Origin of the sequence: Chitinilyticum aquatile DSM 21506 (assembly GCF_000430805.1) — a bacterium.
Classification (GTDB): domain Bacteria; phylum Pseudomonadota; class Gammaproteobacteria; order Burkholderiales; family Chitinibacteraceae; genus Chitinilyticum; species Chitinilyticum aquatile.
Genome location: NZ_AUMS01000013.1, coordinates 57,672 through 113,133, shown reverse-complemented (window position 1 = coordinate 113,133; position 55,462 = coordinate 57,672). Strand labels below are relative to the sequence as shown.

63 protein-coding genes (2 of these 63 only partly in view) are annotated in these 55,462 nt (G+C 60.6%); 48 read left to right on the top strand and 15 right to left on the bottom strand.

Going from position 1 to position 55,462, the window contains the following annotated elements:
* The 3 genes from H559_RS22195 to H559_RS19785 all read right to left on the bottom strand — a co-directional run.
* On the bottom strand, positions 1-58 hold the beginning of the coding sequence (locus tag H559_RS22195) for a tetratricopeptide repeat protein (protein WP_081412983.1). The gene continues 1,382 nt to the left of window position 1, outside the view; only the first 58 of its 1,440 coding nucleotides appear in the window; it begins with the start codon at positions 56-58; the stop codon falls past the left edge of the window.
* 16 nt (positions 59-74) lie between these two features.
* A complete protein-coding gene (locus H559_RS0110025) occupies positions 75-1,982 on the bottom strand; it encodes a type II secretion system protein GspD (protein WP_162143318.1) in 1,908 nt (635 codons plus the stop codon).
* A gap of 96 nt (positions 1,983-2,078) precedes the next feature.
* Positions 2,079-2,978 (bottom strand): ExeA family protein, encoded by a 900-nt coding sequence (locus H559_RS19785; RefSeq protein WP_081412982.1) that lies wholly within the window; start codon positions 2,976-2,978, stop codon positions 2,079-2,081.
* A 226-nt stretch (positions 2,979-3,204) separates the two neighbouring features.
* On the opposite strand from H559_RS19785, the gene H559_RS0110015 reads away from it, so the two are divergent.
* The 29 genes from H559_RS0110015 (at position 3,205) to H559_RS19770 (ending at position 26,756) form a co-directional block, all read left to right on the top strand.
* Positions 3,205-4,014, top strand: a complete 810-nt coding sequence (locus H559_RS0110015; RefSeq protein WP_028452602.1) for an ABC transporter ATP-binding protein — start codon at positions 3,205-3,207, stop codon at positions 4,012-4,014.
* The gene (mlaE, locus tag H559_RS0110010) at positions 4,007-4,801 is read left to right on the top strand and encodes a lipid asymmetry maintenance ABC transporter permease subunit MlaE (protein ID WP_028452601.1); all 795 of its coding nucleotides are present in this window, start codon (positions 4,007-4,009) and stop codon (positions 4,799-4,801) included. The genes H559_RS0110015 and mlaE overlap by 8 nt, the downstream gene beginning before the upstream one ends.
* Before the next feature lie 18 nt (positions 4,802-4,819).
* Entirely contained in the window at positions 4,820-5,299 is a 480-nt protein-coding gene (gene mlaD, locus H559_RS0110005) for an outer membrane lipid asymmetry maintenance protein MlaD (protein ID WP_028452600.1), read from the top strand.
* A 3-nt stretch (positions 5,300-5,302) separates the two neighbouring features.
* On the top strand, positions 5,303-5,908 hold the full coding sequence (locus tag H559_RS0110000; protein ID WP_028452599.1) for an MlaC/ttg2D family ABC transporter substrate-binding protein: 606 nt from the start codon (positions 5,303-5,305) through the stop codon (positions 5,906-5,908).
* On the top strand, positions 5,905-6,195 hold the full coding sequence (locus H559_RS0109995) for an STAS domain-containing protein (protein WP_028452598.1): 291 nt from the start codon (positions 5,905-5,907) through the stop codon (positions 6,193-6,195). The genes H559_RS0110000 and H559_RS0109995 overlap by 4 nt, the downstream gene beginning before the upstream one ends.
* Positions 6,196-6,229: 34 nt before the next feature.
* On the top strand, positions 6,230-6,988 hold the full coding sequence (locus tag H559_RS0109990; RefSeq protein ID WP_028452597.1) for an MlaA family lipoprotein: 759 nt from the start codon (positions 6,230-6,232) through the stop codon (positions 6,986-6,988).
* Positions 6,985-7,905 carry an ABC transporter ATP-binding protein gene (locus H559_RS0109985; RefSeq protein WP_028452596.1) on the top strand — a complete coding sequence of 307 codons (921 nt, stop codon included), beginning with the start codon at positions 6,985-6,987 and terminating at the stop codon, positions 7,903-7,905. Before H559_RS0109990 ends, H559_RS0109985 begins: the two co-directional genes overlap by 4 nt.
* Entirely contained in the window at positions 7,902-8,657 is a 756-nt protein-coding gene (locus tag H559_RS0109980) for an ABC transporter permease (RefSeq protein ID WP_028452595.1), read from the top strand. Before H559_RS0109985 ends, H559_RS0109980 begins: the two co-directional genes overlap by 4 nt.
* Positions 8,658-8,759: 102 nt before the next feature.
* Positions 8,760-8,993 carry a BolA family protein gene (locus H559_RS0109975; protein ID WP_028452594.1) on the top strand — a complete coding sequence of 78 codons (234 nt, stop codon included), beginning with the start codon at positions 8,760-8,762 and terminating at the stop codon, positions 8,991-8,993.
* A complete protein-coding gene (locus tag H559_RS0109970; RefSeq protein ID WP_028452593.1) occupies positions 8,993-9,187 on the top strand; it encodes a hypothetical protein in 195 nt (64 codons plus the stop codon). The genes H559_RS0109975 and H559_RS0109970 overlap by 1 nt, the downstream gene beginning before the upstream one ends.
* A gap of 64 nt (positions 9,188-9,251) precedes the next feature.
* Positions 9,252-10,505 carry a UDP-N-acetylglucosamine 1-carboxyvinyltransferase gene (gene murA, locus H559_RS0109965; RefSeq protein ID WP_028452592.1) on the top strand — a complete coding sequence of 418 codons (1,254 nt, stop codon included), beginning with the start codon at positions 9,252-9,254 and terminating at the stop codon, positions 10,503-10,505.
* Between the two features lie 51 nt (positions 10,506-10,556).
* Positions 10,557-11,021, top strand: a complete 465-nt coding sequence (locus H559_RS0109960; protein WP_028452591.1) for a DUF4870 domain-containing protein — start codon at positions 10,557-10,559, stop codon at positions 11,019-11,021.
* Between the two features lie 154 nt (positions 11,022-11,175).
* On the top strand, positions 11,176-11,820 hold the full coding sequence (gene hisG / locus H559_RS0109955; protein ID WP_028452590.1) for an ATP phosphoribosyltransferase: 645 nt from the start codon (positions 11,176-11,178) through the stop codon (positions 11,818-11,820).
* A 34-nt stretch (positions 11,821-11,854) separates the two neighbouring features.
* The gene (locus H559_RS0109950) at positions 11,855-12,802 is read left to right on the top strand and encodes a nuclear transport factor 2 family protein (RefSeq protein ID WP_028452589.1); all 948 of its coding nucleotides are present in this window, start codon (positions 11,855-11,857) and stop codon (positions 12,800-12,802) included.
* Positions 12,803-12,845: 43 nt separating this feature from the next.
* Complete coding sequence (gene hisD, locus H559_RS0109945) at positions 12,846-14,138, top strand: histidinol dehydrogenase (protein ID WP_373277349.1); 1,293 nt, start codon at positions 12,846-12,848, stop codon at positions 14,136-14,138.
* 75 nt (positions 14,139-14,213) lie between these two features.
* Positions 14,214-14,834 (top strand): XAC2610-related protein, encoded by a 621-nt coding sequence (locus tag H559_RS0109940; protein WP_028452587.1) that lies wholly within the window; start codon positions 14,214-14,216, stop codon positions 14,832-14,834.
* A gap of 73 nt (positions 14,835-14,907) precedes the next feature.
* Positions 14,908-15,054, top strand: coding sequence for a hypothetical protein (locus tag H559_RS22655; RefSeq protein WP_155845365.1), 147 nt, complete (start codon positions 14,908-14,910; stop codon positions 15,052-15,054).
* 9 nt (positions 15,055-15,063) lie between these two features.
* Entirely contained in the window at positions 15,064-15,825 is a 762-nt protein-coding gene (locus H559_RS0109930) for a YoaK family protein (protein ID WP_028452586.1), read from the top strand.
* Between the two features lie 107 nt (positions 15,826-15,932).
* Positions 15,933-16,499 (top strand): RDD family protein, encoded by a 567-nt coding sequence (locus H559_RS0109925; RefSeq protein ID WP_028452585.1) that lies wholly within the window; start codon positions 15,933-15,935, stop codon positions 16,497-16,499.
* Positions 16,500-16,606: 107 nt separating this feature from the next.
* Complete coding sequence (locus tag H559_RS0109920) at positions 16,607-17,155, top strand: RDD family protein (protein ID WP_028452584.1); 549 nt, start codon at positions 16,607-16,609, stop codon at positions 17,153-17,155.
* Positions 17,148-17,867: an RDD family protein gene (locus tag H559_RS19780; protein WP_034640646.1), complete on the top strand. Its 720-nt coding sequence runs from the start codon at positions 17,148-17,150 to the stop codon at positions 17,865-17,867. The genes H559_RS0109920 and H559_RS19780 overlap by 8 nt, the downstream gene beginning before the upstream one ends.
* Positions 17,868-17,877: 10 nt before the next feature.
* Positions 17,878-18,822 carry a stage II sporulation protein M gene (locus tag H559_RS0109910; protein ID WP_028452583.1) on the top strand — a complete coding sequence of 315 codons (945 nt, stop codon included), beginning with the start codon at positions 17,878-17,880 and terminating at the stop codon, positions 18,820-18,822.
* The gene (locus tag H559_RS0109905; protein ID WP_028452582.1) at positions 18,819-20,426 is read left to right on the top strand and encodes a DUF4129 domain-containing protein; all 1,608 of its coding nucleotides are present in this window, start codon (positions 18,819-18,821) and stop codon (positions 20,424-20,426) included. The genes H559_RS0109910 and H559_RS0109905 overlap by 4 nt, the downstream gene beginning before the upstream one ends.
* Positions 20,423-21,604 carry a DUF4350 domain-containing protein gene (locus H559_RS0109900; RefSeq protein ID WP_028452581.1) on the top strand — a complete coding sequence of 394 codons (1,182 nt, stop codon included), beginning with the start codon at positions 20,423-20,425 and terminating at the stop codon, positions 21,602-21,604. The genes H559_RS0109905 and H559_RS0109900 overlap by 4 nt, the downstream gene beginning before the upstream one ends.
* Positions 21,601-22,575 (top strand): AAA family ATPase, encoded by a 975-nt coding sequence (locus tag H559_RS0109895; RefSeq protein WP_028452580.1) that lies wholly within the window; start codon positions 21,601-21,603, stop codon positions 22,573-22,575. Before H559_RS0109900 ends, H559_RS0109895 begins: the two co-directional genes overlap by 4 nt.
* Complete coding sequence (locus tag H559_RS0109890; RefSeq protein WP_028452579.1) at positions 22,572-23,879, top strand: DUF58 domain-containing protein; 1,308 nt, start codon at positions 22,572-22,574, stop codon at positions 23,877-23,879. Before H559_RS0109895 ends, H559_RS0109890 begins: the two co-directional genes overlap by 4 nt.
* 123 nt (positions 23,880-24,002) lie before the next feature.
* Positions 24,003-24,770 (top strand): DUF2092 domain-containing protein, encoded by a 768-nt coding sequence (locus H559_RS19775; RefSeq protein WP_034640640.1) that lies wholly within the window; start codon positions 24,003-24,005, stop codon positions 24,768-24,770.
* A gap of 14 nt (positions 24,771-24,784) precedes the next feature.
* Complete coding sequence (locus H559_RS0109880) at positions 24,785-25,354, top strand: hypothetical protein (RefSeq protein ID WP_028452578.1); 570 nt, start codon at positions 24,785-24,787, stop codon at positions 25,352-25,354.
* Positions 25,355-25,580: 226 nt separating this feature from the next.
* Positions 25,581-26,756 (top strand): acyltransferase family protein, encoded by a 1,176-nt coding sequence (locus tag H559_RS19770; protein WP_051279238.1) that lies wholly within the window; start codon positions 25,581-25,583, stop codon positions 26,754-26,756.
* Between the two features lie 164 nt (positions 26,757-26,920).
* Here H559_RS19770 and H559_RS0109870 read toward each other — a convergent pair whose 3' ends face one another.
* Genes H559_RS0109870 through H559_RS0109860 form a run of 3 tightly spaced genes read right to left on the bottom strand, consistent with a single transcriptional unit; the run spans position 26,921 to position 32,616 of the window.
* A complete protein-coding gene (locus H559_RS0109870) occupies positions 26,921-28,336 on the bottom strand; it encodes an efflux transporter outer membrane subunit (protein WP_081412980.1) in 1,416 nt (471 codons plus the stop codon).
* The gene (locus H559_RS0109865; protein WP_028452576.1) at positions 28,329-31,457 is read right to left on the bottom strand and encodes an efflux RND transporter permease subunit; all 3,129 of its coding nucleotides are present in this window, start codon (positions 31,455-31,457) and stop codon (positions 28,329-28,331) included. The genes H559_RS0109870 and H559_RS0109865 overlap by 8 nt, the downstream gene beginning before the upstream one ends.
* Positions 31,458-31,467: 10 nt before the next feature.
* The gene (locus H559_RS0109860) at positions 31,468-32,616 is read right to left on the bottom strand and encodes an efflux RND transporter periplasmic adaptor subunit (RefSeq protein WP_034640636.1); all 1,149 of its coding nucleotides are present in this window, start codon (positions 32,614-32,616) and stop codon (positions 31,468-31,470) included.
* Between the two features lie 539 nt (positions 32,617-33,155).
* Here H559_RS0109860 and hisB point away from each other — a divergent pair.
* The 14 genes from hisB to H559_RS0109785 all read left to right on the top strand — a co-directional run bounded on the left by hisB (position 33,156) and on the right by H559_RS0109785 (position 43,521).
* Positions 33,156-33,749 carry an imidazoleglycerol-phosphate dehydratase HisB gene (gene hisB / locus H559_RS0109855; RefSeq protein ID WP_028452574.1) on the top strand — a complete coding sequence of 198 codons (594 nt, stop codon included), beginning with the start codon at positions 33,156-33,158 and terminating at the stop codon, positions 33,747-33,749.
* An 11-nt stretch (positions 33,750-33,760) separates the two neighbouring features.
* The gene (gene hisH / locus H559_RS0109850) at positions 33,761-34,399 is read left to right on the top strand and encodes an imidazole glycerol phosphate synthase subunit HisH (RefSeq protein WP_028452573.1); all 639 of its coding nucleotides are present in this window, start codon (positions 33,761-33,763) and stop codon (positions 34,397-34,399) included.
* Between the two features lie 12 nt (positions 34,400-34,411).
* Positions 34,412-34,618 carry a hypothetical protein gene (locus H559_RS0109845; RefSeq protein WP_028452572.1) on the top strand — a complete coding sequence of 69 codons (207 nt, stop codon included), beginning with the start codon at positions 34,412-34,414 and terminating at the stop codon, positions 34,616-34,618.
* A gap of 49 nt (positions 34,619-34,667) precedes the next feature.
* Positions 34,668-35,411, top strand: coding sequence for a 1-(5-phosphoribosyl)-5-[(5-phosphoribosylamino)methylideneamino]imidazole-4-carboxamide isomerase (hisA, locus tag H559_RS0109840; RefSeq protein WP_028452571.1), 744 nt, complete (start codon positions 34,668-34,670; stop codon positions 35,409-35,411).
* 138 nt (positions 35,412-35,549) lie between these two features.
* Positions 35,550-36,317 carry an imidazole glycerol phosphate synthase subunit HisF gene (hisF, locus tag H559_RS0109835; protein WP_028452570.1) on the top strand — a complete coding sequence of 256 codons (768 nt, stop codon included), beginning with the start codon at positions 35,550-35,552 and terminating at the stop codon, positions 36,315-36,317.
* A complete protein-coding gene (locus H559_RS0109830; RefSeq protein ID WP_028452569.1) occupies positions 36,317-36,673 on the top strand; it encodes a hypothetical protein in 357 nt (118 codons plus the stop codon). Before hisF ends, H559_RS0109830 begins: the two co-directional genes overlap by 1 nt.
* Before the next feature lie 12 nt (positions 36,674-36,685).
* Positions 36,686-37,081 (top strand): phosphoribosyl-AMP cyclohydrolase, encoded by a 396-nt coding sequence (gene hisI / locus H559_RS0109825; protein ID WP_034640696.1) that lies wholly within the window; start codon positions 36,686-36,688, stop codon positions 37,079-37,081.
* 285 nt (positions 37,082-37,366) lie between these two features.
* On the top strand, positions 37,367-37,690 hold the full coding sequence (locus H559_RS0109815; protein ID WP_211230922.1) for a phosphoribosyl-ATP diphosphatase: 324 nt from the start codon (positions 37,367-37,369) through the stop codon (positions 37,688-37,690).
* Between the two features lie 11 nt (positions 37,691-37,701).
* Positions 37,702-38,031, top strand: a complete 330-nt coding sequence (locus H559_RS0109810; RefSeq protein WP_028452566.1) for an HIT domain-containing protein — start codon at positions 37,702-37,704, stop codon at positions 38,029-38,031.
* 29 nt (positions 38,032-38,060) lie between these two features.
* Positions 38,061-38,264, top strand: a complete 204-nt coding sequence (gene tatA / locus H559_RS0109805) for a Sec-independent protein translocase subunit TatA (RefSeq protein ID WP_028452565.1) — start codon at positions 38,061-38,063, stop codon at positions 38,262-38,264.
* 12 nt (positions 38,265-38,276) lie between these two features.
* Entirely contained in the window at positions 38,277-38,837 is a 561-nt protein-coding gene (tatB, locus tag H559_RS23305) for a Sec-independent protein translocase protein TatB (protein WP_051279234.1), read from the top strand.
* A 6-nt stretch (positions 38,838-38,843) separates the two neighbouring features.
* Positions 38,844-39,608 carry a twin-arginine translocase subunit TatC gene (tatC, locus tag H559_RS0109795; protein ID WP_028452564.1) on the top strand — a complete coding sequence of 255 codons (765 nt, stop codon included), beginning with the start codon at positions 38,844-38,846 and terminating at the stop codon, positions 39,606-39,608.
* The gene (locus tag H559_RS0109790; protein WP_081412979.1) at positions 39,598-41,565 is read left to right on the top strand and encodes a PglL family O-oligosaccharyltransferase; all 1,968 of its coding nucleotides are present in this window, start codon (positions 39,598-39,600) and stop codon (positions 41,563-41,565) included. The genes tatC and H559_RS0109790 overlap by 11 nt, the downstream gene beginning before the upstream one ends.
* Before the next feature lie 129 nt (positions 41,566-41,694).
* A complete protein-coding gene (locus H559_RS0109785) occupies positions 41,695-43,521 on the top strand; it encodes an ABC transporter ATP-binding protein (protein WP_028452562.1) in 1,827 nt (608 codons plus the stop codon).
* 215 nt (positions 43,522-43,736) lie between these two features.
* Here H559_RS0109785 and H559_RS0109780 read toward each other — a convergent pair whose 3' ends face one another.
* The 7 genes from H559_RS0109780 to rpmH all read right to left on the bottom strand — a co-directional run bounded on the left by H559_RS0109780 (position 43,737) and on the right by rpmH (position 47,720).
* Positions 43,737-44,243, bottom strand: a complete 507-nt coding sequence (locus H559_RS0109780; RefSeq protein WP_028452561.1) for a DUF6803 family protein — start codon at positions 44,241-44,243, stop codon at positions 43,737-43,739.
* Between the two features lie 142 nt (positions 44,244-44,385).
* The gene (locus H559_RS0109775) at positions 44,386-44,769 is read right to left on the bottom strand and encodes a hypothetical protein (RefSeq protein WP_028452560.1); all 384 of its coding nucleotides are present in this window, start codon (positions 44,767-44,769) and stop codon (positions 44,386-44,388) included.
* Positions 44,770-44,838: 69 nt separating this feature from the next.
* Positions 44,839-45,135, bottom strand: coding sequence for a hypothetical protein (locus H559_RS0109770; protein ID WP_155845364.1), 297 nt, complete (start codon positions 45,133-45,135; stop codon positions 44,839-44,841).
* Positions 45,136-45,325: 190 nt separating this feature from the next.
* Positions 45,326-46,975, bottom strand: a complete 1,650-nt coding sequence (yidC, locus tag H559_RS0109765) for a membrane protein insertase YidC (protein WP_028452558.1) — start codon at positions 46,973-46,975, stop codon at positions 45,326-45,328.
* A gap of 24 nt (positions 46,976-46,999) precedes the next feature.
* Entirely contained in the window at positions 47,000-47,209 is a 210-nt protein-coding gene (gene yidD, locus H559_RS0109760; RefSeq protein WP_028452557.1) for a membrane protein insertion efficiency factor YidD, read from the bottom strand.
* Positions 47,185-47,553 carry a ribonuclease P protein component gene (gene rnpA, locus H559_RS0109755; protein WP_028452556.1) on the bottom strand — a complete coding sequence of 123 codons (369 nt, stop codon included), beginning with the start codon at positions 47,551-47,553 and terminating at the stop codon, positions 47,185-47,187. Before rnpA ends, yidD begins: the two co-directional genes overlap by 25 nt.
* Before the next feature lie 32 nt (positions 47,554-47,585).
* On the bottom strand, positions 47,586-47,720 hold the full coding sequence (gene rpmH, locus H559_RS0109750; protein ID WP_028452555.1) for a 50S ribosomal protein L34: 135 nt from the start codon (positions 47,718-47,720) through the stop codon (positions 47,586-47,588).
* A 256-nt stretch (positions 47,721-47,976) separates the two neighbouring features.
* Between rpmH and dnaA the strand changes: the two genes are divergently transcribed.
* The 5 genes from dnaA to hepT all read left to right on the top strand — a co-directional run bounded on the left by dnaA (position 47,977) and on the right by hepT (position 53,997).
* Complete coding sequence (gene dnaA, locus H559_RS0109745) at positions 47,977-49,413, top strand: chromosomal replication initiator protein DnaA (protein WP_028452554.1); 1,437 nt, start codon at positions 47,977-47,979, stop codon at positions 49,411-49,413.
* 134 nt (positions 49,414-49,547) lie between these two features.
* Positions 49,548-50,663: a DNA polymerase III subunit beta gene (gene dnaN / locus H559_RS0109740; protein ID WP_028452553.1), complete on the top strand. Its 1,116-nt coding sequence runs from the start codon at positions 49,548-49,550 to the stop codon at positions 50,661-50,663.
* Between the two features lie 92 nt (positions 50,664-50,755).
* A complete protein-coding gene (gyrB, locus tag H559_RS0109735; RefSeq protein WP_028452552.1) occupies positions 50,756-53,173 on the top strand; it encodes a DNA topoisomerase (ATP-hydrolyzing) subunit B in 2,418 nt (805 codons plus the stop codon).
* 7 nt (positions 53,174-53,180) lie between these two features.
* Positions 53,181-53,591 carry a type VII toxin-antitoxin system MntA family adenylyltransferase antitoxin gene (gene mntA / locus H559_RS0109730; RefSeq protein ID WP_034640626.1) on the top strand — a complete coding sequence of 137 codons (411 nt, stop codon included), beginning with the start codon at positions 53,181-53,183 and terminating at the stop codon, positions 53,589-53,591.
* A complete protein-coding gene (hepT, locus tag H559_RS0109725; RefSeq protein ID WP_028452550.1) occupies positions 53,581-53,997 on the top strand; it encodes a type VII toxin-antitoxin system HepT family RNase toxin in 417 nt (138 codons plus the stop codon). The genes mntA and hepT overlap by 11 nt, the downstream gene beginning before the upstream one ends.
* Positions 53,998-54,222: 225 nt before the next feature.
* Here hepT and H559_RS0109720 read toward each other — a convergent pair whose 3' ends face one another.
* The gene (locus H559_RS0109720; RefSeq protein ID WP_028452549.1) at positions 54,223-54,618 is read right to left on the bottom strand and encodes a hypothetical protein; all 396 of its coding nucleotides are present in this window, start codon (positions 54,616-54,618) and stop codon (positions 54,223-54,225) included.
* 130 nt (positions 54,619-54,748) lie between these two features.
* Positions 54,749-55,462 carry the 3' portion of a type II restriction endonuclease gene (locus tag H559_RS0109715; RefSeq protein WP_028452548.1) on the bottom strand. It continues 531 nt past the right edge of the window, so 714 of the gene's 1,245 nt are visible here — the last part of the coding sequence; the start codon falls outside the window, past its right edge; the stop codon is at positions 54,749-54,751.

Sequence of the window (55,462 nt, the reverse complement as noted above, 5' to 3'; positions counted from 1 at the left end):
CTTCGCGAAGCCGCTTTTGCTCTTCGGCCTGCTTGAGTGCCTTCAGCAACAGACTCATTGCTTACCTCCGGCCTCTATCGCGCAGCTTCGGGAGGAACAGCTCCCGCCTGATAAGCCGACAAATCAAAATCCTGCGGGCTCTGGAAAAAATCGCTGCCCGGCAAATATCCCTTCAGATTGGCAAAATCACCATTCATGCTGGCATCACGCACCAGCACCGGCCGCAAGAAAATGATCAGTTCGCTCTTGCTGGCCTTGTCATCCCGATAGCTGAACAAATCGCCAACGGTTGGTATTCGCGACAAAACCGGGATACCTTGCCGGTCGGTCTTGATTGCATCCTGAATCAATCCCCCCAGCACAGCGGTCTGCCCTGATGGCACCTTGAGGGTTGAATCAAACTCGCGCACCTGGGTTACAGGTATCAGGCTCTGTACAGTCGATCCGCTGTTGGCAGCCAGAATGGCAACAGCTGGATCGGCAACATAGGAGCTAACATTGGTAATAGTCGGGCGCACATTCAGCGAAATTGCACCGGAATCCGCGATCTGCGGGGTGACCTGCATCACCAGACCAATCGGTACGGTATGCAATTCACTTTCATAAGTAGGCTGGGAAATAACACCATTGTCCGACTGTCCCGGTGTTGCCTTGATCGTGAAATAGACTTGCTCCTCGACCACTTTCATCACGGCCGTCTGATTGTTCAGCGCAATGATCTTGGGGCTGGACAACACCCTTGTCCTGCCAAACTGCTCGAGCAATTTCACGGTCAGGTCAAAATTATTGCTGCTGAAGAAAATGCCGCCATAAGGAGCTGAGCTCATGTTCTGACCGAGCATTTTCTGTCCAAACGACCACCCGCTTCCACCGCTTGCCAGCTTGGCCCAGTCGACTCCTGCCTGGTATTTATCTCCCAGTGTCACCTCAACAATCGTGGCTTCGATCAATACCTGTCGCTGAGCCGATGACTGCATCTGGGCGAGAAATTCGGCTACCTTCTGCTGATCTTTATGGCTAGCCCTGACCAGAACCAGCCCGGTTTCGGGATTTATGACTACCTGATTGGACCGTTTGTATTCTTCACGCTGAATCCGCGCCTGCTTCAACTGGAACTCAGCCATCCTTTCCAGTTCTTCCGTCTGCAGACGAAATAGCGCAGCCAGAGTTTGCTGGCTCTGATCCTGTACTTTTTCAACACTGGTCTGTTGCCTGTTCTTGCCGGCAACTTCACGTTCAGAATCTGCCGTGACAACGGTTGCCTTATCCTGGCGATTGGCCACCTTATCCAAACTGCTCACATCACCAATTTTCCCGGTGCTGATTGCAATTGGATCAACTCCCAAGATTTCTTTCAGGTTTTTCTCAAGCCGAACCCAGAACTGGTTTTCACTGCTGTAATCCAGCATGGTGCATGAGGAGTTACTGCCCGCAGTGCCGCACGATGCTGTCGCTTGCGAACCCGAATCACTGGCTACCGATCCTCCTGTCGAGGAAACCGAATTGGAAATGGAAACGTTCGATTTCACCGTCCTAGCGATATTGAGGTAATCAATCTTGTAGGTCTGGACATAAGGCTCATCAGGTTTCACATGCAAAACGCCCTGTTCAACGCTCCAGCGCATCGGCACCTGGGCAGCCAGACGTTCCATGATTTGCGGCAAAGTCTGGTTCAAGGCATTCAGTGTCACCATGCCCGACACCCCAGGATGGATATCCGCATTGATCTTGGCATCACGCGCGAGTGCGAACAGAAGGTCCTGCACGGCAACATTGCTGACAACAACACTATAACTTTCCTGCTTGCGGGCAGGTCGCGGCTTTGGGAGTTCAGGTGCGAGTTGAATAGGTGAAGGAATTTGGCCTGCGGCTTTCACTGTCTCGGCTGCGGCAAGATCCTGCCCCGGCCCCATGGGAACAGGATTGCGGCTGGCACAGCCGGCAAGCAAGAATATGAACAAAGCGCTTCTGAGTATCTGCACATGCATTTCCAGAATAAACGGCGATTAAAGGCTAGCGCAGGGAGAAAGCCTTTTCCAAGTCAAATTGAGCGGATTACTCCGTAAAACCACATTCGTTCAATGCAGGTAACTCAGCAGAAGACTGCCAAGAACGGCAAAGACAATACCCGCGCCTATGAATGCGCGGTATCTGTGGAAAAATCCCTCCCCACGCGCATAACCCGCATCATGCAGAGCAAGATGCACATGCGAGACATCTACACAGGGACTCCCTGCCACAAAAGCCGCCAGCATCGATTTGTCGGCAAGAATATTGATTCGCCTGCTGAGCCCTTCAGCGCCCCGGGCAAGCGCGGCGACTGCGGCAGGATGAAAGACACCTGTGCGCGACAGGCCCGCCGCGGCTAGCCGGCACTCGAGATACCGCCCTACGTCCAGCGGGGATAATGGCGGAAGAGAGAAAGAATGCACGATGCGTTCGCGTAATTGCCGAAGATGGGATTGCGCCAGACGCACATCCAGTTCCGTCTGGCCAAACAGAACGATTTGCAGCAGTTTGCTGTGCCCATGATCAAGATTGGATAGCAGGCGGATAGCCTCCAGACTTTCATCAGGCATGGCATGAGCTTCGTCAACCAGTATGACCACCTGCCTTCCGGCGGCAAACCGTTCGATCAGCGCCAACTCTAGCCGCCTGACCCGAGCCATCGGGCGGCCCCCTTCCAGCGAAACCTCCAGTTCATCGGCCAGCGTCTGCAGCAATTCATCGGCGGTCAGCGCCGGGTTGGCTATCAGAACACTGTCCATATGGACCGGCATCCTTTCCAGCAAGACCCTGCAGAGCATGGTCTTGCCTGCACCAACATCGGCAACCACCTTGATCAGCCCGTCTCCCTGACCAAGCGCATATTCCAGGGCATGCAAAATATCGCCCCGGGTGGCCCCGGCAAAGAAAAAGTCCGGATGGGGTGTCAACCGGAAAGGCGGACTGGTCAAGCCAAAAAAGTCGAGGTACACCTAGGACTCCAGATCACTTACCATACTCTGACACAACATGCTTTGTTACAGGTGACATCACACTGTAGCGATATACTCGCAGCATTATCCGGTTATACACGGGCCTTGACGAAACCTCGCTTCGAGGGCGCCTCCGCAGTCACGGCCCTGCCTGCTTTTAACACTCGGGCTGCGGCGCGGCAAATATCCCGCGTGCAGTTCGAACAAGGAACAGACAGTTCATTTCATGTCCGACATACTGGTCGATTTTTCACACACAAGTTTTGCCTATGGCAAACAACGCATCCTGAAGGGCATTGATCTGCAGGTGCGCAAGGGTCAGCTTGTCGCAATCATGGGGGGCTCCGGCTCGGGGAAGACCACCTTGCTCCGGATGATCGGCGGCCAGCTGCTGCCCGATGACGGCCATGTTCATGTTGCTGGCATGAATACATCAAGCCTCGACGAAGCCGGGCTGTATGAACTGCGCGGCAAACTCGGAATGCTGTTCCAGTTCGGAGCGCTTTTTACCGATATCAGCGTCTATGACAATGTCGCTTTCCCCCTGCGGGAGAGAACAACTCTGCCGGAAAGCATGATCCGCGACCTGGTTCTGATGAAGCTGCATGCAGTTGGTCTGCGTGGTGCGGCGAACCTGATGCCGCAGGAACTGTCTGGCGGCATGGCCAGACGTGTGGCACTGGCACGAGCCATCGCGCTGGATCCAGCCATCATGCTTTATGACGAACCATTCACCGGCCTGGACCCGATCTCGCTGGCGACCATTGCGACCCTGATCAGGGAGCTCAACGATGCACTGGGAACAGCATCGATCGTGGTAACACATGACGTAACCGAATCGCTCAGCCTCGTGGACTACGTCTATTTTCTGGCAGATGGCAGCATCATCGCCTCCGGAACACCCGAAGAAGTACGCGCCTCGGCGCATCCCTTCGTGCAGCAATTCATCAATGGCAGGCCGGATGGCCCCTTGCCGTTCCACAAACCGGCCCCCCCCTATCTGGAACAGCTGGGACTGGAGGCTGGCCATGCCTGATCAATTCCGCCGCTTCTGCCAGTGGCTGGGCGCCCCACTGACCGATAGGCTGATCAAGCTCGGTTTTGCCTGCCGCTTCCTGCTGGCCATCCTGCGACACAGTGCAGTCACCCTCACACGTCCGCGCCTGCTGCTGCGGGAAATCTGGTTTGCCGGCGTCCTGTCCGTGCTGATCATCAGCGTGTCAGGCCTGTTTGTCGGCATGGTGCTTGCCCTGCAGGGTTATGACACCCTGCAGCGCTTTGGTGCATCGTCGTCGCTGGGCATTCTGGTTGCCTTGTCACTCGTTCGTGAACTCGGCCCGGTTGTTGGTGCACTACTGTTTGCCAGCCGTGCAGGCTCGGCCATCACCGCCGAGATCGGGCTGATGAAAACTACCGAACAGCTGGCCGCGATGGAAATGATGGCAGTAAACCCGCTGGCACGGGTCATTGCCCCCAAATTCTGGGGAGGCATCATTTCCATGCCGCTGCTTGCGGCCATGTTCAGTGCCATGGGTATTTTCGGTGGTTACCTGATCGGAGTGCAGTTGCTGGGGCTTGACGAAGGCAGCTTCTGGTCACAGATGCAGGGCGCGGTTGACTTCAGGCTTGATGTAGTCAACGGCATAATCAAGAGCGTGTTTTTTGGCATTGCCATTGCACTGATTGCCGTTTTCGAAGGGTATGATGCGCCCCCCACTGCGGAAGGGGTATCAACAGCAACCACCCGTACCGTGGTTACCAGTGCGCTGGTCATTCTGGCTCTGGATTTCATCCTCACCGCCTTCATGTTCCGCGGTGTGTAATAAATTGGGAATGCAATAATGAAACGTGGAACGATTGATTTCTGGGTTGGTCTTTTTGCCATTGCCGGCTTTGCCGCACTGATGTTCCTTGCCCTGAAGGTCAGTACACTGTCCAGCCTGCCTGCGGCACAAACCTATACTCTGACGGCCAATTTCGAAAACATTGGCGGACTGAAAGTCCGTGCCCCGGTCAAGAGCGCAGGGGTTGTCGTTGGCCGGGTAGACGCCATCGAGCTGGATACGGAACGTTATGTGGCACGTGTAACACTGGCAATGGATCAGCGTTATCGCTTCAGCCGTGACAGCAGCGCAGAAATTCTGACTTCAGGCCTGCTTGGGGAGCAATACATCGGCGTCACCACCGGCGCGGATGACGTACAGCTCAAATCCGGCGATACCTTCAAGATTACCTCGTCAGCCCTCGTACTCGAACAACTGATCAGCCGCTTCCTGTTTTCCAAGGCAGCAGGCGACGACACAGCAACACCGGAGAAATAAGCGATGCAACGATTTATCAGTTTTTTCCTTGCCTTCGGGCTTTGCGGTTTCATGCCACACGTGCTTGCCAGTAGCGAAACACCCGAGCAACTGGTGCGCCAGAGCAGCAGGGATGTATTGGAGATCATCCGCAAGAATGACAAGGATCCGCTCAAGGTACGCGAACTGGTTGATGCCCGCGTCGCTCCGCTGGTTGATTACACGCACATGACCCAGCTGGCCGCCGGTCGGCACTGGAAAACCGCAACGCCCGAGCAGCAGCAGGCTCTGACACGCGAATTCCGCACCATGCTGGTTCGTACCTATCTGTCAGCATTGACCATCTACAAGAATGCCCAGGTTGATGTGAAGTCGGTACGCGCGGGCAACTCTCCGAGCGAACAGGACGTCCGCACCGAGGTGAACCTGCCCGGCGAAAAGCCCATCACGCTGGACTTCAGTTTCGAAAAGTCCGGCGCGGACTGGAAGGTCTACGACATTTCCGTAGGCGGTGTCAGTTTCATCAACAACCACCGCAATACCTTCGCCTCGGTCATCCGCAGTGAGGGCATCGACGGCCTGATCAAGCAGCTGGCCAGCCGGAATGCCGCGAGTTCCGCCAGCAAATGAGAGAGCTGCACATCACGGGGCCGCTGACCATGCAGACAGCGGCAGAACAATTATCACTGCTGGACACACTGAATGACGGGGAAGCCTGCACGATCAATCTCGCAGGCGTTTCACAACTTGATTCTTCGGCGGTCGCCCTCTTGCTGCACTGGCTAAGGGTTGCCAGCCAGCGGCAGCTGGCGCTGCAACTCACTGGTATACCTGATTCACTGCGGCAACTGCTGCGTGTTTACGCCCTGTCGGATCTGCTGCCTGGCGCGGCTGCGCCCATGCAGGAAACGAACTAGAATTCAGCGCCCGAGCGTGCGCAAGGACACCGCAATGCGAGTATTCCCCCTTCTGCTTCCTCTGGCCCTGCTGCTGGCTGGCTGCGCGACACCACAGAATAACTACGACCCGCTCGAAAGCGTCAATCGCCCGATCTACGCCTTCAACGACTCGGTCGACAAGGCCGTGCTGCGACCAGTTGCACAGGGCTGGAGCAATTATGTTCCCGGCGGAGTCCAGCAGGGCGTACGCAATTTCTTCGGCAATATCGACGACCTGTTCGGCATTCCCGCCGCGCTGCTGCAGGGCAAGTGGCATGCTGCCGGAGAGGGCACCGGGCGCGTCGTGCTCAACTCTACTTTCGGACTTGCAGGCCTGATCGACATCGGCAGCGACGTCCCCTTCAAGAAACAGGATGAGGACTTCGGTCAGGCTCTGGGCTACTGGGGCGTCCCCAGCGGGCCTTATCTGATGATTCCGTTTTATGGACCGATGACGCTGCGCGACTCGGTAGACCCGCTATCCCGGCTCGCCTGGGGCCCCATTGATTACATCGACCCACTGGCCGGTCAGATCGGCTATTACAGCGTAGCCATGGTCAGCCTGCGCGCCGAACTGCTGCCGCTTGATGCAACCCTGCAGGATGCGCTCGACCCTTACGCCTTCATCCGCGACACCTATCTGCAACGGCGCTGGTTCAAGGTTTACGATGGCGAACCGCCACACCCGCTGCCGATGGCTCTGGACGATGATGGGGATGACGATGCAGCGCCACCATCCGAGCAAGCTACGGCAGGAACAGCGACACCATGAGTGTTGCCATCGATTTTGCCGGTGTCAGCAAGCTGTATGGCGACTTCCGTGCACTGGACAACGTCAGCTTCCAGGTCAATGAAGGGGATTTCTTCGCCCTGCTCGGCCCCAACGGCGCGGGCAAGACCACACTCATTTCGATTCTCGGTGGGCTGAACCGCGCCAGCAGCGGTACGACCCGCGTCATGGGCTTTGATGTCCAGGCCAATTACCGGCAAGCTCGCCGTGCTGTCGGCATCGTGCCGCAGGAGCTCGTTTTCGACCCCTTCTTCACGGTTCGTGAAACGCTGACCTTCCAGAGTGGCTATTTCGGCATCCGGAAAAATGACGACTGGATTGATGAAATCCTCGCCAATCTCGGGCTAACCGAGAAGGCCAACAGCAATATGCGCGCCCTGTCGGGCGGAATGAAGCGCCGCGTGATGGTCGCACAGGCACTGGTGCACCGCCCTCCCGTAATCGTGCTTGACGAACCCACGGCCGGCGTCGACGTGGCGCTGCGCCAGACACTGTGGGCCTTTATCCGGCGACTGAACAGCGATGGCCACACCATCGTGCTGACCACGCATTATCTGGAAGAGGCCGAAGAGCTGTGCAACCGCATCGCCATGCTCAAGCAGGGCAATCTTATCGCCCTCGAGGACAAGAGCCGGATGCTGGGTCGCGGCAAGGCACGCAGTCTGGTGCTGCGCCTGCAGCCCCGGGAATTGCCCGCCAGCCTGCAGGACAGGCTGATCAGCCAGCGGGATGACGGCAGTTTCGAGCTGCGCCTGCCCGACTGCGGGGCACTGGAAGGCATACTGGCCGAGCTGAAACTGGCCGGCATCAGCGTGCGCGACATCGAGGTCGCCAAACCTGATCTGGAAGATATTTTCCTCGACATGATGCAGACACCCCAGCCCGCGAGCCCGACATGACCGGTTTCTACACGCTGTTCTACAAGGAAATCCTGCGTTTCTGGAAGGTCTCGTTCCAGACCGTTGCCGCACCGGTGCTCACGTCGCTCCTGTATTTGCTGGTGTTCGCACATGTGCTGGATGCGCACGTCGAACCTTATCCGGGCGTGCGCTACACCGCCTTCCTGATTCCGGGGCTGGCGATGATGACGATGCTGCAGAACGCCTTCGCCAACACATCATCAAGCCTGATCCAGTCGAAGATTACCGGCAATATTGTCTACATCCTGCTGCCGCCGCTGTCGCATCTGGAATTTTTCGGAGCCTACGTGCTGGCCGCCATGATTCGCGGCCTTGTGGTAGGGGCCGGGGTATTTGTTGCAGCACTTTTCTTTGCAAAGCCTGCCTTCGCATACCCCCTATGGATCATTGCATTTGCGCTACTGGGAAGCATGATCATGGCAATTCTCGGCATCATCGCCGGTATCTGGGCCGAGAAATTCGACCAGCTCGCCGCCTTCCAGAATTTCCTCATCATGCCGCTGACCTTTCTGTCCGGTGTGTTCTATTCGATTCACAGCCTGCCCCCCTTCTGGCAGAAGGTGTCGCACGCCAATCCGGTGTTCTATCTCATCGACGGTTTCCGCTACGGCTTCTTCGGCGCCAGCGATGCCAGCCCCTGGCTGTCACTGGCGATTGCCGGTGGCTGCTGCCTGCTGCTGGCACTCTATACGCTGCAGCTGCTCAGAAGCGGCTACAAGCTGCGCCACTAGGCAACAGACCGGGCCGGCAAGCTGCAGGCCCAAGTTGCGATAATGGTGTAAAATCAGCGCTTTTCTTATATCGCGCAGCGTCACGCCGCGCACGAGAAGCGTATGTCACCCGAACACGTCAAGCAACTCATCGAAGCCGCACTGCCCTGTACCGCCGTCGAGGTGGAAGGCGACGGGCATCACTTCTACGCCAGCATTGTGTCCACGGCCTTCGAAGGCCTGAAACTGCTTGACCGCCACCGGCTGGTAAAAGAGCGCCTGAAAAGCCAGCTGGATTCGGGCGAGCTGCACGCGCTGAGTCTGCGCGCAACAAAAACACCGGCTGAAGCAGCCTGATGAGCGATCATCGCCCCGACGAGCGCCGCTTTGACCTCGGCGTCATCGACGAGCAGAAAAAAAAGCTGGCGGATGCCAAGGTCGCCGCGCGCGACAGGGAAGCCAACCGCAGCGCCAGTCGCCTGCAGGCGCTGACCAATCTGCCCCTGCTGATTGTGATCGCCGTCTGGCTGATCTGGTATTTCAGCCGCTGAAGAACACGACTCACCCTACACATCAATTGAATCAGGACGGGGTCATTGCCCCGTGAGGTAAACCATGGACAAGCTCAAGATCACCGGCGGACAAGCACTTTCCGGTGAAATCACCATTTCTGGCGCCAAGAACGCCGCACTGCCGATCCTGTGTGCCGGCCTGCTGACCGCCGGAACACTCAGACTCACCAATGTGCCGCAACTCGCCGACGTGAAAACCACGCAGAAGCTGCTGCAGGGCATGGGCGTGCGCGTAATGACCGACAACGTGCACGAATACGAACTGACCGCCAACGCCATCACCAGCATCATCGCGCCCTATGAACTGGTAAAAACCATGCGCGCGTCGATTCTGGTGCTCGGCCCCACGCTCGCCCGCTTCGGCGAAGCACAGGTATCCCTGCCCGGCGGCTGCGCCATCGGCGCACGTCCGGTTGACCAGCACATCAAAGGCCTGCAGGCGATGGGCGCTGAGATTGTTATTGAACACGGCTATGTGAAGGCGAAAGGCAAGCTCAAGGGCTGCCGCTTCCGCTCGGACATGATTACCGTCACCGGCACAGAAAACCTGCTGATGGCCGCAACCCTTGCAGAGGGAACGACCATTCTGGAAAACGCGGCACGCGAGCCGGAAGTGGTTGACCTGGCCGAGTGCCTGATCAAGATGGGCGCCAAGATCAGCGGCCACGGCACGGACACCATCACCATCGAAGGCGTCAAGGAACTGCACGGCGCCGAGCATGCCATCGTTCCCGACCGCATCGAAACCGGCACCTTCCTGGTCGCCGCCGCCGCCACACAGGGCAAGGTCTTGCTGCGCAAGACCCGCGCCGACATCCTCGGTGCGGTGCTCGACAAGTTGCGTGAAGCCGGCGCCTACATCGAAGCCGGCGACGACTGGATTGCGCTCGACATGAAGCAGCGCCCCAAGGCCGTCGACATCCGCACACTGGAATACCCGGCCTTCCCGACCGACATGCAGGCACAGTTCATGACGCTCAACGCGCTGGCCACCGGCAGCTGCGTGATGACCGAAACTATTTTCGAAAACCGCTTCATGCACGTGCCGGAACTGGCGCGCATGGGGGCCAACATCAAGGTCGACGGTCACTCGGCCTTTGTGACCGGCGTCGAGGGTTTCTCGGGCGCGACCGTGATGGCGACCGACCTGCGCGCCTCCGCCTCGCTGGTCATTGCCGGCCTCGTCGCCAAGGGTGAAACCATCGTCGACCGCATCTATCACCTCGACCGCGGTTACGAACACATCGAAACCAAGCTGGGCGGTGTCGGTGCGCAGATCGAACGGATCAGCGGCTAAACAGTCTTTGCCGCCGGAGCACGGGAACAACGCAAATATTGAGCTGGCTTCATGCAAGCCAGCCCGCTTGGCGTTACCCTGTGCTCCTGTGGCTCAACCAAGGTTTCCAACATGCTGACGCTCAACCCCAAACCCTCAGGCAACGACAGCGACGGCACCCCGCCGCCGCCCAAGCAGGTCGAGAAGGGCTTTGCCGCACTCGCACACCTCGCCGGCATCTTCTGGCTGCCCGTGCTGCCGCTGCCGATTCTGGCGCTGCTGATTCCGGTGCTGATCCTGCAGTTCGCGCGCGTGCATTCCGAATTTGTCGAACAACACGCGCTGCAGGCGACGAATTTCCAGCTGCTGATGGGCTGCTTCTACGTCGTGGCCATGCTCGGCAGCATGATGTTCAACAGCATTTTCCCGCTGTGGTGGGTCGGCATCGGCTCGGCCATGTTCGCCCTGTGGGAAGGTGCCAAGGCCATCAATGGCTGGAAGTCGAAATACCCTGTTACGCTCAAGCTGTTCAAATAAGGGATAATCCCTAGCATTCCCGCAACCGCCGAGCAGCGGCGCGGCAGTGGCCAGCCAGAATACCACAGGGTATTAGCCTGCAACCTTTTACCTGAAAGGGCTGCGGACTAATACCCACCACCGCCCGTCACTCCTCGCAGACCAGTAGCCAACCATGATTACCATCGCGCTCTCGAAAGGCCGCATCTTTGAAGAAACCCTGCCGCTGCTGGCCGCAGCCGGCATCACCCCAGCGGAAGATCCGGAGAAAAGCCGCAAGCTAATCATCGGCACCAACCGCGACGACGTGCGCCTGATCATCGTGCGCGCGACCGACGTGCCGACCTACGTCGAGCATGGCGCTGCGGACCTGGGTGTCGCCGGCCGTGATGTGCTGCTCGAACACGGCGGCGATGGCCTTTATCAGCCGCTCGACCTCGACATTGCCAAGTGCAGCCTGATGGTCGCCGTGCGGGAAGGCTACGACTACGACGCCGCAGTGAAACAGGGCGCACGGCTGAAAATCGCCACAAAATATGTCAAGCAGGCGCGCGAGCACTTTGCCGACAAGGGCGTGCACGTCGACCTGATCAAGCTGTACGGCTCGATGGAGCTGGCCCCGCTGGTCGGACTGGCCGATGCCATCGTCGATCTGGTGTCCACCGGCGGCACGCTCAAGGCCAACAAACTGGTCGCCGTCGAGCACATCCGTGACATTTCCAGCCGGCTGGTGCTCAACCAGGCGGCACTGAAACTGAAACGCGACCGCCTGCAGCCGATGCTCGACGCCTTCAGAGGCGCCATCGGCACAGGCCGCTGAGCCAGGCGCCGAATATTTCACAGCGAAGCCATTGATGAGCGCCCACTATCAGCTGATTCTGACCGGCAACACCCTGCCCGGCACGGCTCCGGAGCTGGCGGCTGAAAATCTGGCACGCCTGATGAAGCTGGAGCTGGCTCAAGCACACGCCTTGTTGCAGAAAGCACCGGCGCTCATCAAGCGGGAGATTTCACAGCAGCAGCTGGACAACTATCTCCAGCATTTTGCCCGCGCAGGGCTTGAGGTCAGGGCCGAACTGCTGTCAGCCCATCCTGCTCCAACGGCCCTGCAGCTGGAAACACCGGCTATCGAGAAGATCACCTGCCCCAAATGCGCCCGCGTGCAGCCCAAACGCACACTTTGCCTGGGCTGCGGTACCGACATGCCGCGCATGCTGGCGGCCCAGAACGACAAACCGCGAGAAACCGCTCGGGCATCAGCCAGCACCAGCCCGGTTCAGAGTCAGCGCTTCCAGCCAGCACGCGAGCCCTTGCCGCTCGGGAAAATACTACTGGTCGTGGCATTGCTCGCCGCCGCTGGCTGGTGGTATTTCGTCGCCAGCCGCAGCATCAGCGTAGAGCAAGCACGGGATTATTACGCGCAATACGAACAAGCGATGCTCTCCCGCGACCCCAAGGCCATGTGCGCCCTGCTGGCTGACGACTTCCAGGGCAGCAGCAATCTCGGCAACATCAATAAAAAATCCACCTGTGCTGACCAGGAAGAGTTTTTCAGCACCATCGAACAACTGGGCGAGAAAATGGGCGGCATGATGCAGCTTGACTCCCGCTACGAGATTCAAAGCGTGGTGCTATCGCCGGATAAAAAACAAGCTACCGTCATTCTGAGCAGTGAACTCGATGTCGGTGGCAGCATTATCAATATCAAAGCCCAAACCACAGACACGCTGATCCGCCGTAATGGCAAAGTGCTGTTGCTGCGCAGCGAAGGCATCGTGCAAAGCAACGCCGGCCAGCATTGAAACAGCCCTCCGATTCTGATTTATGCGATACAGGACGACCACCATGATTCGCCGCCTTGATTCTTCTTCCGCCGACTTCCAGCAGGAGCTCACCGCGCTGCTGGCGTTTGAGACGTCGCAGGATCCGGACGTCGATCATCGCGTCGCTGCCATCCTCGCCGACGTAAAAGCACGCGGCGATGCGGCGGTGATCGAATACACCAACCGCTTCGACGGCATGAGCTCACAGGACTTTGCCGAGCTGGAACTCACGCAGGCTGAACTGAAGGCCGCTTTCGAGCGCCTGCCTGCCGCACAGGCCGAAGCACTGCAGGCTGCCGCCGAGCGCGTGCGCCGCTACCATGAACGCCAGAAAATGGCGTCGTGGTCGTATGAAGACGAAGACGGCACGCTGCTGGGCCAGCAGGTCACCGCGCTGGATCGCGTCGGCATCTATGTGCCGGGCGGCAAGGCGGCCTACCCGTCTTCTGTCCTGATGAACGCCATTCCGGCGCATGTGGCCGGCGTGAAGGAAATCATCATGGTCGTCCCCACCCCAAAGGGTGAAAAGAACGATCTGGTGCTGGCGGCAGCCTTCGTGGCCGGCGTGTCGCGCGCGTTTACCATCGGCGGCGCACAGGCGGTTGGCGCGCTGGCCTTTGGCACGCAGACGGTACCGCAGGTCGACAAGATTACCGGCCCCGGCAATGCCTACGTCGCCAGCGCCAAGCGCGCGGTCTTCGGCATCGTCGGCATCGACATGGTCGCCGGCCCGTCGGAAATCCTGGTGCTGGCTGACGGCACAACCAATCCGGACTGGGTGGCGATGGACCTGTTCAGCCAGGCCGAGCACGACGAAATCGCGCAATCCATCCTGCTGTGCCCGGACGCCGCCTACGTGGATGCCGTGGCCGCCAGCATCGCCAAGCTGCTGCCAAATCAGCCGCGCAAGGACATCATCGCCGCATCGCTGGCTAACCGTGGCGCGCTGATCCTGGTGAAGGATCTGGCGGAAGCCTGCGAAATCTGCAATTACATCGCGCCGGAACACATGGAGCTGTCGGTAGAAAACCCGGAAGCGCTGCTGCCGCAAATCCGCCATGCCGGCGCGATTTTCATGGGCAAGTTCACCAGCGAATCGCTGGGCGATTACTGTGCTGGCCCGAACCACGTGCTGCCGACCGCCCGCAGCGCGCGTTTCTCCAGCCCGCTGGGCGTGTACGACTTCCAGAAGCGCTCCAGCCTGATCAAGGTGTCCGAAGCCGGTGCGCAGAAGCTGGGCAAGATTGCCAGCGTGCTCGCGCATGGCGAAGGGCTGACGGCGCACGCCAACGCGGCAGAATTCCGCCTCAAGTGAACCGCGTCACCTTTGCCCCACAACGGCAGCCGACAAGGCTGCCGTTTTTCATGGCGGCGCATAATAATCACAGCCATGAAACTCATCATCTCGTGCCTGTGCAAACTGCTGATCGCGACCATGACCGTTGCGCATGCCCAGGCAGACAGCACCAGCCTCACCCAGCATGCGACAACAGACCGCTTCCGCTTCGAAGCCGGAATCCAGGACGGGCCTAACAACCGCACGCTTACCGCCATCTGGGTGTACGACCGGCACAGCGGCGATGTGGTGCAATCGCTCAGCGGCTTCGATGCGGAAATCGAAAGTGATGACCTCAGCGGGCTTATCCAGCTGGTCGATGCCAATTTCGACGGTTATCCCGACCTGCTTGCGCCCGGCATTTCCGGCGGCGCCGGACCAAACTACACCCGCAACGTGTTTCTCTACGACCCGCAGCGGCAGCAGTTCGTGCGCGACCAGACACTGTCGGAACTGACGCAACTTCACATCGATGCTCGCCGGCGCGCAATTCATAGCGCCTCACGCGGCAGTTGCTGCCAGCACAGTGCTGACACTTATCGCTATTACCATGGAAAACTGCAACTGGTGGAAAGCCGGGATGAGCTCTGGGATGGCAGACGCAACATTACCACCACCTGGAAACGCTCAGGCCGGGGCTGGATAACGCACACCCGCAAAGAGCCGGTCCGCTAGCAAGGGCAGGGGGTAATCGGGTCAGTCCGCACCCTGATCTCGCCCAAGCCACGACCAGCCGCAATTCATTACAATGCGAGTTCTGACCCAAGCTGAAATGAGCCGAGTGGACAATCCCTATGCAGCCCCGCAGACACCGCACAAGCTTGCCAGCGAGCTGTCGCCCGACGATACACTGACTGCGCACGCCAACGCGGCGAAATTCCATCTCAACGCCTGAGGACTTGCTGTGCGCACCTACTTCCGCCGCCTCACCGGCCATCGCCGCGACCAGGAAGCCAACCGCCACCTGGGCTACTCGCTGGCCTTCATTGCCGGCGCGATGAACGCTGGTGGCTTTCTGGCCATCGGCAAATACACCTCGCACATGACCGGCATGGTGTCCGGCATCGCCGACCACCTTGCGCTGGGCGAGCTGGCGCTGGTGCTGGCCGGGCTGGCCTCGCTGGCGGCCTTCGTGCTCGGCGCCATCACCACCGCCATCCTCAACAACTGGGCGCGGCGCCGCCACCTGCGCAGCCAGTATGCAATGATCCTGATGCTCGAAGCCGCCCTGCTGCTGGTCTTCGGCATTGCCGGCGCCTTTCTGGCCACGCTGCACGACCTGCTTGCCCCCGTCACCATCCTGCTGCTGTGCTACATCATGGGCCTGCAGAACGCGATCATCACCAAGATTTCCGGCGCGGAAATCCGCACCACGCACATCACCGGCATCACCACGGACATCGGCATCGAAATCGGCAAAATGCTCTATCTGAGCCACAAGCCCGACGCCCCGCCGGTGACCGCCAACCGCCCGAAACTGGCCCTGCATCTGCGGCTGTTCGGCAGCTTTCTGGCCGGCGGCATCATCGGCGCCATCAGCTTCAAGCACATCGGCTATTCGGCCACGATCCCGCTGGCCATCTGGTTGCTGATCCTCGCCGCGCTGCCGGTGTTCGACGACCTGAAGCTGCAGTGGTGGCTGTACCGGCACCATCGGCATGAATAAGCAGGTATATCAACACAGCCAATTGAATGAAATGGCTTCACAATAATACCCGCCAACCTATCAAGCCCGCACCACACCTCGATGACAGTACAGCCGGAGCAGACTCCATGAGCGACAACCCCTACGCCCCGCCGCAAGCCCGCCTGGACGATGACGGCTCCGCACCCGCTTACGTGCTGGCCAGCCCGGCGCGACGGCTGGCGGCTGCACTTGCCAACCAGATACTGACCACGCTCGTGCTGCTGGTCGCACTGGCCATCACGACCGCAATCGGTTACGCAGGCTTCATCGCCTTCTGGCTGATTTTGCTGGGCTATTTCGGCATGCAGATTCGCAGCATGGTGCGGGATGGACAGAGTATTGCCAAAGGCTGGTTCGGCCTGTGCGTCGTGCGCAGCGATGGCACGCGCTGCGACACGCTGCGTTATGTGCTGGCCAGGGAATTGCTCCCCTTGCTGCTGATTCCGACCATGCCTCTGCTGATCATTCTGGTATTCGGCTGGACGGACACATCCCTCAGATGGGACGGCGACAGACTCGTCTGGATACTCTGCAGCGGGCTGATCACCTACTATCTGCAAGCAGCACTGCTGTTGCGCCCCCATCGTCGCAGCCTGATCGACTTGCTGAGCGACACGGTGGTCATCCGTCTGCCCGACCCGCCTGCATCCTGACGGCGTGTTAATCCGACCACACTCGCTCTGACACCAAAAGAAAGCCGCGTGTTGCTTTCTGCAAAACGCATTACAATGGGCTCCCCGTCCAGCCCACGCATGGCGTAATGTCACTGAACCCCTATTCACCGCCGCTAGCCAGCCTCACCGGGCTGCCCGCCCCCGCCGAGCAGCGCCCAGCCAGCCGCCGCCGGCGCTTTTGCGCCAGCCTGATCAACCTCGTGCTGTCATACACGATCATCTTCAGCTATGCCATCGCGCAAGCGCTGCTCATCAGAATATCGCTGACAGGCGTGTTCGCTGGCGTCTCCCATAGCCAACTCTCAATGGCAGTGGGCTTTATCGGGCTAGCCTTTCTCTGGTCGACCATAGGCGTCCAGATCTGGCTGATGTGGAAAAAAAATGCCACCGTCGGCAAATACTGGCTAGGGCTGAAGGTCTGCCGGGTCGATGGTTCTCGCATCGCAATCGGGCGCTATCTGCTGCGGGAACTACCCCTGATTGCACTCCTCGTCGTTCCCCTTCTTCTGCAACTGCCCCTGCTGGGCTGGGCACTCTATTTCCTGGCGCTGGCGCCGGTTTTCCGCGCTGATCGCCGCACCCTCAACGATCTGTGGAGCGACACCATCGTGATCCGCGAGCCCGCCCATGCTTGACGGCCGCCTGCACCTGCAAACCCCCGAAGGCATCACGCTGCCGCTGACGCCGGCCGGTGCGCCGAAACGCGCGCTCGCCTGGCTGCTGGATTTCCTTTTCCGCCTGATTTTCGGCTTCTTCATGTTCTTCCTGATCAATCTGCCCGGCTTCAGCAGTGGCGTCGAGCAGGGCCTGACCATGCTGCTGCTGTTCCTGCTGCTGTGGGCCTACCCGGTGCTGTTCGAGGTGTATGGCTCGGGAATGACGCCGGGCAAGCGCATCGTCGGCGTGCAGGTGGTACGCGACAATGGCCTGCCGATCGGCTGGCGCGAGGGTGTACTGCGCAATCTGCTGCGCGCGGCCGATTTTCTGCCGATGTGGTACGGGCTGGGCCTGCTGACCATGCTGAGCAATAGCGACTTCCGCCGTCTGGGCGACATGCTGGCAGGTACCCTGGTGGTGTATCGCCCGCAAAAGCAGAAATCAAAAAGGCTGCAACATGGTACCCCGCGCGAATTGCCTTTCCCGCTGAAGCCGGAAGAGCAGCATGCCATTCTGGATTTCGTCGAACGCGCACCGATGCTGCCACCGGCACGCCAGCTTGAACTCGCCAATCTGGCCCAGCCACTGACCGGGCTGGCCGGCGAAGCCTCGCTGCGCCGCCTGCAGGATTACGCCGCCGGCCTGACCGGCGCGACGCCGGAGCCGGCACCGGAGAAGCCTGCACCATGAAGTCGAACCGATGAAGCAGAAACTGTTTGAAGCCCGCTATGCGGACCTGTGGCAAAGCATCGAGCTGAGCCTGCAGGCCAAGGCACCCGCCAATGATTTCCCCGAACGCTACCGGGCGTTGTGCCATACGCTGGCACTGGCGCGGCAACGCGGCTATTCGCCGTCACTGGTCGAACGGCTGAACCAGCTGGCATTGCAGGCACACCGCACGCTGTATGCCGCGCCGGAAAAGCGCGAGCTGCTGCTGATGCGCTGGGTGATGCGCGATTTTCCGCGCCTGGTGCGCAGCGAATGGCGCATGGTGCTGCTGTCGCTGGGGATTTTCCTCATCGCGGCGCTGCTGGTTGCGCTCGCCATCCACAGCAACCGCGATTACGCCTACAGCTTCAGCTCGGCCTTTGAGCTGGCGCACTTCGAGAACATGTACAGCGACGGCAACGAGCGCTTCGGCGAGCGCACGTCGGATGACGACATCATGATGTTCGGCTTCTACATCTGGAACAATGTGTCGATCTGCTTCCGCGTGTTTGCCGGCGGCGTGCTCTACGGCCTGGGTTCGCTGCTTTTCGTCGCGTTCAACGGCGTGCATTTCGGCGTGGTGGCTTCCTGGCTGAGCTTCAATCCGGCGACCGTCGAAAATTTCTGGTCCTTCGTGATCGGGCATGCCTCGCTGGAACTCACCGGCCTGATCCTCGCCGGCGCATCGGGGCTGAAACTCGGGCTGGCGCTGCTGCGCCCCGGGCGCATGACTCGCCGCGCCAGTGTTCGCGCCGCTGCCGGGCAGATCGTGCCGATGCTGCTGGGCGCGGCAGTGATGACCTTTCTGGCCGCCTTCATCGAGGCATTCTGGTCCTCTCGCGCGGATGTGCCGCCCATGGTGAAATTCATGGTCGGCGGTGTCCTGTGGGCCGGTGTGCTGCGCTATTTCCTTTTTGCCGGCCGGGGTGCGCGATGAATCTCGACCAGCTGCAGATCGACGCGCGTCCGCGCCCGCATGCACAGGCCATCGACCTTGGCTCCGCATTGCTGCGCGAACATGCCCGCACGGTCTATCTCACCTGGTGGGCCATCTGGCTGCCTCTCGGCGCACTGATCGCGCTGCTTTCGCCGCAATCGCTGCTGGTGTGGAACTGGCTGCTGCTGTGGTGGCTGCGCCCGCTGATCGAGCGCAGCACGATCTTCATCCTGTCACGCGCGGTGTTCGGCGAGCAGATCAGCGTGAAGCAGGCACTCAGGGCGTGGCCGTCGCTGCTGCGGCTGGGCTGGCTGCGCTCGCTGACCTGGTGGCGGCCCATCATGGTCGGGCGTGGTCTCTATCAGCCGGTGTGGGTACTGGAAGGCGCCAGGGGCGAGCTGGCGAACCTGCGCCGCCGCGTGCTCGGCGCGCGTGGTGCCTATGGCAGCGCGGCATGGTTCGGCGTGATCTGCGCGCATTTCGAATTCATCCTGCAGTTTGCGCTGATCAGCCTGCTGGGGATTTTTCTGTCCTCCGCGGAGCAGATCAACCCCTTTCTGTTGCTGCAGGACGAGTTTGCAGCCGGCCGCTGGGAAAACCATCTGCCGCTGCTCACTTACCTGTTCAGCGCCGGCATTATCGGCCCTTATTACGCCGCCAGCTGTTTCACGCTCTATCTGAACCGGCGTGCCGAGCTGGAAGGCTGGGACATCGAAATCGCGCTGCGCAAGCTCGCTCGCCGCCGCAGCAGCCAGCTGGCGCCGGCGCTCGGGAAATCGGTGAGCAAAACGATCAGCAAGACACTGGGGGTGCTGCTCGCAGCCATGCTGGCCTTTGCATTCCCCTGCACACCGGCAGAAGCCGCAGCAGACTGCAGCAAGCTGGCTCGCCCCGACCAGCGCACGGCCAGCCGCAGCGCAAGCGCGAACCCGGAGCAGGCGCGTCTGCGCCAGAGCATCGACCAGCTCGCCGGATCAGAAGAATTCAGCAACTGGGAATGCGTCGAGGGCTGGCAGCCCAAGCCGAAAAAACCGGAAAAGGAAGAAAAGGACGACCGCGACTGGGAGTGGCTGAGAAAGCTGCTGAATGCTGACGGGCCGAAGCTGCCGGTGGCCGACATTCTGAAGCCGGTATTCATTGCCCTGCTGATCATACTGGTGGCCTGGCTGATCTACCGGAACCGCAAGCTGCTGGGCGGCCTGCTGGGCAGCGACAAGGATGAGAAAGGTTTCGTCCCTGCAGCGGAAATCTGCGGGCTGGACATCCGCCCGGAAAGCCTGCCGTCCGACATTCCGGCCAGCGTGCTCGCGCTCTGGCACGATGGCCAGCATCGTGCCGCACTGGCGCTGCTTTACCGCGCCAGCGTGTCACGGCTCGCGCACCGGTATGCGCTGGAACTCGCAGCCGGCTTTACCGAAGGCGATTGCCTGGAGGCGGCCCGCACAGCCGTCCGCAACGGCCAGATCAGTAAAGAGGCCGGCGAGCACTTCACCGATCTGACCCGCATCTGGCAAGCCGCAGCCTACGCCGACCGCTGGCCGGAAATCGCCACGCTGCAGCAGCTCTGCCAGCGCTGGCGACAATTGCACGGAGGTGCGCAATGAAGCTGCGCGGCATTCTGCTCAGCGCCCTGCTGCTGCTCATCACACTCGCCATCAGCGTCTGGTGGTTCAGAACCATGGAGCGCAAGCCCGAGTGGCAGTGGCGTCCCGCGTCAGCGGAAATGCGTGAGCAGCCGCTGCTGCTCGCCGCGCGCTTTCTGGAGAAAAATGGCCTGAAGGTCCGGCAGATTCCCGATCTGTCGACCCATCAGCAAGAACTGCCACAAGCAGGTGTCATCGTGCTGCCCTGGCGCAACAGCTCGCTGGCGCGCAGCGATCACGACGCGCTGATGCGCTGGGTGAATGCGGGTGGCGTGCTGTTCACCTCGACGGGCGGGCGCGATTACGACGACGACGACAAGCTGATCGACCCGCGCGAAAGCGACCAGCTGCTGCGCGAGCTGGATTTGCAGCATGCGGAATACGACCCTACTCACGAAGATGACGAGCATGACAGTGAGGATGATGCCTCAACTCTCGCGCAACTCAGCCTGCCCGGTGTCGATCATGCGCTGCAGATCGACACCGACATGCTGGCCGCACTGCAGCCGGGCAAGGTCAGCCCGGCCTGGTCGGATGAAACCGGCCCGTACCTGCTTGCCTACCGGCACGGCCGTGGCTGGATCGTCCTGACATCGGGCATCCAGCATCTACTGGCCAATGGTTCACTGCAGCAGCGCGATCACGCCGAACTGCTGTGGCATGTCAGCCGACTGGCCGGGCCTTCAGCCAATGTCTGGCTGGTCAGCGGACAAAGCAATCTGCCCTGGTACACGCTGCTGTGGATGAAGCTGCCCTGGCCCTTGCTGGGCCTCGCGTTGCTGCTGCCGCTGGCGCTCTGGCGGGCAAGCTGCCGCTTCGGCCCGCTGCTGCCCAATGAAGCCAGTCCCCGCCGCGCAATTCTTGAGCATATCGACGGCAGCGCACGCTGGCTCTGGCAGCGTGAAGCCGGGCGTCATCACTTGCTCTCTGCGGCGCGGCAGGCCCTGCGCCAGCGCATCGCCAACCGCCTGCCCGAGCTCTCGCGCCTGCCCGATCACGAACTCATCCGCGTACTGTCATTGCGCTATGAGGTGCCGGCAACGGCCCTCGAACAGGCGCTGACCGGCCGCTGCCCCAGCCATCCTGCGCAGTTCACTGCGCGCATCGCCCTTTTGCAATCATTGAGGAACCGTTTATGAGCGTCAGCCCGGAACACTTCACCCAGGCCTCCGACATCGCGCAACGCCTGCAGGCTGAAATCGCCCGTTCTGTGGTCGGCCAGACCGATGCCGTGCGGGCAGTACTCGCCAGCCTGCTGGCCGGTGGCCATGTGCTGCTCGAAGGCATGCCGGGGCTGGGCAAGACGCTGCTGGTGAAAGCGCTGGCCAAGACCTTTTCCGGCCAGTTCGCCCGCATCCAGTTCACGCCCGACCTGATGCCGGCCGATGTGGTCGGCCATGCGGTGTTCGACCTGAAAAACCAGAGTTTTACCGTGCGCCGCGGCCCGATTTTCACGCATCTGCTGCTGGCCGATGAAATCAACCGCGCACCGGCCAAAACGCAATCGGCCCTGCTGGAAGTCATGCAGGAACGCCAGGTGACCATCGAAGGCGAATCGCATCCGCTCGACGCTCCCTACATGGTGCTCGCCACGCAGAACCCGATCGAGCAGGAAGGCACCTACCCGCTGCCGGAGGCCCAGCTAGACCGCTTTCTGGTGAAAGTGCTGATGGATTACCCGAGTGCGGCGGAAGAACTGGAACTCGCCCGGCTGACCACACAAGGGCGCATCGGCGATGCGCTGGATGTCGCTGCAGTCAATACGCTGATCAAGCCGGAAACCGTCGCCACGCTGCAGCAGGTCGTGGCGCAGGTGCGCGTTGACGAGCAGGTGCTCGATTACGCGGTGCGCATTGTGCGCGCCACGCGCGACTGGCCCGGCATCGGCATCGGCGCCGGCCCGCGCGGCGCCATTGCGCTGATCCGCCTTGCCCGCGCCTGGGCCGTGCTGGAACAGCGCGATTTCGTGACGCCTGACGATGTGAAGCAGGCAGCATTGCCGGTACTGCGCCACCGCATCGCCATCACGCCGGAAGCCGAGCTGGAAGGCCTGGATGCCGACCGCCTGCTGCGCGGCCTGCTTGAACAGCTGCCGGCTCCACGCGCATGATTCCCGGTCGACGCCTGCTCGGGCTGACCCTGCTGCTGGCTTTGCTGGGGCTGGTACCGGCCTTCTTCACGCCGCTGCAGCCGGCATGGCTGACTATCGCCGGCCTGCTGATCCTGATGGCTCTGGTCGATGCGGTACGGGGCTGGCGTCCGCCGCGCGTGGACGCCTCCCGCCTGCATGCAGGAGCCTGGTCGCAGGGACGCTGGCGCGACAGCACGCTGACACTGATGCACACCGGCGGCCGCCCGCTGCAGGTCGCCGTCTTCGATCATTACCCCTCCGGCTGGGAAATGGCCGGGCTGCCGCATGCGCTGCAGCACCGACTGGAAGCGGGCAGCGCCAGCCAGATCAGCTATCGCCTGCGTCCGCTCCTGCGCGGCAATCACCAGTTCGGGCGCATCGAATTGCGCATCGATAGTCCCTGGGGACTGTGGCAGCGACGGCAATGGACCGGCGAACCCGAAGCGGTGCGCGTCTTCCCGGACTTTGCCCGCATCCTGCACCAAAGCATCCACGCCACCGACACCCGCACGCAGGGCGGTGTGCTGCGCCGCCGCCGCCGGGGCGAAGGCACCGACTTCCATCAGCTGCGCGAATACCGGCAGGGCGACAGTCTGCGCGCGATCGACTGGAAAGCCACAGCGCGATTCCAAAAACCGATCAGCCGCGAATACCAGGAAGAGCGCGACCAGCAGATCATTTTCCTGCTCGACTGCAGTCGGCGCATGCAGGCGATGGACGATGAACGCAGCCACTTCGATCATGCGCTGGACGCGATGCTGCTGCTGGGCTGGACGGCACAGAAGCAGGGTGACGCCATCGGCGTGTATGCCTTCGGCGGCGTCGAGCGCTGGCTGCCGCCGCACAAGGGACGGGTCGCCATCGACCGCCTGCTGGAAGGCGTCTACGACCTGCAGCCAACACTTGCCACACCGGATTACCTGACCGCCGTCGAGCGCGTACTGGAAAAGGCCCGCAAGCGCTCTTTCGTCGTGCTGCTGACCAATCTGCGAGACGAGGATGAGGACACTCTGGCATCCAGCCTGCAGCTCTTGTCCGAACGTCACCTCACGCTGTGCGCGTCACTGCGGGAAATCGCACTCGACCAGGCCGTACGCACGCCCGTCACCAGTTTCGAGGACGCCATACGCCACGCCGGCACGCTGGATTACCTGCGCGCCCGCTGTACCGCCATGACCCGGCTGTCGCTGCGCACCCGCGAGCTGCTGGATGTCACCCCGCAGGAATTGCCGACCGCGCTGGTCAACAACTACCTGAAACTGAAGGAAAGCGGTCAGCTGTAAACCGTACTTGCGCCAATAACCGGACATTCGGAGACAAAACCCTCATGTCTGCATGGCCTTGGTCTATCGTTAAGCCCGGAACCCAAAGCAAGACCGTTTTGAAACATCATTCAGGAGAGCTGCATGAGCATGCAAAAGAAACTGCTGGCACTGGGCGCTGCGTCCATCACCCTGCTGGGTGTGGCACATGCCGATGACAGCGCAAGCGATGAAATCGTTCGCAACCAGCGCGTCATCGATAAGGTCATCCAGATGGGCGAACACCTTCGCACGCTGAAATCCTTCAGCGTGACGGCGGCAGTCAGCCAGGATGTCGTGCTGGAAAACGGCCAGAAGATCAAATACCTCTCCAGCGGCAAGCTGCTGTATGGCGGCAAGAACCTGCTGCGCACCGAGGTCAAGGGCGATCGCCATACCCGCACTTTCTATTACAACGGCAAGCAGCTGACCATTCACGCTCCCAGGCTGGGTTATTACGCTACGGTAGATGCACCGTCCACGCTTGCAGAAATGGTCGAAACCGCCGAGAACAAATACGGCATGCATTTCCCGATGACTGATCTCTTCCTCTTCGGCAAGACGCAGGAGCAGATCGACGCCATCAGGGGCGCAGCCTATGTCGGCCCTTCGACGATCAATGGCAAGCTGTGCGATCACCTCGCCTTCCGCCAGGACAATGCCGACTGGCAGCTGTGGGTGACACGCAGTGACAAGCCGCTGCCGTGCATGCTGGTCATCACCAGCACCGACCAGCCGGAGCAGCCGGAATATGTCGCGGTATACAGCTGGGATACCAAAACCAAATCTTCTGCCGCCGATTTCACCTTCGTGCCGGGCAAGAAAGACATGAAGATTCCGCTGAAAAACGCCGCTGAAGCCAGCGCTCAATGATCCGGAGAGACACCATGATGATCGGTACACGCAAAACCCTGATGCTCTCCGCCCTTGCTGCATCACTGATGCTGCTGGGTACATCCATTGAAAGCAGTGCCGCTCCGCGTGCCAAGGGCGAAGCCAAGGCGCAGGTCAATCGCGGTGGCGGTAGCGGCGCTGCCGCCAAGCCCAATACCGCTGATCACCAGGCCAGCCGCGGCAACGTGAACCAGGCCAACGTCAACAAGACGAACACCAATCGGCAGAACACCAACGTCAGCAACCGCAACGTCAGTAACACCAATGTCAACAACGTGAACATAAACCGAGACGTGAACGTGAATGTCGACGGTTACCACGGCGGCAGCTGCCATGGTGGCTGCTACGACGACGACTATCATCCCATCGCCACGGCAGCAGCGGTCACCGCGACAGTCGCAGTGACGTCGGCCGTGATCGGCTCGATCGTCAACACCGTGCCGGCCAACTGCGTTCCGGTCAATTATGCCGGCACCGTTTACCAGCAATGCGGCAATACCTGGTATCAGCCGCAATACGCCGGCAGCAATGTGACTTACGTTGTGGTCAACCCGCCGCACTAGGCAAACGGGCTTGCCAGCCCTTGCGCAGCAATGAAATGGCCGGCTTTACCGGCCATTTCATTGCATGGGTATATCCCCATATCGCTTGTGATTCAATCGCTTGCAGCTCATACAGCTACATGTATTCACAAGACCGCCGTCTATCGCCGGCAGGCAAACATTTGGCAACAAGCAGCCGGCTGCTGCTGCGGCAGAATGCCCCCGTCTGCCGTCCTGCCCGTTCCCAATGTCCCTGCCTGCTTCCCGTCGCTTCACCGTCCTCGACAGTTTTCGGGGTCTCGCCGCGCTCTGTGTCGTGGTTTTTCACCTGCACCTGCTGCAGGGGTTCAGCCAGTGGGATTTCTTCCGCTCAGCCGGCCTCTGGGTCGAATTCTTCTTCGTGCTCAGCGGTTTCGTGCTGTGCCACAGCTATGGACAACGCCGCTTCGATGCCGGCGCCCTGCGTGACTACCTGATCAGCCGCTGTTTCCGCATCCTGCCGCTGCATGTGGTGATGCTGCTGGTGTTCACGCTGGGCGAGGTGCTGCTTCTGCTGGCCAATTCTGCCGGCTGGACCCGGGCCATTGCCTTCAGCGGCAGCACCGACGCCAGCCAGTGGCTGCCCAATCTGCTGCTGCTGCAGGCCTGGCTGCCGTGGACCAACCCCTTTTCGTTCAACGGCCCGGCCTGGAGCATCAGTGTCGAGTTCTACCTGTATCTGCTGTTCGGCATCATTTTGCTGGGCACTGCCGGCCGGCTGCGCCTCCGGGCTTATCTGCTGATTGCCATCGGCTGCACGGCCTGCGTGCTGACAGGCCAGCCCTTTACCGGCAGCGGGGCCTTCCGCGGGCTGACGTGCTTTTTCATGGGTGCACTGGCGTACGAGGCCTTCCGCCACCTTCGCTGGCCGGCGTGGCAGTCTGCGGTTTACAGCGCGCTGGAAGTGCTGGCACTCGGTGCGCTCTATGTCGCACTTACCGCGCAGTATCCGCACAAGAGTTATTTCGCCTGCTGCTTCTTCAGCGCCTTCATCGTGCTGTTCGCGCGCGAAGGCGGTGCAATTTCGCGGCTGCTGCGCCAGAAACCATTCGAGCAGCTCGGGCACTGGTCGTTCTCGATCTACCTGATCCATTTTGCCCTGCTGCATGCGGTGCAAAAGGTGCTGCAGCACGTTGCCAGCCTTGGCGGCCCACGCTGGCTGGCCTGGGGCAGCGAAGGCGCCGTGCGTATCGAATTCATCAGCACCGGCAGCATCGCCGGCGATACCCTCTTCGGGCTGGCCATGCTGGCCCTGACCCTGCTGCTGGCCAGCCGGACTTACCGCCACATCGAATTGCCCGGCATAGCTGCCGGCAAGATGCTGCGTGCACCACGCGCGGCCATGCCCGGCGACAAGCGCCGTCTCGCACTGGCAGAAAACTAAAAATGACGGGTATGTTGACACAGCCACTCATTCCAAATGGCTACAGCCCAATACCCTGAAATTTAGACCATGAATTATTCTCGCATGGCGGCAGGGCATTCCTTCTGATGATGCAAAAACAAACGGCAGCCACGGCTGCCGTTTGTTTGCTGACTGATAGCGGATCAGTCTTGTGCCGGCACCTGCCAACCCCCGCCCAATACGCGGTACAGAGTGACCAGCGCGGCACGCTTCTGGCGTAGCGCATCTTCCAGGCTCAACTGCCCCTGGAAAAGACTGCGCTCGCTGTCGAGCACTTCGAGATAGCTCGAATAGCCGTTGTTGTAGCGCAGATTCGCCAGATACAGCTGACGCTGCAGTACCGTCTGTTCGGCGGCCAGTACCAGATACTTGCGCTCGGCACTCTGATAATTGCGCAGTGCCGCGCGCGTATCGGCAAATGCCTGGCTTACCGCCTGACGATACGCCGCCAGCGCAGCCTTCTCTTGCGCTTTGGCCTGATCAACCTGAGCGGCAGTCAGCCCGTTGTTGAAAATCGGCTGCGCCAGATTTCCGGCAAATGACCACGCGCCGCTGCCACTGTTGAACAGCGTCGACATTTCCGGGCTTTCCACGCCAAGCAGGCCGGTAATGCTGATGCGCGGGAAGTAGGCAGCACGCGCGGCCGACACCCGCGCCTGGCTGGCACGCAACGTCTGCTCGGCCTGCTGGATGTCAGGCCGGCGCAACAGCAGGTCGGAAGGCAGGCCAGCCGGCACATCCCCCGAAGCCAGCACCTTGGATTCCAGCTGCGGCAAGGGCGTCAGGCCGTTTTCATAGAGATCCTTCGGCATTTGCCCGACCAGCACCGACAGCGATGCTTCCAGGCTGGCCTGCTTCTGCTCCTGATCCAGTTGCGCAGCAACGGCAGTGGCAACCTCGGTTTCGGCCTGCCGCATGTCCAGTTCGGAAGTGATGCCCCCCTCGAACTGCTTCTTGCGCAGCGCGTAGGACTCCTGCCGGCTCTTGACCGTCTTGCGGGTCGTGATCAGGCTGGCATTAGTCGCCTGCAGCGCGAAATACTGCTCTGCAACCGTGGCGGCGAGCGTGAGGCGCACGCCATCCAGCGTGTATTCGCTGGCAAGCAGATTAGCCTCCGCAGCGGCAACGCTGTTGCGCACACGCCCCCACAGGTCGATCTCCCAGCTGGCCGACAGGCCGACGGCATAGCTGTCAGCCACCCGCTGCGGCGCGCCATAGACCGACTCGGAACGCTGCCCGCGTCCGGCGCTCGCCGTACCATTGATCTGGGGCAACTGCTCGGAGCTGGTCACGCCGAGCACCGCACGGGCTTCATCGACCTTGGCAACCGCCAGTTCGATGGTCGGACTTTGCGCCAGCGCCGATTCGATCAGCTGGTTGAGTACCGGGTCCTGGAAGTTTTCCCACCACTTGGTGGCCAGCGGCGCGGATGGCTCGCTGGCTTGCGGCAGCTCCAAAGGCGGCTTGTCATAGGTCGGAGTCAGCCCGCAACCGGCCAGCAGGACCGCCAGGGTCAGGGGCAAAAGCGTACGCGACAAGGGTTTGATGTGTTCAGTCATGGTTCTGCTCCTGGCTGACGGCCTTGCGCTCGGAAGAGCGCATGATCAGGCGGAAGAACAGCGGAATGAAGAAAATCGCGATAAAGGTGGCAGCCAGCATGCCGCCAATCACCGGCCAGCCCAGCGCATGACGGCTGGCCGAGCCCGCGCCACTGGACATGACCAGCGGTACGCAGCCCAGAATGAAGGCCAGCGAGGTCATCACGATTGGCCTGAAGCGCAGGCGCGCGGCTTCCAGCGCCGAATCAAGCAGATTCAACCCTTCTTCGTGTTTCATGACCGCAAACTCGACAATCAGGATCGCGTTCTTCGCCGCCAGGCCTATCAGTGTCACCAGGCCGATCTGGAAATACACGTTATTGGTCAGCCCGACTGCCCACGTTGCGAGCAAGGCACCGAACAGTGCGAACGGCACGGCGGTAATCACCGCGAACGGCAAGGACCAGCGCTCGTACTGCGCGGCCAGAATCAGGAAAATCATGATGATGCCGAAACCGAATGCAAGCCCTGCGGTACCGGCCGATTTCTTTTCCTGATAGGCCGAACCGGTCCACTCCAGCTTGGCTTCGTTACCCAGCACCTCGTCAGCCACCTGTTCCAGAGCCTTGATGGCCTGACCCGAGCTATAGCCCGGTGCAGGCTGGGCCATGATCTTGGCGGCCTGGAAAACGTTGAAGCGTTCAACCAGCTCCGGACCTGCCGAGTTCTTCACCGCGACCAGACTGTTGAGCGGAATCATGTCGCCGTTTTGCGAACGGACGAACACGTTGCGGATGTCTTCCGGCTTGGCCCGGTAATCGGCTTCGGACTGCAGCTGCACCCGGTAGGTGCGGCCGAACTTGTTGAAGTCGTTGACGTAGACCTGGCCAAACGTCGCCTGCATGGTATCGAAGACACTATTGATCGGCACGCCCAGCGCCTTGGCCTTCTCGCGGTCAAGATCCAGATAGATCTGCGGCACATTGGCGCGGAAGGTCGTCGATACGCTGGAGAACTCGGGACGTTTCTTGGCCGCCTCGACAAAGCGCTGTACCTCTACCGAGAAGGCCTTGGCGTCACCAGTCCCGCGATTCTGCAGATAGCCTTCGAGGCCACCGGTGGTTGACATGCCCATGATCGGCGGAGGGTTGAAGGTTGCGGCAAAACCGTCGGTCAAGCCCATGTACCCCATGCCCTGCAGCTTCTTGGCCAGCGCAAACGAGTCGTTGCCAGCCCCCTGGCGCTCGCTCCAGTCCTTCAGTGTCACAAAGGAAATGCCGCTGTTGCTGATCACGGCACCAGAAAGCATGTCATAGCCCGAGAAGGTGACAACATTCTCGACATTCGGATTTTTCATTACCATCTGGTCAAAATGATCGGCCACTTTCTGCGTGCGGGTCAGGGCTGCTGCATCAGGCAGCATGATCGCCCCAAGCAGATAGCCCTGATCTTCATCGGGAACCAGTGCTCCGGGCAGGCGGCTGAAAAGCCCCCAGGTGCAGAACAGGATCACGGCAATCAGGCCGAAGGCGACCCCAACCCGGCGGTTCAGGAAGGCCACACCGCCGACGTATTTGCCGGTCAACTTCTCGAAGCTGTTGTTGAACCAGACAAAGAATTTGGCAGGCTGGTGATGGCTGTTCTTGAGCAGCAAGGCACACAGCGCCGGCGACAGCGTCAGCGCCACCAGACCGGAAATGGCCACCGAAACGGCGATCGTCACGGCAAACTGCTTGTACATCACCCCGGTCATGCCGCCCATGAAGGCTACCGGGAGGAATACCGCGCACAGTACCAGCACGATCGCTACGACCGGGCCGGATACTTCCTCCATCGCCAGAATGGCTGCCTCGCGTGCCGAGCACTTCTTCTCGCTCATGATCCGTTCGACGTTTTCCAGCACCACGATCGCATCATCCACGACGATACCGATCGCCAGCACCATGCCGAACAGCGTCAGCAGGTTGATCGAGAAACCGAGCAGCAGCATCCCGGCAAACGTGCCGACCAGCGATACCGGTACGGCGATACATGGAATCAGCGTGGCGCGGAAATTCTGCAGGAACAGGTAAACCACGATGAACACCAGCACGATGGCTTCGAACAGCGTGTGCACCACTTCTTCGATCGAGATCTTCACGAACTCGGTCGTGTCGTAGGGCACGCTGTAGCGGATATCCTGCGGGAAGCGCGCCTTCAGTTCTTCCATCTTGGCCTTGACGGCCTCGGCCACGGCAACCGCATTGGCTCCGGGCTGCAGATAGGTACCGATACCCACGGCCGGCTTGCCATTGGCACGCACGGTCAGATCGTAATCCTTGCCGCCGATTTCTACCCGGGCAATATCCTTCACGCGGATTTTCGAACCGTCCGGCATGGCCCGCACGATGATGTTCTGGAATTCGCTGACTTCCTCCAGCCGCCCCTTGGTCTGCACGGTAAAGGTGAAGTCCACTGGCGAAGTCGTCGGCTGGGCGCCGATCTTGCCTGCGGCGAACTGGGCATTCTGTTCGCGGATCGCGGACACGACGTCACTGGTCGTCAGCCCCAGCTGCGCCATGCGGTCAGGACGCAGCCAGACACGCATCGCGTAATCGGTACCACCGAACAGCGAAATATCGCCCACACCGGGAATACGCTTGAGTTCATCGACAATATTCAGCAACGCGTAATTCGACAGATACGTGGTGTCATAGCTGCCCTTGGGCGAGTCCAGTGTCACCACCTGCAGGATCGACGTCGATTTTTTCTTGACCGTCACACCCTGCTTTTTTACCTCTTCGGGCAACTGCGCCATGGCCGCGGATACGCGGTTATTGACGTTGATGGTCGCCTGATCGGGGTCGGTGCCGATATCGAAATACACATTCAGGTTCATCTGGCCGTTGGAAGCCGAACCCGATTGCATGTAGATCATCTTTTCAACGCCGTTGATCTGCTGCTCCAGCGGAGCTGCCACGGTCTGGGCGATGACTTCCGGGGTTGCGCCGGGGTAGAACGCGGTCACCGAAACAACGGGAGGCGTAATTTCCGGATATTGCTCGATAGGTAGCGAGCGCATCGCAGCCAGACCGGCCAGCACGATGATGATCGAAATCACGCTGGCAAAGATCGGCCGTTCGATAAAGAACTTCGAGAACATGACGTCTCCTTTACTTGGCGGCCGGAGCCGACGCAGCCTTCGCCGCCAGGGCAGCCTGCATCTGGCTGGCCGTCATCGGCTGCACCTTGGCACCCGGACGGGCCTTCATCAGCCCCTCGACGATGATCTGCTCGCCGGGCTTGACGCCTTCTTCAACCAGCACCCCACCCTTCACCGAAGGCCCCAGCTTGACCGTGCGCGGCTCGACATCGCCACCCGCTGACACCACCATCACCAGCTTGTCAGCCTGCGACTGGGTAACGGCGCGCTCGGGCACCACAATGGCGTCCTTGCGGGTACCGATATCAAGGATCAGGCGCACGAACTGACCGGGCAGCAGCTTGCCGTCCTTGTTGTCGAAAATTGCGCGCGCCTGGATGGTCCCGGTCTTGGGATCGACGCGGTTGTCCGAGAAATTGACCCGGCCGACCTTGTCATACATCGAGCCATCGGCCAGACGGATATGAGCAGTCCAGTTGGCCGAATCGCGTACTGTCATTTTGCCCGAGGCCACATTGCGCTCGAAGTTCAGCCGATCCTGTTCGGAATACGAGAAATTCACATACAGCGGTTCGAACTGCGAAATGGTCGTCAGCGGCGAGCCACTGCTGGCCATGATCAGACTGCCCTCGGATTGGGCTACCTTGCTGGTCACGCCCGAGATCGGGGCGGTTACCCTGGTGTAACCCAGATTCAGCTCGGCCTCCTTGACCTTGGCCTGTGCCGATTGCGAATTGGCCAGAGCCGAATCGTAGGCAGCCATTGCATCGTCGAAATCCTTGCGGCTTACGGCGTTTTCCTTGTAGAGAGGAATGATGCGGTCGCGGTCAGCCTTGGCCTTCTCCAGCGCGGCCATGCTCTGGGCCAGCACGCCCTTGGCCTGATCCAGTGCGGCCTTGTAGGGCTCCGGGTCGATTTCAAACAGCACCTGGCCTGCCTGAACAAACTGGCCTTCGGTATAGGTACGCTTGAGCAGGATGCCGTTCACGCGGGAGCGGACTTCGACATCGCGATAGCCGGCGGTCTCGCCCACCAGCTCAATCTGCATCGGCACATCCTGCTGGCTGACCTTCTCGACCACAACCGGGGCCGGTGGTGGCGCTTTCTGCTCGGTCTTTTCACCGCAGGCTGCGAGTGCGGCCAGCAAGGCCACAGCCATCAGACTCCGCCGGAGGCCTGTCGCAACGGGGTAATCAGTTTCACGCATCACTTTCGCTCCCAGAATACACACTGAACTGTCAGAACATGACAGTGTGATCGATTTTGATGAAACGCGCATTATCGTCTCGCCAGTCCATGCCTGATAGGTAATATTCCACGTTTCCAGCCATAATTAACGGCACCGTGTCACAGACGGATGGGGGGGCTTGCTGGAACATGCACTGACCCACTATAGCCTTGCCACCCCATCAATTTCGACTGCAGGAGCAGTCTATATAACGAAGATGATCGTGGCTGCACGACACAGGGCGACATCGTCGATGGCGATGGCGATGGCGGCACGAGAATCCTGCGACGATGGCCTAATCACAATAACGACGGAAAAGCATCAGGCGGGGCGGGCTACCGGCGCACACGCCACTCACGCAGCCCATTCGTAACATCCCTTGTAGGAAGTGCTTCACCTGCCGGCACATCTGGGAGACAATTAGCGTTCCGCCGGTATTGCGGCAATCCCTACCTTGTACCCCGAGAATCATGCGCCAGGCCACCGTCACCCGCAACACGCTGGAAACCCAGATCACCGTCACCATCAATCTTGATGGTACGGGCAAAGCCACCTTCGACACCGGCGTGCCGTTCTTCGAACACATGCTCGATCAGGTCGCCCGGCATGGCCTGTTCGATATCGAGATCAAGGCCGTGGGCGATCTCCACATCGACGCCCACCACACGGTGGAAGACGTCGGCATCACCTTCGGCCAGGCCTTCGCCAAAGCTCTCGGCGACAAGAAGGGCATCCGCCGCTACGGCCACGCCTACGTGCCGCTCGATGAAGCGCTTTCGCGCGTGGTGGTCGATCTATCCGGCCGTCCGGGGCTGACTTACGACGTCGATTACACCCGCGCCACTATTGGCGCCTTTGATGTCGACCTGTTCGGCGAGTTTTTCCACGGCTTCGTGAACCACGCCGCCGTCACGCTGCACATCGACAATCTGCGCGGCAAGAATGCGCACCACCAGGCCGAAACCATTTTCAAGGCACTCGGCCGCGCACTGCGCATGGCCTGTGAACCGGACGAGCGGATGACGGGCATTACCCCGTCCACCAAGGGCACACTGGTCGGCTGAAGATTACGCACATGAAAATCGCAATTGTTGATTACGGCATGGGCAACCTGCACTCGGTGGTGAAATCCATGGAGCTGGTTGCCGAAAATCACGCATCCGTGGTTCTGACTGCCGATGCGTCGGTCATTGATGCGGCTGACAAGGTCGTGTTCCCCGGCCAGGGCGCCATGCCCGACTGCATGGCCCATCTGGAAGAATCCGGCCTCATCGCCAGCGTGCGCCGCGCGGCGGCGGAAAAACCCTTTCTCGGCATCTGCGTCGGCGCGCAGCTCATGTTCGAGCAGAGCGCCGAAGGCCCGACCGCCAGTCTCGGCATTTTCAAGGGTGAAGTGGTGCGCTTTCCGCCTGAACAGATGGTCGACGCACAAGGCCAGAAGCTGAAAGTGCCGCACATGGGCTGGAACGAAATGTTCATCACGCGCGCACACCCCTTGTGGCACGGCATTGCCGATGGCGAACGTTTTTATTTCGTGCACAGCTATCATTTCATGCCGGCGGAAGACATCACCGTGGTCGAATCGGCCTACCCGTACCGCTTTGCGGCAGCGGTGGCGCGGGATAATATTTTTGCCATCCAGTGCCATCCGGAAAAATCGAGTACGGCAGGCCTGAAGCTGCTGCAGAATTTCGTACACTGGAATGGCAATTAAGCGAGCCGGATCATGATCTCCCTAGCAGCACTGGGCACATGCCTGAAAAATGCAGCCCGTTTCGCACTGGTCAGCAGTGCGATTTTCATTGCCTTCAACGAGGCGATGCTGGCGATTGCCTGGAATAGCGAACGGCCGCACTACCCAGCCTTCGCGCTGGCGATGCTGCTGTTTTCGCTGATCTGGCAGATCTATCTGGCAACGCGCAAAAAACCATGAACCGGCATCATCCTTTTTGTCCGACTAACCTCACTGCACCAACACCATCATGCTGATCATCCCCGCGATTGACCTCAAGGACGGCCAGGCCGTCCGCCTGCGCCAGGGCGAAATGAATGACGCCACCGTGTTCTCCGACGATCCGGCGAGCTTTGTCTCGCACTGGCTCGACCAGGGGGCGCGCCGCATGCACCTGGTGGACCTGAATGGCGCCTTTGCCGGCAAGCCGAAGAATCTGGCCGTGGTGAAGCAGATCATCAAGGCCATTGATGGCAGCGTGCCGGTGCAGCTCGGCGGCGGCATCCGCAGCCTGGAAACCATCGAAATGTACCTCGATGCCGGCATCGACTACGTCATCATCGGCACCGCGGCCGTCAAGCTGCCGGGCTTCCTGCACGAAGCCTGCGACGCCTTCCCCGGCCACATCATCGTTGGCCTCGACGCCAAGGGCGGCAAGGTGGCGACGGATGGCTGGGCCAAGGTCACCGATCACGATGTGGTCGATCTGGCCAAGCGCTTCCAGGGTTACGGCGTCGAATCGGTGATCTACACCGACATCGGCCGTGACGGCATGCTCTCCGGCATCAATATCGAAGCCACCGTGGAGCTGGCCCGTGCACTGACGATTCCCGTCATCGCCTCCGGCGGCCTGACCAACCTCGACGACGTGAAGAAGCTCTGCGAAGTCGAGGCCGAAGGCATCGAGGGTGTGATTACCGGCCGCGCCATTTACGAGGGCACCATCGATTTCAAGGCCGCGCAGGATCTGGCCGACGAACTGTCGAACGCCTGAAGCTCATTAACCACAGCGGCACAAAATCACTGAGAAAGCAGGGTATCACCTTGCAGCCCTTATTTTTCATAGGCTGCAAAGCAATACCCGCGACTCGAACCTTCTGTGCCTCTGTGTCTCCGTGGTTGCCTGATTCAAATGCCTCTCGCAAAACGCATCATCCCCTGTCTTGACGTTACCGCCGGTCGCGTGGTCAAGGGCGTCAATTTCGTCGGCCTGCGCGACGCCGGTGATCCGGTCGAAATCGCCAAGAAGTACAACGATCAGGGCGCCGACGAGCTGACCTTCCTCGACATCACCGCAAGCTCGGACAACCGTGACGTGATCCTGCACGTGATCGAAGCGGTCGCTTCGCAGGTGTTCATTCCGCTCACCGTGGGCGGGGGCGTGCGTCAGGTTGCCGATGTGCGGCGCCTGCTCAATGCCGGCGCCGACAAGGTCAGCATCAACACGACGGCAGTGACCAATCCGGACGTGGTGCGCGATGCCGCCGCCAAATTCGGCAGCCAGGCGATTGTGGTGGCGATTGACGCCAAGGCGGTGAACGCGGACAACACGCGCTGGGAGATCTTCACTCACGGCGGACGCAATGCCACTGGCCTCGACGCCGTGGAATGGGCGCTGAAGATGCAGGACTATGGCGCGGGCGAAATCCTGCTCACCAGCATGGATCGCGATGGCACCAAAATCGGCTTCAACCTGCCGCTGACGCGCGCGATTTCCGATGCGGTGAACATTCCGGTGATCGCCTCGGGCGGTGTCGGCAACCTGCAGCACCTGGTCGATGGCGTCAAAGAGGGCCACGCCGATGCGGTGCTCGCCGCCAGCATTTTCCACTTCGGCGAATACACGGTGCGCGAGGCCAAGGAAGCGATGCGCGCCGCCGGCATCGAGGTTCGCCTGTAATGGTCTGCCGGCTGCGTACCGCAGCAGCACTGCTGGCTGCCACAGTGGCCATGCCGCTACTGGCGTGCGAGGACATGAAAATCCGCGCCCAGCCCGGCCTGTCGGTCAATATCGACCACGTGCGCCATGCCGAACTGATGACGGTGTTTCTTACCGTGCAGCAATTCGGCAAGAAATCCGCCAGTTTCAGTGCAGAAGGCATCGCGGTGATCGACCAGAACGGCAAGCGCTATTATCCGGTCAGCCGCCGCGGCGCACTCGCCGGCAACGAACTCCCCGCCGGCCCGGCACAGAAAGCCGAGCTGGTCTTTGATTTGCAGGGCGAATCGCTCGCCCAGACACTGGAACTGCGCTGATTGGACACAAATCTGGACACCGCCTGGCTGGACGACATCAAATGGGATGACAAGGGCCTCGTGCCCGTGATTGCCCAGGACAAGGAATCGGGGCGCGTGCTGATGTTCGCCTACGCCAACCGCGAGGCCGTGGCACTCACCGCCGCCAAAGGAACCGCACACTACTGGACGCGCAGCCGCCAGAAGCTGTGGCACAAGGGCGAAGAATCCGGTCACTTCCAGCATGTCGAAGCCATCCAGCTCGACTGCGACGGCGACGTGCTGATCTATCGCATCACGCAGGAAGGCGGCATCGCCTGCCACACCGGCCGCGAAAGCTGCTTCTTCCGCACGCTGATCGACGGCGAATGGCGGATTGTCGACCCTGTCCTGAAAGACCCGCACGCCATCTACGGCCACTCGCACTAGCGGGGCACCGAAGCCCATCGCGCCGCATTTTCCCCGGCATCACCGGGGAAATGCATGAAAACAGGACGCGCAAACAGGTGTTCTTCAAAAGGCCATTTGCGCCGGGCTTCGCCCGGTGCTTGATCACAAAGAATGGCCGACTCTTTCAGCAGATACCTGCATCACACGGTTTTAACATGCAGCCTCTATGATGCGCAGCCCTGCGCCGCTGCATTCGGCGCTGCACGCCCGCGTCACCCGCCGTATAATGGGCGGCAATTTCCGCCTGCTGGAGGGCATACCGTGATCTCTGCCGAAATTCTCGAACGCCTGTCCGCGGTGCTCGCCGAGCGCCGCCACGCCGACCCCGCGACGTCCTACGTTGCCCGCCTGTACGCCAAAGGCCAGGAAGGCATCCTGAAAAAGGTCGGTGAAGAAGCCGTCGAAACCATCATGGCCGCCAAGGATGGCGACAAGCTGCACCTGGTGCGCGAAGTGGCCGACCTGTGGTTCCACACACTGGTTCTGCTCGCCCACGAAGGCCTCAGCCATGAAGACGTACTGGCCGAACTCGCACGTCGCGAGGGCATTTCCGGCGTCGAAGAAAAAGCATCGCGCAAACCGGCCTGAGGATAAGCTGCATGACTGACTGCATCTTCTGCAAGATTGCTGCCGGCCAGATCCCGGCCAAGAAAGCCTATGAAGACGACGACATCGTCGCCTTCCATGACATCGCGCCCAAGGCGCCGGTGCACCTGCTGCTGATCCCGAAAAAGCACATCACCTCGCTGTTTGATGCCGGCGCGGACGACCAGGCGCTGCTGGGCAAGCTGCTGCTGCTGGCGCCAAAGCTGGCGAAAGAGCACGGACTCGAAGCCGGCTTCGTCACTCGCGTCCACACCGGCGCGGCGGGCGGGCAGGAAGTCTATCATCTGCATGTTCACGTACTCGGTCAGCCTGCTGCAGCCTGATCCTTCTCACTTTTCCGGAGTCTTCATTCATGGGTGGTTTTAGCATCTGGCACTGGCTGGTCGTTCTGCTGGTTGTCGTCGTCGTATTCGGTACCGGCAAGCTGCGCAATGTCGGCAAGGATCTCGGCGCGGCCGTCAAAGGCTTCAAGGACGGCATGGCCGGCGACGAGGACGACAAGAAGCCCGCTACCAAGGAGCAGGAGCAAAGCCTGCCGGACTCCGACAAGCGCTGAGTCTGAAGCCGCGTGTTTGACGTCAGTTTTGGTGAACTGCTGGTCGTCGGCGCCGTAGCACTCGTGGTGCTCGGCCCCGAGCGGCTGCCCAAGGTCGCCCGCACTGCGGGTGTACTGCTTGGGCGCGCACAGCGTTTTGTCGCCAGTGTGAAAAGCGATCTGAACCAGCAGATCGCACAGACCGAGCTCGCCAGCCTCGAAGCCGAGTTGCGCGCGGAGGCCGAACAGCTGCGCCAGCAGGTGCAATCGCCACTGCAGACGGCGCTGGATCACTTGCCGCCCCTTCAGACGCCGGAGTCGCTCGGCATCACGCCTCTTGCCGCCAGCATGCCGCCGGAACGCCCGGAACGCCTGGATGATCCGGTACCGCCCGCTGCCGATACCCCGCCAGGCGCTCCGGCCGATGAACCAGCCAGAGCGGCCAAGCCGCGCCGCCCGCGCGTGCGGAAAATCGCAGACAGCGAAGTCCCTGCACCGGCCGCCAGCGGCCCTGATGCCCAGCTCGATCTGTTCGCCGATCACGCAACAGGGGTATCTACTGAGAGCCCTTCACAGCCAAGAGACCGGCGCTAATACCCCATGAGCAACCCGGAAAACACCCAGACCCTGCTGGCCCATCTGCTGGAACTGCGCACACGCCTCGTCCGTGGCAGCGTCGTGTATCTGCTCGCCTTCATCCTCTGCTTTACCGTTTCCGAGCAACTCTACAATCTGATCGCCGCGCCGCTCACCAGCGTCCTGCCCGGCCAGAAGCTGATCACGGTCGGCATCGCCTCGCCGTTCATGGTGCAGGTAAAAATCGCCGCGACCGTTGCGCTGCTGATCAGCCTGCCGCACACGCTCTACCAGATCTGGGCCTTTGTCGCCCCCGGCCTCTACACGCATGAAAAGCGCTTCGTACTGCCGCTGGTGGTGAGCTCGACGCTGCTGTTTCTGGCCGGCATGGCGTTTGCCTATTTCTTCGTGTTCGGCGTGGTATTCAAGTTCATCGCCTCGGTCGTGCCGGCGTCGATGCAGTGGCTGCCCGACTCGGCCGAATACCTCGATTTCGTGCTGGGCATGTTCCTCGCCTTCGGCGTGACCTTCGAAGTGCCGATTGCCGTCGTCGTGCTCACGCACATGGGGATTGTCAGCGTCGCCAAGCTGCGCGAATGCCGCCCCTATGTGGTGGTTGGCGCCTTTGTGATTGCGGCCGTCGTGACCCCTCCCGATGTGGTATCGCAATGCCTGCTGGCCATTCCGCTGTGGCTGCTTTTCGAAGCGGGCCTGCTCGTTTCCGCCTGGTGGAAGCCGGGCATTTCCTCCTCCGACCCAAACACCTCACTGACCGAGCATGAGCGCTAACTACCTGACCCAGATGATTGCCCAGTTCTACGGCATGTATGACGACCTGCTCAAGTACGGTTTCGTCATCATTACGCTCGCCCTGCTCCTGTTCATCAATCTGTTCAGCCGCATCAACCGCTCGCAACTGTCATTCCAGCTGCTGCTGTTCCTGCTTGGCTGGCTACCGTTTTTCGTATCCTTCCGTTATCAGCCCAACCCGGTCTTTCCGTCCGAGCTGGTGGCGCTCACACTGACCGCGCTGATTGCACTGGCCGGCGCGCTGATGCCGGATGAAAGCCGCGAGCCGGCCCCCATCCCGTGGGCCGCGCTGCTGTGGATAGGCCTTGCGCTGGTGCTGGTGCTGCAATCCGCTGTCATGCCGGTGTATTTCTGGTCGGACCGCACGATTCCGGCGCTCTATGCCATCACCGCCGCACTCGGCGTCTGGTCGCTCGCCCGCGCCCGGGCGCAGTTCGGCAGCACGGTGCTGGCGCAGGCGCTGGCCTGGGGTCTCCTGTGCGGGGCGCTGTTCAATTCGGTGATCGCTGGCGGACAGGTCTATGAAATGCTGCGTTCGGGCAACTTCCTGCTGGTGTTCGGCAATATCGGCCAGAAGAACATGTACGGCCATTACATCGGCTGGGGCATGGCATCGGCGGCATGGCTGGCGTCGCGCCGCGAACTGCCGAAATGGCTGTTTGCGCTGCTCGCCGTCTGGCTGGCGCTCGCCATGGCCTGGAGCAGTTCACGCTCGCCCTTCCTGTATGCCGGCGCATGGTTCGTGATCGGTAGCGGGCTTGCCTTCATCGCCTACCGGAGCGGCCACGCCCAGGCGGCCATCCGCCGCTTCGGGCTCATGCTGCTCATCATGGCGCTGCTGATCATTGCCATGCAGTTCGCCGCCACACCGATCAACGACGGCGTGAAAATGCTGCTGGGTTTCGACGCCAGCCATGTCGCGCCGACCGGGCTGGACCGCCTTGATTCCAACGGCGCCCGCCGACTTGTCGAATGGCAGAAAGCCTGGGAAGCGTTCACCTCGCACCCGCTGCTCGGCATCGGCTGGGGCGCTTATCCGCAGCAGAGCGTGGCGCTGCAGATCCAGCCGCAGTTTGCCGTAGTCGAAGAAAGCGTGCTGTTCACGCATGCACATAATTCGGTGCTGAACCTGCTGGCCGAAGTCGGCATTATCGGCATCCTGCCCATCGTGCTGGGCCTCCTGGCCGTCCTGTTTGGCCTGTTGCGCAACTGGCGCGACCCGGCCGCCACCTTCGGCCTGGCGCTGGTAGTGGTGTCGCTACTGCACAGCGTGGTGGAATACCCGCTGTGGTACTTCCACTTCATCGGCCCGTTTGCGATTGCGCTCTTTTTCATCAGCCCCTCCGGCCCGCGCATGCTGGACTGGGAAGCCTCTGCCCAGCGTATCGTGCTCGGGAGCCTGGCCTTTCCTGCACTCTTCCTGTGCTTTGGCGCCGGCTATCTCTACTGCGCGCTGTATCCGGTGATGGACGCCAGCAGCGACGCCGAAATCAACCGGCAGAACCGCGTCATCCTGGACAGGCTGGCGCAAAATCCGCTGACCGACTACTACGCCAAGCAGGCGCTCAGCAGCTACATCTATCCGGATGCCAGCAACAGCGAGTGGAAACTCGGCGTGCTGCGCCAGCTCAATGCGGTTCGCCCCTATCCGGCCGATCTCGCACACCAGGCCATTCTGGAAACGCTGCAGGGCAACCAGAAGCTAGGCCACACGCTGATGCGCCAGGCCGCATTCGCCTTCCCGGAAAACATCGAGTACCTGTATTCGATCATCGGTGATTTCAAGGAGCCCGCTGTGCGCGCACTGCGCAGCGATATCGACGATGCGATGCGCCTCCTGCGCCCGGACAGACCGCTGCCGGAACTCAAGCCCCTGCCAGTACCGGCGTCCGTGCCGGCCAGCGCGGCGAGCATCGCCAGCCAGGCCAGCAGGTAAACCGGGGCCGCACAGTGTGCGGCCCTTTTCTCGTCTGCCTGACTGCCATTTCCGCAAGCCGGGATAGGCACTGCACAGCATTTCATGCGATAACATGTGGCCGACCTGCATGAGTGCAAAGGTGCCGCCTTGTTTGCCCTGTTTGAAAAACTGATCCATCCCTACCCCGATCACAAGGCACGGCTGCCGTCCGGCTTTCTGGCCTTCATCTGGGTCTGCACCGCGGGCACCCGCCGCTATGTGCTGCTGCTGGCGCTGCTGACCGCCGGCATCGGCGCCTTCGAGGCGCTGCTCTTTGGCTGGCTGGGGCAGATTGTCGACTGGCTCGCGCACGTACCCCCTGCGGATCTCTGGCAGCAGGAAGGACGACGCCTCCTGCTGCTGCTCGCCATCATTTTCGCCAGCCCCTTGCTGGTGGCGCTGCAGACCATGCTCAAGCACCAGACACTGGCAGGCAATTTCCCGATGCGCCTGCGCTGGCTGTTTCACCGCCACCTGCTTGGCCAGAGCATGGCCTTCTATCAGGACGAGTTTGCCGGCCGCATCGCCGCCAAGGTGATGCAGACCGCACTGGCGGTGCGTGACACGGTGCTGGTCTGCACCGACATTCTGGTGTTCGTCATCATCTACTTTGTCACCATGACGGCGATTGCCGGCGGTTTCGATGCGCGCCTGCTGCTGCCCTTTTTCGCCTGGCTGGTGGTCTACATCGCTACGCTCGTCCTGTTCGTGCCGCGCCTCTCGCGCGTGTCGCGCGCGCAGGCCGACGCCCGCTCGCTGATGACTGGCCGCATCACCGACGCCTATTCCAACATCAGCACCGTGAAACTCTTCTCGCACGCGCAGCGCGAATCGGGCTATGTGCAGAGCGCCATGCAGGAATTCATGCAGACGGTGCACCGCCAGATGCGGCTCGTCAGCAGCTTCGAGATCGTCAACCACCTCACGGCTATGCTGCTGATCGCCAGCACCACCGGCGCGACGCTGTGGTTGTGGAGCCGTGGCGAAGTCGGCATCGGCGCCGTGGCCGCCGCAACCGCGATGGCGCTGCGGCTGAACGGCATTTCGCACTGGATCATGTGGGAAATGGCCGGCCTGTTCGAAAACATCGGCACCGTGCAGGACGGCATCAATACGCTGTCGAAACCGCTGACGATTACCGATGCGCCGGATGCCGCGCCACTGGCGGTCACCAAGGGCGAAATCCGCTTCGAGCAGGTGTATTTCGGCTATGGTGGCAGCAAGAATGTCATCGACGGGCTGAACCTCGTCATCCGCCCCGGCGAGAAAATTGGCCTCGTCGGCCGCTCGGGTGCGGGCAAATCGACCATCGTCAACCTGCTACTGCGCTTCTACGATCTGGAAAGCGGCCGCATCAGCATCGATGGCCAAGATATCGCGCATGTACAGCAGGACAGCCTGCGCCGGCAGATCGGCATGGTCACGCAGGATACGTCGCTGCTGCACCGCTCGGTACGCGACAATATCCTGTACGGCCGTCCCGATGCCAGCGACACGGCGATGATCGCCGCAGCCCGCCGCGCCGAGGTGCACGATTTCATTACCGGCATCAGCGATGCCCACGGGCGCAGCGGCTATGACGCGCATGTGGGCGAGCGCGGCGTGAAGCTCTCCGGCGGGCAGCGGCAGCGCATCGCCATTGCACGCGTGATGCTGAAGGACGCGCCCATCCTGCTGCTCGACGAAGCGACCAGCGCGCTGGATTCGGAAGTGGAAGCCGCCATTCAGGCCAGTCTCTATGCGCTGATGGAAGGCAAGACGGTCGTCGCGATTGCCCACCGGCTCTCGACCATCATGGCGATGGACCGGCTGATCATGCTCGACCAGGGGCGGATTGTCGAAGAAGGCACGCACCAGCAGTTGCTGGAGCGTCAGGGCATCTATGCGCGGCTGTGGGCGCACCAGAGCGGCGGATTTCTCGGCGAAGAGGATTGACGGGTATCTGCCCACAGCCATTCATTTGAAATGGCTGTGGGCAAATACATGGCATTGTTTATCCCGATTATGACTCTCTTTCAGAAACCCTTTTTTCGTCATGCGCGCGAAGGCGGGCATCCAGAGCAAAGCCTGATTTCACACCGTCATCTGGATTCCTGCGTACGCGGAAATGACGATTCTGAAGCAGAAACATAATCAGGTTGTTTATTGCATCAGTGCGGCATCCCCTCCATGCCGCCCATGTCCGGCGCGTGGCTCATCAGCAGCGACGGATCGAGCATCCCGAAAATCATCGCCACGTGCGCGACGACCAGGAAGACCGCCACCAAAACCGCGTGCAGGCGCAGGCGCGATTCGGCATCGCGCTTGCGCCCGATGAGACCCAGATCCAGCAGCGCCAGACCACCCAGCGGAATGATGCCCGACAGATAGAAGCCGACGGCAATCACGTCCGCCGCCCCCAGCCAGCCCCCCTGCTGCGTGAGCGGCACGACAGCGGTGGCCATCAGGTAGACAAAAATCCCGCTGAAATACACGCCGCCAACAATGCTGGCAGCACGGTTGATGCGGTGCACCGCGCCATTGAGCTTGCGGGTAAACAGCAGGTAAAGCTCGGTAATGGCCACGGTTTCGGCCAGGATGACGGGAACAGCCATGAAGATCAGCAGGTTCCATGGCTGATTGGCGGCCAGCAGGGCCATGTAATGGGTCATCGACATAGTAAACACTCCTTGCGCGACACGGCCACAGCCGTGCCTGCCTTGATTCTGATTCGGCAATAGGGGCGCACCAGCACAGTGCGGGCGCCTGAATGGCGGTCAGGAAAAGCGCCGGACTGCGGCCAGACCGGGCCGCAATGCATCAGGCGTGCAGGGCGCGGGGGGGCGGAGCGGGAGGGGGATGCGCAATCGAGCGCAAGGCGGCCGCGGGCGGAGCCAGCCGGGTGCTGCGCCAGTCGTCTGCCGCTTCCAGTGCGGCAAAGGGCAACGCGGGGAGGCAGTGCAGCAGGCAGTGCTCCAGACACAGTGCGGCATTGTCACACTGGCCATGCGCAGACACAGCAGCATGCTCCTGTTGCGCTGCAGCGGCACAATGCGACTCCGGCATCGCATGGGCAGCTTGCTCATGAGAAGCAGCTTGCTGCGGAGCCAGTTCCGGCACTTGCGCCCATGCCGCCGCACCTGCAAGCAGAGTGGCGCAGCAGAACAGCACGAGCAGAAAGGTGTGACAGGCAGAGCGCAGCATGCAGGCAAGTCTACGCCAGCCTGCCCATCCGCTCAATGCCTGCAGCATCTGGCCAGAGGCTGGACCGGCTTAGAGCCAGGCACTCAGGTCGATGCAGCTGCCGGAGAAACCGTGATGGTCGGCATCGACATGCGCCAGCATGCGCTGGCCGATGCTCGATTCGCGAAAGCGCACACGTGCCTGCTCGGCTTCGGGTTCGGACAGCCAGAAAATCTGGTCCATCCACTCGCCCTGCCCGCGATACAGCGCATAGGACGCATAACCCGGCTGCTGCCGCAGCCAGTCGTGCAGCTCCGCAGCCAGCGGCAGGAAGGTTTCCTCGCTGACATCGGCATGCAAACGGAAGATGAAGGTCTGGATATACATGGTATTCCCCGGTACATCTGCTTCCAGCATACACCCGCGCTGGCGTTGCGGCAGCACGGAAACCGCCGCCGCCACCATACCCACACAGCCATAGGCCGGAAGCCATTACAAGAAAAGGGCTCGATTGATATACCCATAAAAAACAATGACCGCCGTAGCGGTCATTGTTGTCAGGCAAGAAGCGGAACGCTTACGCGGCCTTCTTCTTGTCTTCCTGCTCGATGCGGTGGGTAATCCACCATTGCTGCGCAATCGAGATCAGGTTGTTGACCACCCAGTACAGCACCAGGCCGGCCGGGAAGAAGAGGAAGAACACGCTGAAGATCAGCGGCATCATCTTCATCATCTTGGCCTGCATCGGATCCGGCGGCGGCGGGGACAGCTTCTGCTGTACATACATCGAGGCGGCATAGATCACCGGCAGGATGTAGTACGGGTCCTTGACCGACAGGTCGTGAATCCACCAGATCCACGGCGCCTGACGCAGTTCGACCGCGGCAATCAGCATCCAGTAGAAGCCCATGAAGATCGGGATCTGGATCAGGATGGGGAGGCAGCCGCCAAGCGGGTTGACCTTTTCGGTCTTGTACATCTCCATCACGGCCTGCTGGTACTTCATCTTGTCTTCGCCGTGACGCTCCTTCAGTGCTTCCATGCGCGGTGCCAGCTGGCGCATGCGCGCCATCGAGCGGTAGGACGCATTGGAGAGCGGATAGAAGGCCGCCTTGATCAGCAGCGTGACAATCACAATCGCCCAGCCCCAGTTGCCGACCAGCATGTGGATCTTGTCGAGCAGCCAGAACAGCGGTTTGGAGAAGATCGCAAAAATGCCGTAATCCTTGGTCAGATCCAGGCCGGTCGCCGTCTCATCCAGCACGCGGGTTTCCTGCGGTCCCAGATAGAGGCTGACCGTCTTGCCCTGCACCGAACCCGGAGCAATCTGCGGGTAATCGAACAGCATGCCGGCGTAGAACATATTGTCGGTGTTGTCGATCTTGCCCAGCTCGAAGCGGCAGTCGTTCGGCGCGCAGACGCTCTGCTGGCCCAGCGGGTCCAGCAGCCAGGCGCTCACGAAGTAGTGCTGCACCATGGCCACCCAGCCGTCCTTGCTGGACTGCACGTACTTGGCTTCGCCCTTGGCAATGGTGCTGAAATCGTTCTTCTGGAACTTGCCGGCTTCGGTATACACGGCCGGGCCGGTATAGGTATGCGTGCCGAACATGCCGGGGTTTTCCACCTTGCCGTCACGCATCAGGCGGTAATAGCCCTTGGCTGCCAGCGGCTTGGCCGAGCCGTTGCTCACTTCCTGGTTCACGCCGACGACATAGCTGCCACGCTTGAAGGTCAGCACCTTGCTGACTTTCACGCCATCCTGGCCGGCGTATTCCAGCTTCACGGCAACCGAATCCTGCCCCTCAGTCAGCTTGTAGCTGGTCTGGCTGGCGGTAAACACTGCCGTGTGATCCGGCAGGCCATCGCCCTTGAGGCCGCTCTGGGCCACATAGGTGTGCTCGCCGCGATCCTGCAGCAGCACGAACGGCTTTTTCGGATCGTCGGTTGCACCGAACTTCAGCAGCTCGACATAGCGGATATCACCACCGACGGTGTTGATTTCCGCACGCAGCAGATCGGTTTCAACCTTGATGACCTGCCCCTTGCCGAGCTGGCCCGAGGCAGCGGGCGCTACAGCAGCAGTGCTGCTGGCAGTGGCTGCCGCCGATGCCGAGGCAGGCGCGGAGGCGCGCGAAGGCTGCGGGTAGTGCTTTTCAGTCCACAGGTTCCAGGCAAACAGGATGCCGAAGGAAAGGGCGATAAACAGAATAAGACGCTTGGTATCCATTGAATACTCTAAAGCAGATTGGAGTCAGGGTACCGGGTCATGCCCGTGTCCCCCCCAGGGGTGGCAGCGTGCCAGCCGGCGCAGAGTCAGCCAGCCACCACGCAGAAAGCCATACTTGCGCAAGGCCTCGATGCCGTATTGCGAACAGCTCGGAGTATACCTGCAGCGCGGCCCGAGAAACGGGCTGATGCAGAGCTGGTAAAGTCGAATCAGCGCGATGAAGAGGCGCGACATTTCTTGGGTAGCCTCTCGAAGAGCTGGAGCAGTGCCGCACGCGCCTGCGCACCTTCGCTGCGGCCGAAGCGCTGCCGCACCCGCACCACCACATCCAGCCCCGCAAGGGGCTCATGATGCAGGCGGAATGTTTCACGAATGGTGCGCTTCATATAGTTGCGCGCGACCGCCTGCTTGGCGGTCTTCTTGCCCACGACGAGGCCGATGCGTGCACCGGCCGCGCCGTTGCGCCTGCCCAGCAACTGGAACCACTCGTTGCTGACACTGAGGCGCAAACTAAAAACGGATGAAAAATCATCCGTTTTTAACAGGCGCATGCTGCGCAGAAAGCGATAGTCAGCCATCGTTGCTGCCAGCTGCATGACAAGCCGGCTGCTTAGGCAGACAGACGCTTGCGGCCTTGGGCGCGACGTGCGTTCAGAACGGCACGACCACCACGGGTCTTCATGCGGGCACGGAAACCGTGGTTGCGCTTGCGGCGAATTACGGAAGGCTGAAAAGTACGCTTCATGACGAGTTCCTAAACCGAGAAAGTGCTTTGGTAAACGCGCGATTAGATCAGTTACGCCCCGTTCTGTCAAGTAAACCGCCCCGCTGTTTCTTTGGTACAGCCTGTGGATAAGTGGCGCAGCGCGGGGTACAATTGCTGCCGTTCAATCCTATTCAAGACGGGTCGCCACGCATCACTCGCGGCAGTGTTGGTTTGTATTAATTCTATTAATTAAACAAACAGCGCGCGCGAGGCTGGCGGCCCGTTTCATTTGCCCATGACCGATATGTCATCCCTTTGGCAGCACTGCCGGAATGAACTGGAACAGCGCCTGGGCGCCAGCCAGTTCAATATCTGGATCAAACCGCTGGTCGCCGAGCTGGTTGACGGCACCCTGCAGGTCAATGTTCCCAACCAGATTTTCCTGCAGTTCATCCGCGACCGTCATCTGGGCCTGATCGAGATGGCCGCCGCCGAGTTCTGCGGCGGCGAGCCGCCACAGATCAACCTGCGCGTCGGCGCCCCCCGCCCGGCCAGCGCACCCGCTGCCGTGGCGAACACCTCGCGCAGCAGCACGCAGCAAGCAGCGCAGAGCGTTGGCGACGTTCTGGCCACCTCGCCCAGCGCCGGCACCGCCGCCCAGGTCGAGAAAAAGGCGCCGCGCCGTTTCGACGCCAGCGCCGGCAATCATGAAGTTACCCGCCTCAATCCGCTCTTCACCTTTGACACGCTCGTCACCGGCAAGGCCAACCAGGTTGCGCGCGCCGCCGCGCAGCAGGTCGCCGAAAATCCCGGTGCCGGCTACAACCCGCTGTTTGTCTATGGCGGCGTAGGCCTTGGCAAGACTCACCTGGTGCAGGCCATCGGCAATCTGGTACACCACTACAACCCGCAAGCCCGCATCCGCTACATCCATGCGGAAAAATACGTGCAGGACGTGGTCAAGGCCTACCAGCACAAGTCCTTCGACGAGTTCAAGAAATACTACCACTCGCTCGACCTGCTGCTGGTCGACGACATCCAGTTCTTTGTCGGCAAGGATCGCACGCAGGAAGAGTTCTTCTATCTGTTCAATGCGCTGGTCGAGGGCGGCAAGCAGATCATCCTGACGTCTGATCGCATTCCGCGCGAAATCGAAGGCCTGCAGGAACGCCTGACCAGCCGCTTTTCCTGGGGGCTGTCGGTCGCCATCGAGCCACCTGAACTCGAAATGCGCGTCGCCATCCTGATGAAAAAAGCCGAGGCCGAGCACTTCAAGCTCGACGCCAACGTAGCCTTCTTCATCGCCAAGAATATCCGCTCCAACGTGCGCGAACTCGAAGGCGCGCTGAAGCGCGTGCTCGCCTACGCCCGCTTCACGCACCAGGCCATCACGCTGGAAGCCGCCAAGGAAGCACTGAAGGACATCCTCGCCGCCGGCAACCGCCTGATCTCGGTCGAGAACATCCAGAAAACCGTCGCCGACTTCTACAAGATCAAGGTGCCGGACATGCATTCCAAGAAACGCGCGCGCGACATTGCCCGCCCGCGTCAGGTAGCAATGGCCCTCACCAAGGAGCTGACGCAGATGAGCCTGCCGGCCATTGGCGAAGCTTTTGGCGGCCGCGACCACACCACCGTGCTGTACGCCTGCCGCACCATCGAGGAAATGCGCCAGAACGACAGCGAAATCGCCCACCAGTACGGCGTGCTGCTGCAGATGCTGCGCAGCTGAACACGCCCTGCCGCGCCTGCCCTGCCGCCGCTGTGGCGCGCAGGCACGCGAACAAGCGGCAAAGCATTCTTGTCGCCTGATTTCAGGTAAAATTCTTCCGTTTAACTGTCTATCAATTTACCGGGAAAGCAGATATGCAATTGTTGCAAGCTGAACGCGACGCACTCCTGAAACCGCTCGCGACGGTCACTGGTATCGTCGAGCGCCGCAATACCCTGCCGATTCTGGCCAATGTGCTGATCAGGAAAGAAGGCGACGCGCTCTCCTTCACCGGCACCGATCTGGAAATCCAGATTGCCAGCAGCCAGCGGGAAGGCTTCTCGAACAATTCCGGTAATGATTTCGCGATCACGGTCGCCGCCAAGAAATTCAGCGACATCCTGCGCGCGATTCCCGACAAGACCGTGGTGACACTGGACGAAGACGATGGCCGTCTGACCATCAAGGCCGGCAAAAGCCGCTTCAACCTGCAGACGCTGCCCGCCGCCGATTTCCCGACGCTGGCAGTCGACACCAACCTGCGCGCCACTGTCCGCATGCCGCAAGGCCAGCTCAAGGCACTGCTGGGTCGCGCCCAGTTCGCCATGGCGCATCAGGACATCCGCTACTACCTCAACGGCCTGTTCATGGTCACCGAGGGCAATCTGCTGAAGCTCGTCGCCACCGACGGACACCGTCTGGCGTTTGCCTCGGCCGAGCTCGCCACCAGCTTCGACAAGAACGAAGTCATCCTGCCGCGCAAGACCATTCTGGAACTCTACAAGCTGCTGGCCGACGTGGACGACGAAGTCGCCATCGACATCGCAGGCAATCAGGTGAAGTTCAGCTTTGGCAGCATCGTGATCCACTCGAAAGTGGTCGACGGCAAGTTCCCCGACTACAACCGCGTGATCCCGCAAAACAACGACAAGCTGTTGACCATCGACCGCGCGCAGCTGCTGGCCGCCATGCAGCGCGCCGCCATTCTGTCGAACGAGAAATTCCGCGGCGTGCGCGTGGTGCTGACTTCCGGCTCGCTGAAGATTCTCTGCAACAACAACGAGCAGGAAGAAGCGCAGGAAGAACTGGAAGTCGCCTATCAGGGCGAGCCGCTCGATATCGGCTTCAACATCCAGTACCTGCTCGACGTGCTGACCAATATGCAGGTCGAAAACCTGCAGTTTGCCTTCGGCGACGTGAATTCCTCGGTGCTCGTCACCCTGCCGGACAACGCCAACTTCAAATACATCGTGATGCCGATGCGCATTTAAGCACACGGCAATGATACGGCTCGGGATATACCTCCCGAGCCATTATGTTTTATAGCTTTGCAGTACATACCCCCACTCAGAAAAGCAGTCTCATGAGCGAAAACAGTCTTCCGCAAGAACAGAACGGCCAGGAATACGGCGCCGACAGCATCAAGATCCTCAAGGGTCTGGAAGCCGTGCGCAAGCGTCCCGGCATGTATATCGGCGACACAGGCGATGGCACCGGCCTGCACCACATGGTGTTCGAAGTGCTGGACAACGCCATCGACGAAGCGCTGGCCGGCCATTGCGACACGATCAGGGTCATCATCCACGCCGACAACTCGATCTCCATCGAGGATAACGGCCGTGGCATCCCGACCGCGATCAAGGAAGACGACGAATTCAAGCGCTCCGCCGCCGAAATCGTGATGACCGAGCTGCACGCGGGCGGCAAGTTCGACCAGAACAGCTACAAGGTGTCCGGCGGTCTGCACGGCGTGGGTGTGTCGGTGGTGAATGCGCTGTCCGACTGGCTGCGCCTCACCATCCGCCGCGACGGCAAGGTGCACACCATGGAATTCCGCCAGGGTGAGCGCGTGCAGCCACTGAAGATCATCGGCGACACCGACAAGCGCGGCACCGAAGTCCACTTCATGGCCAGCTCCGAGACCTTCGGCCTGATCGAATTCCACTACGAAATCCTCGCCAAGCGCATCCGCGAGCTTTCCTTCCTGAACAACGGCGTGAACATCACGCTGATCGACAAGCGCAACGGCAAGGAAGAGAACTTTGCCTACTCCGGCGGCGTAAAGGGCTTCGTGGAATACATGAACCGCGCCAAGTCGACGCTGCACCCCCACATCTTCTACGCCATCGGCGAGAAGGACGGCATGACCGTCGAATGCGCGATGCAGTGGAACGACAGCTATTCCGAAACCGTGCAGTGCTTCACCAACAACATCCCGCAGCGCGACGGTGGCACCCACCTGACCGCGCTGCGCACGGTGATGACGCGCACGCTGAACCAGTACATCGAACAGGCCGAAGTCGCCAAGAAAGCCAAGGTGGAAACCGCCGGCGACGACATGCGCGAAGGCCTCGTCTGCGTACTGAGCGTGAAGCTGCCGGACCCGAAATTCAGCAGCCAGACCAAGGACAAGCTGGTTTCCAGCGAAATCAGCCCGGTAGTGCAGGAACTGCTCGCGCAGAAGCTCACCGACTACCTGCTGGAAAACCCGGTAGATGCCAAGATCATCTGCGGCAAGATCGTCGAAGCCGCCCGCGCGCGTGAAGCCGCCCGCAAGGCGCGCGAACTGACGCGCCGCAAGGGCGTGCTCGACGGCATCGGCATGCCGGGCAAGCTGGCCGACTGCCAAGAAAAAGACCCCGCACTGTCGGAAATCTACCTGGTCGAGGGTGATTCCGCCGGCGGCTCCGCCAAGCAGGGCCGCGACCGCAAATTCCAGGCCATCCTGCCGCTGAAGGGCAAGATCCTCAACGTCGAACGCGCACGCTTCGACCGCATGCTGGCCAGCCAGGAAGTCGGCACGCTGATCACCGCACTGGGCTGCGGCATCGGCAAGGACGACTTCAACATCGACAAGCTGCGCTACCACCGCATCATCATCATGACCGATGCGGACGTGGACGGCTCGCACATCCGCACGCTGCTGCTCACCTTCTTCTACCGCCAGCTGCCCGAGCTGGTCGAGCGCGGCTACATCTACATCGCCCAGCCGCCGCTGTTTAAAGTAAAGCACGGCAAACAGGAGCGTTATCTGAAGGACGAAGCCGAGCTGAAGCAATACCTGCTGCAACTGGCTTTGAATGGTGCCGAGCTGTTGCCGGGCGCCGGGCGCACGCCGATTGCCGGCGACGCACTCGACGCCATTGCCAAGCAGACCTTCATTGCCGACGGCATCATCGAGCGCTACAGCCGCTTCGTTGACCCGACGGTGCTGACCGCGCTGCTGCGCACCCCGGCGCTGGATTTGACAAGCGCCGAGGCCGCCACGGCTTCCGCCGCCGCGCTCACCGCCGCCGTCGCCCACCCGGCCTTCACGATTTCCGCCCAGCAGCTCGACGAAAATCACCTGCTGAAAATCGAGCGCAACCTGCACGGCGTGATCACCGTGCAGTACATCGAATCCGACTTCGTGCGCAGCAACGACTACCTGCAGCTGCGCAAGACCGCCGACATGCTCGACGGCCTGCTGGAAGCCGACGCCATCGTGCGCCGCGGCAACAACGAAGCCCCGGCCAAGAGCTTCAAGGAAGCGCTGGAATGGCTGATGGCCGAAGTGCGCCGCAACATGAGCATCCAGCGCTATAAAGGCCTGGGTGAAATGAACCCCGAGCAGCTGTGGGAAACCACCATGGACGTGAACGTGCGGCGTCTGCTGAAGGTGACCATCGACGACGCCATCGCGGCCGATGCGATCTTCACCACGCTGATGGGCGACCAAGTCGAACCGCGCCGTCACTTCATCGAGCAGAACGCGCTGATTGCGCGCAACATCGATGTGTAAATGAGCAATGCCGGCCCAGTCACCACTGCAAGCCGGCATCATCGCCACGCTGCGCGGCTCCGTACCCGGCCTCATGGCGATTTATGCCTTTGGCAGCCGCATTCGCGGCGATGCCAACACCGATAGTGACCTTGATCTGGCGGTGCTGAGCGCAGGCTACGCCGACCCGCTGGCATTGTGGGACTTGGCCGGCCAACTGGCCGACCTTGCCCACTGCCCGGTTGATCTGCTGGATCTGCGCGCCGCCAGCACCGTCATGCAATACCAGATCATCACCGGCGGCGTCTGCTGGTGGCGGGCTGACAGCCGCGCTGCCTTGTTTGAAGCCGCCGTGCTCAGCGAAAAAACCGCGCTCGACGAAGCCCGCGCCGGTTTGCTCAGCGACATTGCACGCGAAGGAACGATTTATGGCCGATGACGTTCTGATCAACAAAGCCGCCACCATCGAGCGCTGCGTACAACGCGCCCGCGAAGAGTACGACAAGGATCAAGCCAGCTTCGCCAGCGACTACACCCGGCAGGATGCCGCCATCCTCAATATCCAGCGCGCCTGCGAAGCCGCACTCGACATGGGGCAGCACCTGATCCGCCGCGAGCGCCTGGGCGTGCCGCAAAGCGCCCGGGACGTGTTTGCCCTGCTAGCCTTAGCCGGCTGGATCAGCCCGGCGCTCGCCGATTCGCTCAAGCGCATGGTCGGCTTTCGCAACATCGCCGTGCACGACTATGCCAGCCTGCAGCTGCCGATCACCATCGCGGTTATCGAACAGCACCTTGACGATTTTCTCGACTACAGCCGCACGATGCTCACTCGCGACGGCGCGTAGCTAGCGTTGCAGAAAGAACAAAGCCACCGGATACGGTGGCTTTGTTTTTGATGGGTATATAGCCGCAGCCTTTTTGTTTTCTTGGCTGTAGGGCAATACCCATAGGCTTCTTCGCCATGCCGGCGTCCCACAGGGATCCCGGCTGGTCACAGGCCGGCATCCAAAGGTTTGGTTTTTCAGCCCGTTTGGCGTATTACCGCTACGCGGCTAATACGCCAAACGGCTCTAAGCAAGCTCCCAAGTCTCGAGTACGCCGCGATACCCATCCCCACCTTGAGGAATCAGTATCAGGTGGAGGTTATTACCCGCATCAAATCCGATCAAGATATTGTCACCCTCCTGTGCCATCTGCATAACCGCATTTGTTTGGAAGTACAGTCTGTGCTCAGTTCGTGTAGGGTGCTGCTCTCGGGCGTCATACCAAGTTACATTGGCCGCCGCAGTAATATTCGACCCACGAACGCTGAACTTAGCCTCACGAGTAAAGCCATCGAGGCCAAACATCCTCTTGAGCGGGATTACGCCATTGAATTCATGTTGATTTGATACTTCTGGCCGTGCCTCAACCGCAGACAAACTTTTGATGCATGCTGGCGAGAACTGCAAGGTCGGATTTGACATACTTACTCCTCAGCTTTAGGTTGATATCAAGTAAAACGTGCACCTTTCTCAACATGTAGGTGCACCCGTACATTTCAAGCGCCCACAACAATTAACCGCCTCATAAAATCCTGTTTACCAGATAACCCGCTTAAAGAAGCTTACACTCTGTAATCAAGCCTGCTACGTCCTTAAGTTTCTCGCGCTGTGCTGGTTTGTACGTTCGCTGGATGGCTTCCGGTACGATCAGTTGCACTCCATGCGAATTCATTTCCATCGTTTGCGCTTCACTGATTGCCGGTTCCAGCGTAATAAGATGCTTGCGCGGGATTCGTGCAGCCTCGCTCAAGACCTGCCGCCAGCGATCCTTGCAGGTGGTTTTGGCACCCAACATGGCGAGCCTTGCCGCAGGAAAATCTGGATTGTGATAACTGGCAAAATCGGGGAAAAGGAAATCAGGCTTGGCATTGTTCTCAGTTACTTTACCCTTCCCACGCCCCTGCTCAAACTTCAATCCATGCAGCTTGAAGAGATGGTCGAGGTGCCCTTCAAAGGCATGCCCGACACGTGATTTCCGGCGATTTTGCACGCTCAGCGAGAAGGCGATGAATTCATCCACATCATCACCATGTTCGCCGAAACCGGCGCGCAATTTCTGCCGAACCAGATAGCGCTCGTAAATGCGAAACAACTTTTCTTCATGATCCATCCAGCCAAGCAAGGCATCATCCGGCTGCTTGAACGGATCAATCTCGATGGGCATAGTATTGCGGGCATACGCTGAAAAATGACTGGTGCCCGGAAACTGGTTTGCACCAAATATCTTGAGCAACCTTTCAAGCCATTCTTCATCCGTTGTTTCAGG

What these genes read in the sequence shown, in the direction of transcription:
- mlaE (WP_028452601.1), top strand. Translation starts at nt 4,007, where the DNA reads ATGCCTGATCAATTCCGCCGCTTCTGCCAGTGGCTGGGCGCCCCACTG.
- H559_RS0109920 (WP_028452584.1), top strand. Translation starts at nt 16,607, where the DNA reads ATGTCACTGAACCCCTATTCACCGCCGCTAGCCAGCCTCACCGGGCTG.
- mntA (WP_034640626.1), top strand. Translation starts at nt 53,181, where the DNA reads ATGCCGGCCCAGTCACCACTGCAAGCCGGCATCATCGCCACGCTGCGC.
- H559_RS0109900 (WP_028452581.1), top strand. Translation starts at nt 20,423, where the DNA reads ATGAAGCTGCGCGGCATTCTGCTCAGCGCCCTGCTGCTGCTCATCACA.
- hisF (WP_028452570.1), top strand. Translation starts at nt 35,550, where the DNA reads ATGCCTCTCGCAAAACGCATCATCCCCTGTCTTGACGTTACCGCCGGT.
- H559_RS0109990 (WP_028452597.1), top strand. Translation starts at nt 6,230, where the DNA reads ATGCGAGTATTCCCCCTTCTGCTTCCTCTGGCCCTGCTGCTGGCTGGC.
- H559_RS0109845 (WP_028452572.1), top strand. Translation starts at nt 34,412, where the DNA reads ATGATCTCCCTAGCAGCACTGGGCACATGCCTGAAAAATGCAGCCCGT.
- H559_RS19770 (WP_051279238.1), top strand. Translation starts at nt 25,581, where the DNA reads ATGTCCCTGCCTGCTTCCCGTCGCTTCACCGTCCTCGACAGTTTTCGG.
- H559_RS0109880 (WP_028452578.1), top strand. Translation starts at nt 24,785, where the DNA reads ATGATGATCGGTACACGCAAAACCCTGATGCTCTCCGCCCTTGCTGCA.
- tatC (WP_028452564.1), top strand. Translation starts at nt 38,844, where the DNA reads ATGAGCAACCCGGAAAACACCCAGACCCTGCTGGCCCATCTGCTGGAA.
- H559_RS0109980 (WP_028452595.1), top strand. Translation starts at nt 7,902, where the DNA reads ATGACCGGTTTCTACACGCTGTTCTACAAGGAAATCCTGCGTTTCTGG.
- H559_RS0109865 (WP_028452576.1), bottom strand. Translation starts at nt 31,457, where the DNA reads ATGTTCTCGAAGTTCTTTATCGAACGGCCGATCTTTGCCAGCGTGATT.
- H559_RS0109780 (WP_028452561.1), bottom strand. Translation starts at nt 44,243, where the DNA reads ATGTCGATGACCCATTACATGGCCCTGCTGGCCGCCAATCAGCCATGG.
- rnpA (WP_028452556.1), bottom strand. Translation starts at nt 47,553, where the DNA reads ATGGCTGACTATCGCTTTCTGCGCAGCATGCGCCTGTTAAAAACGGAT.
- H559_RS0109925 (WP_028452585.1), top strand. Translation starts at nt 15,933, where the DNA reads ATGAGCGACAACCCCTACGCCCCGCCGCAAGCCCGCCTGGACGATGAC.
- H559_RS19775 (WP_034640640.1), top strand. Translation starts at nt 24,003, where the DNA reads ATGAGCATGCAAAAGAAACTGCTGGCACTGGGCGCTGCGTCCATCACC.
- H559_RS0109775 (WP_028452560.1), bottom strand. Translation starts at nt 44,769, where the DNA reads ATGCTGCGCTCTGCCTGTCACACCTTTCTGCTCGTGCTGTTCTGCTGC.
- yidD (WP_028452557.1), bottom strand. Translation starts at nt 47,209, where the DNA reads ATGTCGCGCCTCTTCATCGCGCTGATTCGACTTTACCAGCTCTGCATC.
- H559_RS0109720 (WP_028452549.1), bottom strand. Translation starts at nt 54,618, where the DNA reads ATGTCAAATCCGACCTTGCAGTTCTCGCCAGCATGCATCAAAAGTTTG.
- H559_RS19780 (WP_034640646.1), top strand. Translation starts at nt 17,148, where the DNA reads ATGCTTGACGGCCGCCTGCACCTGCAAACCCCCGAAGGCATCACGCTG.
- H559_RS0109895 (WP_028452580.1), top strand. Translation starts at nt 21,601, where the DNA reads ATGAGCGTCAGCCCGGAACACTTCACCCAGGCCTCCGACATCGCGCAA.
- H559_RS0109985 (WP_028452596.1), top strand. Translation starts at nt 6,985, where the DNA reads ATGAGTGTTGCCATCGATTTTGCCGGTGTCAGCAAGCTGTATGGCGAC.
- mlaD (WP_028452600.1), top strand. Translation starts at nt 4,820, where the DNA reads ATGAAACGTGGAACGATTGATTTCTGGGTTGGTCTTTTTGCCATTGCC.
- dnaA (WP_028452554.1), top strand. Translation starts at nt 47,977, where the DNA reads ATGACCGATATGTCATCCCTTTGGCAGCACTGCCGGAATGAACTGGAA.
- H559_RS0109890 (WP_028452579.1), top strand. Translation starts at nt 22,572, where the DNA reads ATGATTCCCGGTCGACGCCTGCTCGGGCTGACCCTGCTGCTGGCTTTG.
- hepT (WP_028452550.1), top strand. Translation starts at nt 53,581, where the DNA reads ATGGCCGATGACGTTCTGATCAACAAAGCCGCCACCATCGAGCGCTGC.
- rpmH (WP_028452555.1), bottom strand. Translation starts at nt 47,720, where the DNA reads ATGAAGCGTACTTTTCAGCCTTCCGTAATTCGCCGCAAGCGCAACCAC.
- H559_RS0109810 (WP_028452566.1), top strand. Translation starts at nt 37,702, where the DNA reads ATGACTGACTGCATCTTCTGCAAGATTGCTGCCGGCCAGATCCCGGCC.
- murA (WP_028452592.1), top strand. Translation starts at nt 9,252, where the DNA reads ATGGACAAGCTCAAGATCACCGGCGGACAAGCACTTTCCGGTGAAATC.
- H559_RS0109770 (WP_155845364.1), bottom strand. Translation starts at nt 45,135, where the DNA reads ATGTATATCCAGACCTTCATCTTCCGTTTGCATGCCGATGTCAGCGAG.
- H559_RS0109790 (WP_081412979.1), top strand. Translation starts at nt 39,598, where the DNA reads ATGAGCGCTAACTACCTGACCCAGATGATTGCCCAGTTCTACGGCATG.
- H559_RS0109995 (WP_028452598.1), top strand. Translation starts at nt 5,905, where the DNA reads ATGAGAGAGCTGCACATCACGGGGCCGCTGACCATGCAGACAGCGGCA.
- hisA (WP_028452571.1), top strand. Translation starts at nt 34,668, where the DNA reads ATGCTGATCATCCCCGCGATTGACCTCAAGGACGGCCAGGCCGTCCGC.
- H559_RS0109870 (WP_081412980.1), bottom strand. Translation starts at nt 28,336, where the DNA reads ATGACTGAACACATCAAACCCTTGTCGCGTACGCTTTTGCCCCTGACC.
- tatA (WP_028452565.1), top strand. Translation starts at nt 38,061, where the DNA reads ATGGGTGGTTTTAGCATCTGGCACTGGCTGGTCGTTCTGCTGGTTGTC.
- H559_RS0110000 (WP_028452599.1), top strand. Translation starts at nt 5,303, where the DNA reads ATGCAACGATTTATCAGTTTTTTCCTTGCCTTCGGGCTTTGCGGTTTC.
- H559_RS0109905 (WP_028452582.1), top strand. Translation starts at nt 18,819, where the DNA reads ATGAATCTCGACCAGCTGCAGATCGACGCGCGTCCGCGCCCGCATGCA.
- H559_RS0110015 (WP_028452602.1), top strand. Translation starts at nt 3,205, where the DNA reads ATGTCCGACATACTGGTCGATTTTTCACACACAAGTTTTGCCTATGGC.
- H559_RS0109940 (WP_028452587.1), top strand. Translation starts at nt 14,214, where the DNA reads ATGAAACTCATCATCTCGTGCCTGTGCAAACTGCTGATCGCGACCATG.
- hisH (WP_028452573.1), top strand. Translation starts at nt 33,761, where the DNA reads ATGAAAATCGCAATTGTTGATTACGGCATGGGCAACCTGCACTCGGTG.
- H559_RS0109970 (WP_028452593.1), top strand. Translation starts at nt 8,993, where the DNA reads ATGAGCGATCATCGCCCCGACGAGCGCCGCTTTGACCTCGGCGTCATC.
- hisB (WP_028452574.1), top strand. Translation starts at nt 33,156, where the DNA reads ATGCGCCAGGCCACCGTCACCCGCAACACGCTGGAAACCCAGATCACC.
- dnaN (WP_028452553.1), top strand. Translation starts at nt 49,548, where the DNA reads ATGCAATTGTTGCAAGCTGAACGCGACGCACTCCTGAAACCGCTCGCG.
- H559_RS0109950 (WP_028452589.1), top strand. Translation starts at nt 11,855, where the DNA reads ATGAGCGCCCACTATCAGCTGATTCTGACCGGCAACACCCTGCCCGGC.
- H559_RS0109960 (WP_028452591.1), top strand. Translation starts at nt 10,557, where the DNA reads ATGCAAGCCAGCCCGCTTGGCGTTACCCTGTGCTCCTGTGGCTCAACC.
- hisD (WP_373277349.1), top strand. Translation starts at nt 12,846, where the DNA reads ATGATTCGCCGCCTTGATTCTTCTTCCGCCGACTTCCAGCAGGAGCTC.
- H559_RS22655 (WP_155845365.1), top strand. Translation starts at nt 14,908, where the DNA reads ATGCGAGTTCTGACCCAAGCTGAAATGAGCCGAGTGGACAATCCCTAT.
- H559_RS0109910 (WP_028452583.1), top strand. Translation starts at nt 17,878, where the DNA reads ATGAAGCAGAAACTGTTTGAAGCCCGCTATGCGGACCTGTGGCAAAGC.
- H559_RS0109830 (WP_028452569.1), top strand. Translation starts at nt 36,317, where the DNA reads ATGGTCTGCCGGCTGCGTACCGCAGCAGCACTGCTGGCTGCCACAGTG.
- yidC (WP_028452558.1), bottom strand. Translation starts at nt 46,975, where the DNA reads ATGGATACCAAGCGTCTTATTCTGTTTATCGCCCTTTCCTTCGGCATC.
- hisG (WP_028452590.1), top strand. Translation starts at nt 11,176, where the DNA reads ATGATTACCATCGCGCTCTCGAAAGGCCGCATCTTTGAAGAAACCCTG.
- gyrB (WP_028452552.1), top strand. Translation starts at nt 50,756, where the DNA reads ATGAGCGAAAACAGTCTTCCGCAAGAACAGAACGGCCAGGAATACGGC.
- H559_RS0109860 (WP_034640636.1), bottom strand. Translation starts at nt 32,616, where the DNA reads ATGGCTGTGGCCTTGCTGGCCGCACTCGCAGCCTGCGGTGAAAAGACC.
- H559_RS0109975 (WP_028452594.1), top strand. Translation starts at nt 8,760, where the DNA reads ATGTCACCCGAACACGTCAAGCAACTCATCGAAGCCGCACTGCCCTGT.